This is a genomic window from Phenylobacterium sp., assembly GCF_044358365.1.
GTDB lineage: Bacteria > Pseudomonadota > Alphaproteobacteria > Caulobacterales > Caulobacteraceae > Phenylobacterium.
Genome location: NZ_JBIKNZ010000005.1, coordinates 1 through 54,378, shown reverse-complemented (window position 1 = coordinate 54,378; position 54,378 = coordinate 1). Strand labels below are relative to the sequence as shown.

Annotated in this window: 58 protein-coding genes and 1 tRNA gene; 29 read left to right on the top strand and 30 right to left on the bottom strand. The window is 65.6% G+C overall.

Annotated features, from left to right (window positions below; genetic code table 11):
- Positions 1 to 2: 2 nt before the first annotated feature.
- The 11 genes from ACIQ3B_RS02845 to coxB all read right to left on the bottom strand — a co-directional run bounded on the left by ACIQ3B_RS02845 (position 3) and on the right by coxB (position 9,817).
- A complete protein-coding gene (locus ACIQ3B_RS02845; protein ID WP_397399805.1) occupies positions 3 to 614 on the bottom strand; it encodes a GNAT family N-acetyltransferase in 612 nt (203 codons plus the stop codon).
- 57 nt (positions 615 to 671) lie between these two features.
- Entirely contained in the window at positions 672 to 1,934 is a 1,263-nt protein-coding gene (locus tag ACIQ3B_RS02840; protein WP_397399804.1) for a M16 family metallopeptidase, read from the bottom strand.
- A 4-nt stretch (positions 1,935 to 1,938) separates the two neighbouring features.
- Positions 1,939 to 3,327 (bottom strand): threonine synthase, encoded by a 1,389-nt coding sequence (gene thrC, locus ACIQ3B_RS02835; protein WP_397399803.1) that lies wholly within the window; start codon positions 3,325 to 3,327, stop codon positions 1,939 to 1,941.
- The gene (locus ACIQ3B_RS02830; protein WP_397399802.1) at positions 3,327 to 4,061 is read right to left on the bottom strand and encodes an SURF1 family protein; all 735 of its coding nucleotides are present in this window, start codon (positions 4,059 to 4,061) and stop codon (positions 3,327 to 3,329) included. Before ACIQ3B_RS02830 ends, thrC begins: the two co-directional genes overlap by 1 nt.
- Positions 4,051 to 4,410, bottom strand: a complete 360-nt coding sequence (locus ACIQ3B_RS02825) for a DUF983 domain-containing protein (RefSeq protein ID WP_397399801.1) — start codon at positions 4,408 to 4,410, stop codon at positions 4,051 to 4,053. The genes ACIQ3B_RS02830 and ACIQ3B_RS02825 overlap by 11 nt, the downstream gene beginning before the upstream one ends.
- 9 nt (positions 4,411 to 4,419) lie before the next feature.
- Entirely contained in the window at positions 4,420 to 5,292 is an 873-nt protein-coding gene (locus tag ACIQ3B_RS02820) for a cytochrome c oxidase subunit 3 (RefSeq protein ID WP_397399800.1), read from the bottom strand.
- 114 nt (positions 5,293 to 5,406) lie between these two features.
- The gene (locus ACIQ3B_RS02815; RefSeq protein WP_397399799.1) at positions 5,407 to 5,994 is read right to left on the bottom strand and encodes a cytochrome c oxidase assembly protein; all 588 of its coding nucleotides are present in this window, start codon (positions 5,992 to 5,994) and stop codon (positions 5,407 to 5,409) included.
- Entirely contained in the window at positions 5,972 to 6,124 is a 153-nt protein-coding gene (locus tag ACIQ3B_RS02810) for a hypothetical protein (protein ID WP_397399798.1), read from the bottom strand. The genes ACIQ3B_RS02815 and ACIQ3B_RS02810 overlap by 23 nt, the downstream gene beginning before the upstream one ends.
- Positions 6,121 to 7,086, bottom strand: coding sequence for a heme o synthase (gene cyoE / locus ACIQ3B_RS02805; protein WP_397399797.1), 966 nt, complete (start codon positions 7,084 to 7,086; stop codon positions 6,121 to 6,123). The genes ACIQ3B_RS02810 and cyoE overlap by 4 nt, the downstream gene beginning before the upstream one ends.
- Before the next feature lie 85 nt (positions 7,087 to 7,171).
- A complete protein-coding gene (gene ctaD, locus ACIQ3B_RS02800) occupies positions 7,172 to 8,833 on the bottom strand; it encodes a cytochrome c oxidase subunit I (protein WP_397399796.1) in 1,662 nt (553 codons plus the stop codon).
- A gap of 18 nt (positions 8,834 to 8,851) precedes the next feature.
- Positions 8,852 to 9,817, bottom strand: a complete 966-nt coding sequence (gene coxB, locus ACIQ3B_RS02795) for a cytochrome c oxidase subunit II (RefSeq protein WP_397399795.1) — start codon at positions 9,815 to 9,817, stop codon at positions 8,852 to 8,854.
- 360 nt (positions 9,818 to 10,177) lie between these two features.
- Here coxB and tldD point away from each other — a divergent pair, with 360 nt between their 5' ends.
- Positions 10,178 to 11,608: a metalloprotease TldD gene (gene tldD, locus ACIQ3B_RS02790; protein ID WP_397399794.1), complete on the top strand. Its 1,431-nt coding sequence runs from the start codon at positions 10,178 to 10,180 to the stop codon at positions 11,606 to 11,608.
- A gap of 43 nt (positions 11,609 to 11,651) precedes the next feature.
- Here the strand turns inward: tldD and ACIQ3B_RS02785 are convergent, their stop codons facing one another.
- Positions 11,652 to 13,427 carry a peptide MFS transporter gene (locus ACIQ3B_RS02785; RefSeq protein WP_397399793.1) on the bottom strand — a complete coding sequence of 592 codons (1,776 nt, stop codon included), beginning with the start codon at positions 13,425 to 13,427 and terminating at the stop codon, positions 11,652 to 11,654.
- Positions 13,428 to 13,588: 161 nt separating this feature from the next.
- On the opposite strand from ACIQ3B_RS02785, the gene ACIQ3B_RS02780 reads away from it, so the two are divergent.
- Positions 13,589 to 13,948, top strand: coding sequence for a DUF427 domain-containing protein (locus tag ACIQ3B_RS02780; RefSeq protein ID WP_397399792.1), 360 nt, complete (start codon positions 13,589 to 13,591; stop codon positions 13,946 to 13,948).
- On the opposite strand, the gene ACIQ3B_RS02775 is transcribed toward ACIQ3B_RS02780, so the two are convergent.
- Positions 13,941 to 14,336: a hypothetical protein gene (locus ACIQ3B_RS02775; protein ID WP_397399791.1), complete on the bottom strand. Its 396-nt coding sequence runs from the start codon at positions 14,334 to 14,336 to the stop codon at positions 13,941 to 13,943. The genes ACIQ3B_RS02780 and ACIQ3B_RS02775 overlap by 8 nt on opposite strands.
- Positions 14,337 to 14,428: 92 nt before the next feature.
- A tRNA-Gly gene (locus ACIQ3B_RS02770) sits at positions 14,429 to 14,503 on the bottom strand.
- A 209-nt stretch (positions 14,504 to 14,712) separates the two neighbouring features.
- On the opposite strand from ACIQ3B_RS02770, the gene ACIQ3B_RS02765 reads away from it, so the two are divergent.
- On the top strand, positions 14,713 to 15,303 hold the full coding sequence (locus ACIQ3B_RS02765; protein ID WP_397399790.1) for an HD domain-containing protein: 591 nt from the start codon (positions 14,713 to 14,715) through the stop codon (positions 15,301 to 15,303).
- A gap of 5 nt (positions 15,304 to 15,308) precedes the next feature.
- The gene (locus tag ACIQ3B_RS02760) at positions 15,309 to 15,776 is read left to right on the top strand and encodes a hypothetical protein (RefSeq protein WP_397399789.1); all 468 of its coding nucleotides are present in this window, start codon (positions 15,309 to 15,311) and stop codon (positions 15,774 to 15,776) included.
- 5 nt (positions 15,777 to 15,781) lie between these two features.
- Here the strand turns inward: ACIQ3B_RS02760 and ACIQ3B_RS02755 are convergent, their stop codons facing one another.
- Complete coding sequence (locus ACIQ3B_RS02755; RefSeq protein ID WP_397399788.1) at positions 15,782 to 17,239, bottom strand: NADP-dependent isocitrate dehydrogenase; 1,458 nt, start codon at positions 17,237 to 17,239, stop codon at positions 15,782 to 15,784.
- 115 nt (positions 17,240 to 17,354) lie between these two features.
- On the opposite strand from ACIQ3B_RS02755, the gene ACIQ3B_RS02750 reads away from it, so the two are divergent.
- The 3 genes from ACIQ3B_RS02750 (at position 17,355) to ACIQ3B_RS02740 (ending at position 19,705) form a co-directional block, all read left to right on the top strand.
- Entirely contained in the window at positions 17,355 to 18,248 is an 894-nt protein-coding gene (locus ACIQ3B_RS02750) for a LysR substrate-binding domain-containing protein (protein ID WP_397399787.1), read from the top strand.
- A gap of 189 nt (positions 18,249 to 18,437) precedes the next feature.
- Positions 18,438 to 18,635 (top strand): YdcH family protein, encoded by a 198-nt coding sequence (locus ACIQ3B_RS02745; protein WP_397399786.1) that lies wholly within the window; start codon positions 18,438 to 18,440, stop codon positions 18,633 to 18,635.
- A 74-nt stretch (positions 18,636 to 18,709) separates the two neighbouring features.
- Positions 18,710 to 19,705: a TerC family protein gene (locus tag ACIQ3B_RS02740; RefSeq protein ID WP_397399785.1), complete on the top strand. Its 996-nt coding sequence runs from the start codon at positions 18,710 to 18,712 to the stop codon at positions 19,703 to 19,705.
- Positions 19,706 to 19,721: 16 nt separating this feature from the next.
- On the opposite strand, the gene ACIQ3B_RS02735 is transcribed toward ACIQ3B_RS02740, so the two are convergent.
- From ACIQ3B_RS02735 to ACIQ3B_RS02725, 3 genes are all read right to left on the bottom strand, one after another.
- Positions 19,722 to 19,919, bottom strand: a complete 198-nt coding sequence (locus ACIQ3B_RS02735) for a helix-turn-helix transcriptional regulator (protein WP_397399784.1) — start codon at positions 19,917 to 19,919, stop codon at positions 19,722 to 19,724.
- On the bottom strand, positions 19,916 to 20,500 hold the full coding sequence (locus tag ACIQ3B_RS02730; RefSeq protein ID WP_397399783.1) for a hypothetical protein: 585 nt from the start codon (positions 20,498 to 20,500) through the stop codon (positions 19,916 to 19,918). Before ACIQ3B_RS02730 ends, ACIQ3B_RS02735 begins: the two co-directional genes overlap by 4 nt.
- A gap of 103 nt (positions 20,501 to 20,603) precedes the next feature.
- Positions 20,604 to 21,623: a 2'-deoxycytidine 5'-triphosphate deaminase gene (locus tag ACIQ3B_RS02725; protein WP_397399782.1), complete on the bottom strand. Its 1,020-nt coding sequence runs from the start codon at positions 21,621 to 21,623 to the stop codon at positions 20,604 to 20,606.
- A gap of 252 nt (positions 21,624 to 21,875) precedes the next feature.
- On the opposite strand from ACIQ3B_RS02725, the gene metZ reads away from it, so the two are divergent.
- Complete coding sequence (gene metZ / locus ACIQ3B_RS02720; protein ID WP_397399781.1) at positions 21,876 to 23,057, top strand: O-succinylhomoserine sulfhydrylase; 1,182 nt, start codon at positions 21,876 to 21,878, stop codon at positions 23,055 to 23,057.
- Positions 23,058 to 23,131: 74 nt separating this feature from the next.
- Here the strand turns inward: metZ and ACIQ3B_RS02715 are convergent, their stop codons facing one another.
- The 5 genes from ACIQ3B_RS02715 to ACIQ3B_RS02695 form a co-directional block, all read right to left on the bottom strand.
- Entirely contained in the window at positions 23,132 to 24,028 is an 897-nt protein-coding gene (locus ACIQ3B_RS02715) for an Hsp33 family molecular chaperone (protein WP_397399780.1), read from the bottom strand.
- Between the two features lie 78 nt (positions 24,029 to 24,106).
- Entirely contained in the window at positions 24,107 to 24,403 is a 297-nt protein-coding gene (locus tag ACIQ3B_RS02710) for a type II toxin-antitoxin system RelE/ParE family toxin (RefSeq protein ID WP_397399779.1), read from the bottom strand.
- Positions 24,396 to 24,662: a type II toxin-antitoxin system ParD family antitoxin gene (locus ACIQ3B_RS02705; protein WP_397399778.1), complete on the bottom strand. Its 267-nt coding sequence runs from the start codon at positions 24,660 to 24,662 to the stop codon at positions 24,396 to 24,398. Before ACIQ3B_RS02705 ends, ACIQ3B_RS02710 begins: the two co-directional genes overlap by 8 nt.
- Before the next feature lie 219 nt (positions 24,663 to 24,881).
- A complete protein-coding gene (gene argF / locus ACIQ3B_RS02700) occupies positions 24,882 to 25,820 on the bottom strand; it encodes an ornithine carbamoyltransferase (RefSeq protein ID WP_397399777.1) in 939 nt (312 codons plus the stop codon).
- Positions 25,817 to 27,034 (bottom strand): aspartate aminotransferase family protein, encoded by a 1,218-nt coding sequence (locus ACIQ3B_RS02695; RefSeq protein ID WP_397399776.1) that lies wholly within the window; start codon positions 27,032 to 27,034, stop codon positions 25,817 to 25,819. Before ACIQ3B_RS02695 ends, argF begins: the two co-directional genes overlap by 4 nt.
- Before the next feature lie 226 nt (positions 27,035 to 27,260).
- Here ACIQ3B_RS02695 and ACIQ3B_RS02690 point away from each other — a divergent pair, with 226 nt between their 5' ends.
- Entirely contained in the window at positions 27,261 to 27,638 is a 378-nt protein-coding gene (locus ACIQ3B_RS02690) for an STAS/SEC14 domain-containing protein (RefSeq protein WP_397399775.1), read from the top strand.
- Positions 27,639 to 27,652: 14 nt separating this feature from the next.
- On the opposite strand, the gene ACIQ3B_RS02685 is transcribed toward ACIQ3B_RS02690, so the two are convergent.
- Positions 27,653 to 28,471 carry an ABC transporter permease gene (locus ACIQ3B_RS02685; RefSeq protein WP_397399774.1) on the bottom strand — a complete coding sequence of 273 codons (819 nt, stop codon included), beginning with the start codon at positions 28,469 to 28,471 and terminating at the stop codon, positions 27,653 to 27,655.
- 212 nt (positions 28,472 to 28,683) lie between these two features.
- On the opposite strand from ACIQ3B_RS02685, the gene ACIQ3B_RS02680 reads away from it, so the two are divergent.
- The 9 genes from ACIQ3B_RS02680 to ACIQ3B_RS02640 all read left to right on the top strand — a co-directional run bounded on the left by ACIQ3B_RS02680 (position 28,684) and on the right by ACIQ3B_RS02640 (position 36,385).
- A complete protein-coding gene (locus tag ACIQ3B_RS02680) occupies positions 28,684 to 29,190 on the top strand; it encodes a GcrA family cell cycle regulator (protein WP_397399773.1) in 507 nt (168 codons plus the stop codon).
- Positions 29,191 to 29,308: 118 nt separating this feature from the next.
- Complete coding sequence (locus ACIQ3B_RS02675; RefSeq protein ID WP_397399772.1) at positions 29,309 to 30,235, top strand: metallophosphoesterase; 927 nt, start codon at positions 29,309 to 29,311, stop codon at positions 30,233 to 30,235.
- A 10-nt stretch (positions 30,236 to 30,245) separates the two neighbouring features.
- Positions 30,246 to 31,685, top strand: a complete 1,440-nt coding sequence (gene xseA, locus ACIQ3B_RS02670; RefSeq protein WP_397399771.1) for an exodeoxyribonuclease VII large subunit — start codon at positions 30,246 to 30,248, stop codon at positions 31,683 to 31,685.
- Between the two features lie 28 nt (positions 31,686 to 31,713).
- Positions 31,714 to 31,932, top strand: a complete 219-nt coding sequence (locus tag ACIQ3B_RS02665; protein ID WP_397399770.1) for a DUF2093 domain-containing protein — start codon at positions 31,714 to 31,716, stop codon at positions 31,930 to 31,932.
- Positions 31,933 to 31,966: 34 nt separating this feature from the next.
- A complete protein-coding gene (gene ubiA, locus ACIQ3B_RS02660; RefSeq protein WP_397399769.1) occupies positions 31,967 to 32,896 on the top strand; it encodes a 4-hydroxybenzoate octaprenyltransferase in 930 nt (309 codons plus the stop codon).
- Between the two features lie 31 nt (positions 32,897 to 32,927).
- Complete coding sequence (locus tag ACIQ3B_RS02655) at positions 32,928 to 33,920, top strand: fatty acid desaturase family protein (protein ID WP_397399768.1); 993 nt, start codon at positions 32,928 to 32,930, stop codon at positions 33,918 to 33,920.
- 146 nt (positions 33,921 to 34,066) lie between these two features.
- On the top strand, positions 34,067 to 34,729 hold the full coding sequence (locus ACIQ3B_RS02650; RefSeq protein WP_397399767.1) for a class I SAM-dependent methyltransferase: 663 nt from the start codon (positions 34,067 to 34,069) through the stop codon (positions 34,727 to 34,729).
- A 194-nt stretch (positions 34,730 to 34,923) separates the two neighbouring features.
- A complete protein-coding gene (locus tag ACIQ3B_RS02645; RefSeq protein ID WP_397399766.1) occupies positions 34,924 to 36,195 on the top strand; it encodes a trypsin-like peptidase domain-containing protein in 1,272 nt (423 codons plus the stop codon).
- A gap of 67 nt (positions 36,196 to 36,262) precedes the next feature.
- Positions 36,263 to 36,385 carry a hypothetical protein gene (locus ACIQ3B_RS02640; RefSeq protein ID WP_397399765.1) on the top strand — a complete coding sequence of 41 codons (123 nt, stop codon included), beginning with the start codon at positions 36,263 to 36,265 and terminating at the stop codon, positions 36,383 to 36,385.
- Positions 36,386 to 36,402: 17 nt separating this feature from the next.
- Here the strand turns inward: ACIQ3B_RS02640 and ACIQ3B_RS02635 are convergent, their stop codons facing one another.
- Complete coding sequence (locus ACIQ3B_RS02635) at positions 36,403 to 37,485, bottom strand: hypothetical protein (RefSeq protein WP_397399764.1); 1,083 nt, start codon at positions 37,483 to 37,485, stop codon at positions 36,403 to 36,405.
- Between the two features lie 200 nt (positions 37,486 to 37,685).
- Here ACIQ3B_RS02635 and ACIQ3B_RS02630 point away from each other — a divergent pair, with 200 nt between their 5' ends.
- The 3 genes from ACIQ3B_RS02630 (at position 37,686) to ACIQ3B_RS02620 (ending at position 39,820) form a co-directional block, all read left to right on the top strand.
- Entirely contained in the window at positions 37,686 to 38,078 is a 393-nt protein-coding gene (locus ACIQ3B_RS02630; protein WP_397399763.1) for a hypothetical protein, read from the top strand.
- Positions 38,079 to 38,220: 142 nt separating this feature from the next.
- Positions 38,221 to 39,171 (top strand): DUF808 domain-containing protein, encoded by a 951-nt coding sequence (locus tag ACIQ3B_RS02625; protein ID WP_397399762.1) that lies wholly within the window; start codon positions 38,221 to 38,223, stop codon positions 39,169 to 39,171.
- 52 nt (positions 39,172 to 39,223) lie between these two features.
- Positions 39,224 to 39,820, top strand: a complete 597-nt coding sequence (locus ACIQ3B_RS02620) for a glutathione S-transferase N-terminal domain-containing protein (protein WP_397399761.1) — start codon at positions 39,224 to 39,226, stop codon at positions 39,818 to 39,820.
- A gap of 12 nt (positions 39,821 to 39,832) precedes the next feature.
- Here ACIQ3B_RS02620 and ACIQ3B_RS02615 read toward each other — a convergent pair whose 3' ends face one another.
- The gene (locus tag ACIQ3B_RS02615; RefSeq protein ID WP_397399760.1) at positions 39,833 to 40,720 is read right to left on the bottom strand and encodes a hypothetical protein; all 888 of its coding nucleotides are present in this window, start codon (positions 40,718 to 40,720) and stop codon (positions 39,833 to 39,835) included.
- Positions 40,721 to 40,732: 12 nt separating this feature from the next.
- Positions 40,733 to 41,959, bottom strand: coding sequence for an AAA family ATPase (locus ACIQ3B_RS02610; protein WP_397399759.1), 1,227 nt, complete (start codon positions 41,957 to 41,959; stop codon positions 40,733 to 40,735).
- An 86-nt stretch (positions 41,960 to 42,045) separates the two neighbouring features.
- Between ACIQ3B_RS02610 and ACIQ3B_RS02605 the strand changes: the two genes are divergently transcribed.
- Positions 42,046 to 43,809 carry a gamma-glutamyltransferase family protein gene (locus tag ACIQ3B_RS02605; protein ID WP_397399758.1) on the top strand — a complete coding sequence of 588 codons (1,764 nt, stop codon included), beginning with the start codon at positions 42,046 to 42,048 and terminating at the stop codon, positions 43,807 to 43,809.
- Between the two features lie 22 nt (positions 43,810 to 43,831).
- Here the strand turns inward: ACIQ3B_RS02605 and ACIQ3B_RS02600 are convergent, their stop codons facing one another.
- Positions 43,832 to 44,449 carry a TetR/AcrR family transcriptional regulator gene (locus ACIQ3B_RS02600; RefSeq protein ID WP_397399757.1) on the bottom strand — a complete coding sequence of 206 codons (618 nt, stop codon included), beginning with the start codon at positions 44,447 to 44,449 and terminating at the stop codon, positions 43,832 to 43,834.
- A 319-nt stretch (positions 44,450 to 44,768) separates the two neighbouring features.
- On the opposite strand from ACIQ3B_RS02600, the gene ACIQ3B_RS02595 reads away from it, so the two are divergent.
- The gene (locus ACIQ3B_RS02595; protein WP_397399756.1) at positions 44,769 to 45,263 is read left to right on the top strand and encodes a fasciclin domain-containing protein; all 495 of its coding nucleotides are present in this window, start codon (positions 44,769 to 44,771) and stop codon (positions 45,261 to 45,263) included.
- A 254-nt stretch (positions 45,264 to 45,517) separates the two neighbouring features.
- Here ACIQ3B_RS02595 and ACIQ3B_RS02590 read toward each other — a convergent pair whose 3' ends face one another.
- The gene (locus ACIQ3B_RS02590) at positions 45,518 to 46,417 is read right to left on the bottom strand and encodes a DsbA family protein (protein WP_397399755.1); all 900 of its coding nucleotides are present in this window, start codon (positions 46,415 to 46,417) and stop codon (positions 45,518 to 45,520) included.
- A 111-nt stretch (positions 46,418 to 46,528) separates the two neighbouring features.
- Between ACIQ3B_RS02590 and ACIQ3B_RS02585 the strand changes: the two genes are divergently transcribed.
- From ACIQ3B_RS02585 to ACIQ3B_RS02565, 5 genes are all read left to right on the top strand, one after another.
- On the top strand, positions 46,529 to 48,070 hold the full coding sequence (locus tag ACIQ3B_RS02585) for a hypothetical protein (RefSeq protein ID WP_397399754.1): 1,542 nt from the start codon (positions 46,529 to 46,531) through the stop codon (positions 48,068 to 48,070).
- A gap of 94 nt (positions 48,071 to 48,164) precedes the next feature.
- Positions 48,165 to 48,572, top strand: coding sequence for a Zn-ribbon domain-containing OB-fold protein (locus ACIQ3B_RS02580; protein WP_397399753.1), 408 nt, complete (start codon positions 48,165 to 48,167; stop codon positions 48,570 to 48,572).
- Between the two features lie 4 nt (positions 48,573 to 48,576).
- Positions 48,577 to 49,719, top strand: a complete 1,143-nt coding sequence (locus tag ACIQ3B_RS02575) for a thiolase C-terminal domain-containing protein (RefSeq protein WP_397399752.1) — start codon at positions 48,577 to 48,579, stop codon at positions 49,717 to 49,719.
- Positions 49,719 to 51,113, top strand: a complete 1,395-nt coding sequence (locus tag ACIQ3B_RS02570) for a CehA/McbA family metallohydrolase (protein WP_397399751.1) — start codon at positions 49,719 to 49,721, stop codon at positions 51,111 to 51,113. The genes ACIQ3B_RS02575 and ACIQ3B_RS02570 overlap by 1 nt, the downstream gene beginning before the upstream one ends.
- 22 nt (positions 51,114 to 51,135) lie before the next feature.
- Positions 51,136 to 52,296: a Gfo/Idh/MocA family protein gene (locus ACIQ3B_RS02565; RefSeq protein ID WP_397399750.1), complete on the top strand. Its 1,161-nt coding sequence runs from the start codon at positions 51,136 to 51,138 to the stop codon at positions 52,294 to 52,296.
- 72 nt (positions 52,297 to 52,368) lie between these two features.
- On the opposite strand, the gene ACIQ3B_RS02560 is transcribed toward ACIQ3B_RS02565, so the two are convergent.
- Positions 52,369 to 53,040 (bottom strand): transposase, encoded by a 672-nt coding sequence (locus ACIQ3B_RS02560; protein ID WP_397399749.1) that lies wholly within the window; start codon positions 53,038 to 53,040, stop codon positions 52,369 to 52,371.
- A 122-nt stretch (positions 53,041 to 53,162) separates the two neighbouring features.
- Between ACIQ3B_RS02560 and ACIQ3B_RS02555 the strand changes: the two genes are divergently transcribed.
- Positions 53,163 to 54,197, top strand: coding sequence for an IS30 family transposase (locus ACIQ3B_RS02555; protein WP_397399748.1), 1,035 nt, complete (start codon positions 53,163 to 53,165; stop codon positions 54,195 to 54,197).
- Positions 54,198 to 54,378: the final 181 nt, after the last annotated feature.

Below are 54,378 nucleotides of genomic sequence, written 5' to 3'. Positions count from 1 at the left end.
GGTCAGACCGACACCCCCATATCCGGAGCCTCATGGGCCCCATCGGGGTTCAACTGCCCGAACAGAACATGATCTCGCCATGCGCCGTTAATTTTAAGATAAGCGGGGGCAAATCCCTCCTCGGAATAGCCTGCCTGGACCAGCAAGCGGCGCGATGGATCGTTCTGAGGAATGCACGCAGCTTCCAGCCGGTGGAGCCCAAGCGTCCGGAAGGCGAAGGCGTTGAGCGCGCGCACCGCCGCCAGCGTCAGGCCCTGGCGCGCGAAGGGTTGACCGCACCAGTACCCCACCGATCCCATCTGGGCGACGCCGCGGCGAACGTTCGACAGGGTGATGCCGCCGGTCAGGGCCTCGTCAGCCGCGCGAACTACAAAGAAGGGATAGGCGACACCGGCGTCGCGGTCCCGCGCATAGGCCATCAGACGGCGGCGATAGGAGGCTCGGGAAAGATCATCCGCCGGCCAGGTCGGCTCCCAGGGCTGCAGGAACGCCCGACTCCGGGTGCGCAGGTCGCGCCACTCGGCATAATCCTGGGCGCGCGGTGGGCGCAGCAACACGCCCTCGCCTTCAATGCGAAGGCCGCTCTCGGGCGCGATCCAGTCCAGAAGGGCCATGTGGTGAGCGTCGCGGATTTTGGATTGAGGTCAAGGGCGGTGATCACGTTGGCGCGGTCAGTTGAACAGCGCCTGTTCGAACGACTCTGCCGCGCCCAGAGCAGCGCGGGGGCCCAGGATGGCGACCGCAGCCTGGCGTGAGGCCAGGATGCGGCTGGTCAGGGCGGCGAGCTGGGCCGGGGTGACGGCGTCGATCTCGGCCGCGGGATCCTCCGGATCCAGGGTTTTGCCGAACAGGAGAACCTGACCGGCGGCCTGCTCGGCGCGGGCGAGTGCAGACTCGCGACCCATGAACATCGAGCCTTTCAGCTGGGCCTTGGCGCGGGCCAGCTCAGCGTCCGGAACCGGCCGGGTGAGTCCCTGGATTTCGCGGGCGGTCACCTGCGCCAGTTCGACCGCGTTCTTCGCCTCGCAGCCCGCAAACACGCCCAGCACTCCGGTGTCCGCATAGGTTTCGGAATAGGCGTCAATGGCGTAGGCCAGCCCGCGCGCCTCGCGGGCCTCCTGGAACAGGCGTGACGCCATGCCGCCGCCCAAAATTTCGGCCAGTAGCCGGAGCGCGAAATAGTCGGGATCCTGGACGCCGACGGCCGGTAACAGCAGCACCAGATTAGCCTGCTCCAGCTTGCGCGCGACCGTCTTCGACCCGGATATGAAAGTCGCCGCTTCGGCGGCGGGAAGGCCGCCGCCGGACGCGCCGCCGAATTCCCGCTCAGCCAACCTCAGCAGCTCATCCTCATCCACCGCGCCCGCAGCGCTTACGACCAGGGTTTCCGGCGCATAGAGGGCGGCGCGCCAGTCGCTAAGCGTCCTGGTCGTGGCCGCGCCGATGGACTTCGGCGTACCCAGGATGGGGCGACCCAGCGGCTGACTCGAGAACGCGGCTTGCTGCGCCAGTTCGAAGACCAGATCGTCCGGCGTATCGGCCGCCTCGGCGATCTCCTGGCCAACGACCTGTTTCTCGCGTTCCAGATCGCCCTCGTCCATCACCGGACGTAGCACCAGATCGCCGAGCACCGAGGCGCCGAGGTCGAGGCCGGCCTTGAGGGCCCGGATCTGGAAACTGGTCCGCTCATAGCCGGTGGCCGCATTGATGTTGCCGCCCTCGGCTTCGATCACCTCGACGATCTCACGCGCAGACCGGTCGCCCGCGCCCTTGAAGACCATGTGCTCCAGCAGGTGCGACCAGCCCGAGCGGGCTTTGTCCTCGAACCGCGCGCCGCGACCGGCGACGACGGACAGCGCCACGGTCTGCCAGCCAGGCAGCGGATCGCACACAACGCGCACGCCATTTGGCAGAGTGTGAACCTTGGGGGTCAAGGCTTCAGGCTTCCGCGAACGCGCGGACGTAGGCCTTGATCGTATCGGCATCCCCCGGCAGCCGGTCGAAGCGCTCACGGCGACCCGACAGGCTGGCGACGCCACGCGGCAGCATGGGCTGTACGCCGGATGCACGGGTCACATCGTCCGGGAACTTGGCCGGATGCGCCGTCGACATAACCACGGTGGGGCCCTCGAGGTCCACATGGCGAAGGACCGCCACGGCCACGGCCGTGTGCGGATCAATCAGTTCGCCGGTCTCGTTGAGGGTCGAGACGATGGTGCGGGTGGTTTCATCCTCGCCAATCGCGACGCCGGAGAAGATGCCCTGCATGTAGCTGAGCGCGACCGGCGGGATATCGATCACGCCGGAGGTCCGGAACGCCTCGAAAGCGCGGGCAGTCTCCACCGAATCGCGGCGGACGGCCTCGAAATAGAGCCGCTCGAAGTTGGACGCCGACTGGATATCCATGGCCGGCGACAGCGTGGGCTGAACGGCGCCGCGCGTGTAGCGTCCAGTGGTGAAAGCCCTCGCCAGGATATCGTTGGAATTGGTGGCCACCACGATCCGCTTGACCGGCAGGCCTAGCCGCCTCGCCACGTAGCCCGCAAACGCATCGCCGAAATTGCCCGACGGCACCACGAAATTGACCGGTCGATCCGGCGCGCCGAGCGCCGCGGCTGTCGTGAAGTAGTAGACTGACTGGGCTGCGATCCGGGCGAAGTTGATCGAGTTCACGGCGGCGAGATCCACCGACTGGCGCAGCACGCGGTCCAGGAAGGCGTCCTTCAGGATGGCCTGGCAATCGTCGAACGTGCCGTTCACCGCCACGCAGGCGATGTTGCCCTCTTCTGCGGTCGTCATGAAGCGCCGCTGGACCTCCGAGATCCGGCCCTCGGGGAACATCACCACGACCTTGACGTTCTTCGCACCCCGGAAGGCTTCCACCGCCGCGCCGCCGGTGTCACCGGAGGTGGCGCAGAGGATCGTCTGCTTGCGGCCCTGCCGGCCCAGGAAGTGGTCATAGAGGCGCGCCAGGATCTGCATCGCCACGTCCTTGAAGGCGAGGCTGGGGCCGTGGAACAGTTCAGCGATGAAGGTCTGGGGTCCGATCTGCACCATGGGCACGACGGCCCTGTGGCTGAAGGTGGCGTAAGCCTCCTCGCACATGGCCAGCATCTCGGCAGGCGTGATCTCGTCGCCAGCGAAGGCGCCAAGCACCTCGGCGGCGACCTGGGCGTAAGACATGCCGGCAAACGCTGCGATCCGGTCGCGGGCCAGGGCGGGCCAGGCCTCGGGCACGTAGAGACCGCCGTCGGGGGCCAGACCGCCGAGCACCGCGTCGGTGAATCCGACCGCAGATGACTCCCCCCGGGTCGAAATGTAGCGCATCAGGAAACTCGCCTGCGAAAGAGCATGGCGGCATAGACGCCGAGCAGGGCGGCGGCAAGGCCGTACCAGGTGAGCGCGTACTCCAGATGGCGATTCGCAATGTCTGCCGGGATTGGTGCGGGAATCAGCGCTTTCCAGTCCGGGTTGGAGGCGGTCTCGGCCATCAGCACGAGGGGCGCGGGCCGGGGAGCCTTCAGCGCAGCGGCCATGCTGGCAAGGTCGCGGGTGTACCAGCGCTGGGCGGTATTGGAGGGGGAGAACCGGTTGCCGGCTTCGGGCTGGCGCAACACACCCACCAGCTTCAGCACGGTCTGGTCGGTGGCATCGACGGGCGGTCGTGCGGATAGGCTGTCGGACACGAAGCCGCGATCCACCAGGATGGAGCCATAGGCCGCGCCATCCAACCGACAGGCTGACATCAGACGCACCCCCGCCTGGCCGTCGCGCAAAGCGTAGAGTTCGACGTACGGCGCCTTTGACAGGCCCGGGCAGTCCAGGTTGACGCGGGTGAAATCGGCGTCGCCGCCTTCGGCGATCCGCGCCAGCACCGGGAGGACAGGCTGGGCGGGTGCGGCCTGCAGGGCATTTATCCGGGCCAGCAACTGCTCTTTCCATTGCAGGCGCTGAAGCTGCCAGGTTCCGAGCCCGACCAGGATTGCAAACGCCACCACCACCGACAGGGTGAGGCCCAGCGGAAACCGCCGTCGGGGGATCGCGGGATTCTCAGTCGTCACTGCGCGCCTCGGCAGCCTTGTTCGTGAACTGCGCAGCCAGCATCACGCCCTTCAGCGGACGCATCAACGCGAGTGACAGGATCAGGGTTCCCGGCAGCCAGAGCACAAGATGAAGCCAGATTGGCGGGCGGAACCGGAATTCGGTGAAGACGGCGGCGAACGCCACGATGAACCCCGCGATCAGGATCACGAACACCGCCGGCCCGTCGCCCGAATCGGCCTTGGCGAAATCTGCGCCACACGCCTCGCATGAGGGTGCGACCTTCAGGAACCCATCGAACAGATATCCCTCGCCACAGGCGGGACAGCGTCCTGCGAGACCCGCCAGCAGCGGCTGGGGCTTGCTCAATGGGTCGGCCTAATGGCCCGCTCCGCTGAAGACCACGTAGATGAAGGCGAACAGGAACAGCCACACAACGTCAACGAAGTGCCAGTACCAGGCCGCCGCCTCGAAGCCGAAGTGTTGCTTGGGCGTGAAGCCCTTGCCCATCAGGCGCACCAGGCAGACCGCCAGGAAGATGGTGCCGATCAGCACGTGGAAGCCGTGGAAGCCGGTGGCCATGAAGAAGGAAGACCCATAGAGACCCGAGTTCTCCTGACCTTCGCCGCCGAAGAAGTAGTCGTGGGAAAGGATGTGATGATACTCGTAGGCCTGGATGGCGGTGAAGATCGCGCCCAGGATCACAGTCAGGATCAGCCCTGTCTTGGCGCTCTTGCGGTCGCCAACCTGCAGCGCGTGGTGCGCCCAGGTGACAGTGGTGCCCGAGAGCAGCAGGGTGAGGGTGTTGACCAGAGGCAGTTCGAACGCCGGGATGGTCTCGATGCCTTTGGGCGGGAAGGTGGCCCAGGCAGCCTGAACCTCCTCGATCGAACCCAGAGTGCGGTTGCCATGGAACAGCGCCGCCTCGAAGAAGATCCAGAACCAGGCCACGAAGAACATGACTTCCGAGGCGATGAACAGGACCATGCCATAGCGGAGCCCGATCGACACCACCGGGGTGTGATCGCCGCGATTGGCTTCCTTGATTACGTCGGCCCACCAGCCGGCCATGGTGTAGAGCACGCCCGCCAGGCCGGCGTAGAATAGCCACGACGTACCTTCGGGGAGGCCGAACAGGCCCTTCATCCAAACCACGCCGCCCAGAGCCATGACCGTCGCGGCGATCGAGCCGATCAACGGATAGGGGCTGGGATCCACCAGGTGGTAGTCGTGCTTTACGCCTGCGGCCATTGCGCTCAGATCCCCTCGTAGAATGCCGGGCGCGCAACCAGAGTCGCGCGCAGCCAAACTTGCGCCACGCTATAGCCCCGCGCCGAGCGGTTCGCCAAGGGGGAAAGGCAGGTTTCAGCCCTTCTTGTCGGGCTTGGGCGCTTCGGCCTGGACGGCTTCGGTAGACGGGAAGAACGTGTAGCTGAGCGTGACCTCGGGCTTGCCCTTGGTGTTCATATCCTGAGCGTACTCGGGATCAATGAAATAGAGCACCGGCATTTCGACGGTGGCGCCGGCGGCGATGGTCTGATCCTCGAAGCAGAAGCACTGGAGCTTGCGGAAATAGGCGCCGGCCTGCTCGGGCACCACATTGTAGATGGCGCGCGCCGTCACGGGCCGGTTGGAGTTGTTGGTGACCTTGAAGAAGGCCAGCTTCGTCTCACCGATCCTGACGGACTGGGAGGTCTGTTCGGAGGTGAACGTGAACGGCAGGTCCCGCGTGTTGGCGTCGAACCGCACGGTCATGGTCTTGCCGAGGATGGTGTCCGGCGCGGCATCCGCCCGGCGCACAGTGCCATCGAACCCCGTGACCTGGCAGAACAGCTTGTAGAGCGGCACCGAGGCATAGGCCGCCCCGATCATGCCGAAGAAGGCCGTCGCACAGATGACGGCTACGCGGACGTTGCGCTTGCGGTCCGGATCAGAGTGCGCGGTCAAGGACATTGGCGCCCATTTTTATGACGGTGACGACGTAGACCAGGGCCACAAACAACACCAACCCCACCGCGATCACGATGTTCCGGCCCCGGCGGGCCCTGGCGAAAGTATCGTCCTCACGGACCGGTTGATTCATGACATCCATTCCAGGGGCCTGAGGCCCATCAGGTGCTCGACCAGCAAGGTGGCGAACAGGAGGGTCAGGTACAAGATCGAGAAGGCGAAAAGATTGCGCGCGTCGCGGGCGCCGGCCCGCACATCATAGAGGCCATCGGTGTTGCGCGGGTCCGCAGCATCGCCGGCCTGGCTGCGGAACAGGCGCCACGCCAGGAGGAGGAAAACCGCTCCACCGAGTCCCGAGACGATGAGATAGGCCAATCCACCCAGGCCCGTGAACGCCGGCGCCACGCAGAAGGGGATCAGCAGGACGCTGTAGATCAGGATCTGCTTGCGCGTGGAGGCCGGCCCCTTGACGACCGGCATCATCGGCACGCCGGCCTTTTCGTAGTCTTCGGACGTGTAGAGCGACAGCGCCCAGAAGTGAGGCGGCGTCCACATGAAGATGATGGCGCACAGCAGCCAGGCGTTGGCAGGGGCCGTACCTGTGACCGCAGCCCACCCGATCACCGGTGGCAAGGCCCCGGCGAGTCCGCCAATGACGATGTTCTGCGCCGTCGAGCGCTTCAGCCACATGGTGTAGACCACGGCGTAGAAGAAAATGGTGAAGGCCAGCAGACCGGCCGCCAACCAGTTCAGCGCCATGCCCATGAGCATGACCGAGAACAGCGACAGCACCACGCCCAGCGCCACGGCGTCAGCGCCCTGGACCTTGCCCGATGGCACCGGGCGCCCGCGCGTGCGGCGCATCTTGGCGTCGATGTCGGCGTCGTACCACATGTTGAGCGACGCCGAGGCGCCGGCCCCCACCGCGATACAGAGGATCGCCACCGCGCCCAGCACCGGATTAATGGGCTGACCCGCGCAAACCAGACCGGTCAGCGCGGTAAACACCACCAGCGACATTACGCGAGGTTTCAGCAGCTGGAAGAAATCCTGCCAGCGCGCAGGCGCTTTCGGAGAGCTCAGGGCCTCGGACATGGCGATGGCTATACTCGGAAAAAGTCAGGGGCGCGCCCCGAACCGGACCGCGCCCCCAAATATTTGTTCTGGACCGAAGACCGACCTAGTGGTGGGCGTCGGGCTTGATCACCGGCAGTTCGTTGAACTGGTGGAACGGCGGCGGCGAGGACAGGGTCCACTCCAGCGTCGTGGCGCCTTCACCCCAGGGGTTGGCCTCGGCCTTGCGGCGACGGATCGCCGACTCGGCCAGCATGACGAGGAACACCCCGACACCTACGGCTGTGATCATATAGCCGTACGTCGAGATCCGGTTCCAGTACTCGAATGCGGTGGGATAATCGACGTAGCGGCGCGGCATGCCCTGGAGACCCAGGAAGTGCTGGGGGAAGAAGATCAGGTTCACGCCAACGAAGGTGATCCAGAAATGAGCGGCGCCGAGGAGCTCATTGTACTTCACGCCCCACATCTTCTCATACCAGTAGTAGAAGCCGGCGAAGATCCCGAACACCGCGCCCAGGCTGAGCACGTAGTGGAAGTGGGCGACCACGTAGTAGGTGTCGTGCAGGCTGTAGTCGATGCCGGCGTTGGCGAGCACCACGCCGGTCACCCCGCCCACCGTGAACAGGAATATGAAACCGATCGCCCACAGCATGGGCGTCTTGAAGTCGATGGACCCGCCCCACATCGTGGCGATCCATGAGAACACCTTCACGCCCGTGGGCACGGCGATGACCATGGTGGCCGCCACGAAATAGGCCCGCAGCTCGATGCCCATGCCCGCGGTGTACATGTGGTGGGCCCACACGATGAAGCCGACGAAGCCGATGGCCACCATGGCGTAGGCCATGGCCAGATAGCCGAAGACCGGCTTGCGCGAGAAGGTGGAGACGATGTGGCTGATCATGCCGAAGGCGGGCAGGATCAGGATGTAAACTTCCGGGTGACCAAAGAACCAGAACAGGTGCTGGAACATGACCGGATCGCCGCCGCCGGCGGCGTCGAAGAAGTGGGTGTTAAAGTTGCGGTCGGTCAGCAGCATGGTGATCGCGCCAGCCAGAACAGGCAGCGAGAGCAGCAGCAGGAACACGGTCACCAGGATCGACCACACGAACAGCGGCATGCGGTGCAGGGTCATGCCCGGCGCGCGCATGTTGAAGATGGTGGTGATGAAGTTGATGGCGCCAAGGATAGAGCTGGCGCCGGCCAGGTGCACCGACAGGATCGCGACATCCATTGCAGGCCCGGTATGGCCGGACGTCGAGAGCGGCGGATAGAGCGTCCAGCCTCCGCCGAACCCCTTGCCGGGTCCGCCGTCAACGAACATCGATACCACCAGCAGCACCCAGGCCGCCATCAGCAGCCAGAACGAGATGTTGTTCATCCGCGGGAAGGCCATGTCCGGAGCGCCGATCATCAGCGGCACGAACCAGTTGCCAAACCCGCCGATCATGGCGGGCATGACCATGAAGAAGATCATGATCAGCGCGTGGCCGGTGACGACCACGTTGTAGCCATGCTTGGACGGCTCGATGAGACCCGTCGCAGCCAGCCATGAGCCTTCACGGAACACCTGGATACCCGGCTCGTACAGTTCCCAGCGGATGAGGCCGGAAAGCGCACCGCCCACCAGGCCCGCCATGATGGCGAACAGGATGTAGAGCGTGCCGATATCCTTGTGGTTCGTGGAAAGGAACCAGCGGGTGAAGAACCCCGGCGTGTGGTTGCCGTGTTCGTCCTCGTGTCCGTATGCGGCGGCTTGTGCCATCTGACGCGATCCTACGATTTACTTGGCGGCCGGCGCTGAAGGCGCTGGCAGTGTTGCGACGGCGGGCGCCGCGGTTGCGGGGGCTACGGCAGGCGCCGTTGCGGCCGTGGGTACGGCGGCGTCCGTTGCGGCCGGGGCGGCGACTTGGGCCGCAGGCACAGCGCCGGCGACCGAACCGCCCTTCTTGACGACCCAGGCATCAAAATCGGCCTGGCTGACCACGCGGACCTCGATGGGCATGAAGGCGTGATCGATGCCGCACAGCTCACGGCAGTTGCCGTAGTAGACGCCGATACGGTCGGCCTTGAACCAGGTTTCGTTCAGACGGCCGGGCACGGCGTCAGCGATGATCCCGAACGAGGGCACCGCGAAGGCGTGGATCACGTCGGCGCCGGTCACCTGGACCCGCACCACCTTGTTCACCGGCACCACCAGGGGTTCGGTCACCGCCAGCCGGTAGGGCACGTTCTTCGCGACGGCCTTGTCCTCGGGCAGGATGTTGGAAATGAACTCGCCGACCTTCTGGTCGGGGTACTCATAGCCCCAGTACCACTGATACCCGGTGGCCTTGATGGTCACGTCGGGCTTGGGCATGTCGTTGTAATCGAACAGAAGCCGGAACGAGAAGATCGAGATCACCACCAGGATCAGCACCGGGCCCAGGGTCCAGCCTACCTCCAGCGCCGTGTTGTGGCTCCACTTGGCCGGCACCGGATTGGCGCGCTTGTTGTAGCGGACCACCACCCACACCAGCAGCGCCAGCACGAACAGCGTAATGGCGGTGATGATCGGCAGCAGGATCCAATCGTGGAACCAGATGGCCTGGAGCCTCAGAGGCGTTACGCCCGGTTGAAGCGCTATGCCGCCCGGCGTCGGCTCGCCCATCCGGTCGGCAGCCCAGGCCGACGTGCTCCAGAATAGTGCTCCGGCGCTTGCGAGCAGGCCTGCCGCCCGCGTCCGCATTCCGTGAAAACTCGACTTCATGTCCCCTCGGTCTGGCTGGCCGGCGGCGTCCCGCAGGATGGGCGAGAGACCACCACCGACTTCGGAAGGCGACGTAGCGACACGCTGGCGCAGCGTTCATTCGGCCCCTTCAGCGGCGGTGCATACGCGCATCGCTTGGGATTGCCAAGGCGTCTAGGGCCCTAAGGTGGCGACGGATTGCGATGATCGCCATTCTGTCGTCGCAAAGCCGGAGCCGACGACGATCCCAGGCAGTTCGCAGAGCCATGTTCGCCGGAGCTGGAGGCAGCCACTGCCCGCAACAACGCTCAGGAGCCGGGAACGTGCAGCGGGCGTCATCAAAGGGTGACGCTGGGCCGGACAATCCCTATCTTGCCCTGCATGAACGCTCCCAGCCCTGCCCCATCGATCCTGGACGCCGCCGGCGTCGACCCCGACCGCGCCCGCGAGATCCTGCATGAGGCGCTGGTCGGCGCCGATGACGGAGAACTGTTCGTCGAGCGTTCCGAGAGCGAATCGTTCCTGTTCGACGACGGGCGGCTGAAATCGGCGGCCTATGACGCCACCGAGGGCTTCGGGCTGCGCGTGGTGGCCGGCGAGACGGCCGGCTACGCCCACGCCAGCGAGATCTCAGAGGCCACGATTCGGCGGGCCGGCCAGTCAGCGGCTCTGGCCAAGCGCGGCTACGAAGGGGTCGCGGCGGAAGCGCCGCGCGCTACCAACGCCAAGCTCTACGGCGAGGAGAACCCGCTGGCATCCCCGGAATTCTCGGACAAGGTCGCCCTGTTGCAGGAGATCGACGCCTGGGCTCGCGCCAGAGACCCCCGGATCGTTCAGGTGATGGCGTCCATAGCCGGCGAACGGCGCACGGTGGAGATCCTGCGGGCCGACGGACGGTTGATCCGCGACGTTCGGCCGCTGTGCCGGATCAATGTGCAGGTGACCGTCGAGCGCGATGGCGCCCGCGAGAACGGCTACACCGGCGCCGGCGGCCGCGCAGGCTTCGAGGCCTGGATCAGCCCGGACAAGTGGCAGGCCCAGGTGGACGAGGCGCTCCGCCAGGCGCTGACCAATCTGGACGCCATCCCTTGCCCGGCCGGCGAGATGGACGTGGTGCTGGGTCCCGGCTGGAACGGCGTTCTGTTGCACGAGGCTGTCGGCCACGGCCTGGAGGGCGACTTCAACCGCAAGGGCACATCGGCCTTTTCGGGCCGTATCGGCGAGCGGGTGGCCGCGCCGGGCGTGACCGTATTCGACGACGGCACCCTGCCCGGTCGCCGCGGTTCGCTGACCATCGATGACGAGGGCACGCCCACGGAGCGCACCGTGCTGATCGAGGACGGGATCCTGGTGGGCTATATGCACGACCGGATGAGCGCGCGGCTGATGGGGCTCGCCCCCACCGGCAATGCGCGGCGACAGTCCTATGCCTACATGCCGATGCCGCGGATGACCAATACGGCGATGCTGAATGGCAGCCATACCCAGGCCGAGATGATCGCCTCGACCAAGCGTGGCCTCTACTGCGCCAACTTTGGCGGCGGCCAGGTGGACATCACCAACGGCAAGTTCGTGTTCCAGTGCACCGAGGCCTATCTGATCGAGAACGGCAAGATCACCACGCCGGTGAAGGGCGCGACCCTGATCGGCGACGGTCCCTCGGCGCTGACCCGGGTGACGATGATCGGCGACGATTTCGACTTCGACCCCGGCGTCGGCGTCTGCGGCAAGTCGGGCCAGAGCGTACCGGTGGGCGTGGGCCAGCCGTCGCTGAAGATCACCGGCCTGACGGTGGGTGGGACCAGCGTCTGACCCCTTGCCTTCCCCGTTCACGGGGAAGGGGGACCGCCTCCGATCAGGCCTCGCGCTTCGGGGGCTCCGTCGTGGTGTTGGCGCCGTGGTCCCAGTGGCGGATCAGGTAGCTCAGGCCGATAAAGACCACGCCGCAGCCGATCCCGGCCCAGCCCAGCTTGTTGAAGCCGTCGATGGAGGTCGCCAGGGCCGCCGCCGGATCCAGAACCTGGCCGCCGACCGTCTCGGTTCCCATGGCGCCGGCGATGATACCGCCCACGTACTGGGCGATGGAGGACGCCAGGAACCATACCGCCATCATGAACGACACGATCGAGGCCACCGAAAGCTTGGTGATCTGCGACAGGCCCACAGGCGACAGGAACAGCTCCCCCGTGGTGTGCAGCATGTAGAGCAGCGCCAGGATGACCAGAGGCATCCGGAACTGGTCATCCGCCATCCCCTGCGCCCAGACCACCACCAAGAAGCCAAGCCCCACCTGGATCAGACCCAGGCCGAACTTCATGACTGGATTGAGGTCGAGGTTGCGGCTGGCCAGCCAGGCCCAGAGCGCGGCGAAGATCGGCGCGAAGATCAGGATGAAGCCGGCGTTGAACGACTGGGTCTGGCCCGCCGATATTCCCAGCAGGTCGACGTTGCGATCAGCGAACAGGTTCAGCGATGTACCTGCCTGTTCGAACAGCGTGAAGAACACCACCGAGCCGAAGATAAGCACCATGGCCAGCAGCATCCGCTCACGCTCGACCTTGTCGCACCTCGCGGCGAGGAACCAGGCGATGAAGACCAGCGCAACGACGGTCGAGATACCCAGCGCCCAGCCGACCAGCTGGTTGCTCTGAACCAGCAGCCAGATCGGGATCACCCCCAGCACACCCAGGCCGTAGATCAGCCACTCAACGTTCAGGGGACCAGCCACCTGGCGGGTGAGCGCCTCGGGCGCCGGCGGCTCGCCCTTGCCCATGAGGTGCTTCTTGCCCAGCACGAAGACGATGAAGCCCGCCGCCATGCCGACGCCCGCCAGGCCGAAGCCGGCCCACCAGCCGACCGTCTCACCCAGCAGGCCGCACAGCACCGAGGCCCAGAAGGCGCCCAGGTTGATGCCGTAGTAGTAGAGGGTGAACCCGGCGTCGCGGCGCGGATCTCCTTGCGGATACAGCTGGCCGACGATGGCGGAGATGTTGGGTTTCAGGAAACCCACACCGACGATGATCAGGGAGATCGCCAGATAGAAGGCAGTCTTGCCCAGCGGATCCGACTGCGTCTCGATTGTGTAGGAGCCCTTCGGCAGGACCGCAGGCAGAGGCGCGCTCGCAGGCAGGCCTTCGATCTTCAGGCCGCCGCCCTCGGCGGGTCCAAACGCATGTGGCTGGCCCCCGATGGTCAGGCGAACCTCCCGGGAATCCATCCGGCCTTCTGCGGAGATCTGATAGCTCTGGCCCGCATAGGTCAGGGTCTGGGTCGAGGGCCTGCCCTCCACCGCCATGGTCAAGTGCCCCGCGACCAGCAGCAGCGCGCCGAAAGCCACCGCCTTGCGCGTGCCAAGCCAGCGGTCGGCCAGCAAACCGCCCACCAGCGGCAACAGATACACCAGCGAGGTGTAGGAGCCGTACTGCGCGCCGGCCGTCTCATCGTCGAACAGCAGGTGCTGGGTAAGGTAGAAGATCAGGATCCCGCGCATCCCGTAGTAGGAAAACCGCTCCCACATCTCGGCGAAGAACAGGATGATCAGGCCGCGCGGGTGGTTCTTGAGCAGCTGGAGCAGCACGGGGATACCGGTGACCAGGGTGATCACGATACCGATCAGGACGACGATGTTCATGGGAAAGGGGTTCCGGTGATCAGGAAAGGTATGACGCCCCAAAGCCCCCGGCGCGCCTGTCGCAAATCTGCACCGACAAAATCACGCGCCATCCCCAAGCACAAGCAAGGCGGCTATAGCTTTGCGGACAATCGGGCTGCATCGCCCCCTTGAGGCTCTCAATGAAAACACCCGGACCCGACCATCCGATCTCCATCACGAGCGCGCCGAACCGCTGGCAGGCGCGCTTCAACGGCGAGGTGATCGCCGACAGCGCCGATGTGCGCGTGCTGAAGGAGGCCAGCTACCCGGCGGTGATCTACTTCCCGCGCGCCGACGTGACCATGGCGGCGCTGTCCCGCACAGAGCGGTCCACCCACTGCCCCTACAAGGGTGATGCGGCCTACTATTCTCTCGGCGTCGGCGACAGGACATCAGAGAACGCCGTCTGGACCTATGAGGCGCCCTATCCGGCCATGGTCGAGATCGAGGGCCGGCTGGCCTTCTACGCCGACCGGGTGGAAATTCTCGATGTCAGATAACGCCGTCCCGGTTCTGGGCCAGACGCCAGCCGGTGTATTCCGGCACGCTGGTCACTTCGCGGACACACCAATCGGGAATCTCGACGGACATGGCGGCCATGCGGTTGCTAGCCTCACATTCGGCCAGGATCAGGCCGCTCAGGTCGCCCTCGAACACGTCGACGGTAAAGCCACCCAGCCTGTGCCGCAGCTTGCTCAACCGCTCGCCAGGCAGGGCGGCCAGCACTGCATGCTCCTCGGCGTTGAGATAGAGGTTGGCCATCGGGCCGATCAGCGGGTTATCCGGGGCGTATTTCTTGGCCAGCTTGAACTCGCGTTCGCCGGACGAGAGATGGGTGATAGCGCGCAGACCTGAAAGCGACTCGGGCAAGCTGTATCTTGAGGCCATGGCCATGCTCAAAGCCGGAACAGAAACGCCCGAAAATCTCCCGAAAACGCAAACCGGCCCCCAACCGGGAGCCGTCAAGTGATTGAAATTATTGGAGCGGCCGGGGGGAATCGAACCCCCGACATTCAGCTTGGGAAGCTGACGTTCTACCTCTGAACTACGGCCGCGCTGAGCGACCCTTTAGCGGCTCGCGCGCATCCCCTCAAGGCGTGCTGGAGCGGCAGCTGAAGTTCGATAGGGATTGTGGACCTCCACGTTCCCGCCGCTTTTTGGCGTTCAGGGAGTAGGGGTGGACTGATCGCGGCTGTCAATTACCCCGCGTTGACGTGCGCCCGGGAGAGTCGCACGATGGGTGCAAAGCTCAGGGAGTTGAAAGATGGCCGACGGCGAGATGCTGCAGCAGGCGAAGTTCCATTCGATGGTGGAAGGCACCGCCGAGGATTGGGCCGCGATCAGCCGCGCCGGCCAGGCGCACCGGGGCGAACACGTCGACCGGATCGTGAGCCACCTGAACCTCCTGAAGGGCGACCACGGCGGCTTTGCCGTGGATCGGCTGGAGCACAGCCTGCAGACCGCGACACGCGCCCACCAGGCGGGTCAGGACGAGGAATATGTGGTCTGCGCCCTGCTGCACGACATCGGCGACATTCTGATGCCGGCCAACCACGCCGAGCTCGCGGCGACCATCCTCAGCCCCTATGTCTCGGACCGGAACCTCTGGATGCTGGAGAAGCACGGCATATTCCAGGGGTACTACTTCTTCCATCATCTGGGCCTGGACCGGGACATGCGCGAGGAGTTCCGCGGCCACCCGGACTTCGAATACACCGCCCAGTTCTGCCATCTCTATGACCAGAACTCGTTCGACCCCGCGTTCCAGTCGATGCCGCTGGAAGCCTTTGTGCCGATGATGCGCCGCGTGATGGAGACGCCGAAGCGTTCGATCTATCGGCGCCCGGCAGAGTAAGCGCAGTGCGCGTCCTGGTCGGGCTGACCCTCGCGATCACGCTGATCCTGGTTCCGGGCGCGCAGGCGCAGACTTCGACCGACCGCGCGGCGGCCTTCAAGGCGGCAGGATTTGTCGCCAAGGCAGGGCGCTATCCTGCCTGCGACCCTGCGCAGACGCTGGGGATCGAATTCCGGGATCTGAACGGCGATGGTCGCCCGGACGCGCTGATCACAGACTCCGGTCTGGCGTGCTATGGCCAGGACGAGGTCGGCTTCGTGATCGTCACGAAGGACCAGGCCGGTAAATGGCGCAAGCTGTTCAACAGTCCAGGCGTCGCCACATTCCAGACGAGCCGCGGGGCTGGGGGCTGGCCGGATATCGAGAGCGGCGGGCCGGGATTTTGCCATCCTATCCTGCGATGGAATGGCGCCGACTATGTCAGGGTCCGCTGGCGGGCTGAGCAGCCGGGCGCCTGCGCTGGTCGCCGCTGACGATCCTACTGTCCCTGGCCGAGGGTAAAGCCTGCCTCGCCGTCGAAGGTGCAGAGGTGCTCGGTCTTGATGAACTCGATCCCGGCGGTGACCGCACGGCTGCTCAACGCCACGATCTCGTTCAGGTCGATGGACCCGCCGCCGTTCATGAACCTGCAGCGCCAGTGATCAGTACAGAAGGTCTCCGGGATGCCGCCCGGCCATACCTTGACCCCGCGATTGGTGATCATCTTCAGTTCCAGCGGCCCGCCCTCAATGCCCTTGAGCCTGGCGGCGAGGTCGTCGGCGCCGCCGCGCCACTGCACGAAGAGATCGACGCCCACCGTCTGGCGATCGGCCGGCTCGCGACGGGGTTCGGGGGCAATTTCGAGAGAGGCGTTGGAATCATATCGCACCGGCGTCAGCTTCCGGGGCTCCTGGCCCAGACGGTCTATAACGGCCTGGGCGAAGGCGCGGGTGCCGACTGCTTCGCCGGAACCGTCCTCGACACCCACATCGCCTGTGTGAACCCCGTCCTCGACCGTCCGGAGCCAGGCATTGTGCACCCGCTCGGCGACGTCGGACTGGCCCAGGTGGTTCATCATCATCACGCCCGCCAGCAACAGCCCTGACGGGTTGGCGATATCCTGACCGGCGATCAGCGGGGCCGAGCCGTGAATGGCCTCGAACATCGAAACCTGTCGACCGATATTGGCCGATCCAGCCAGGCCGACGGATCCGGCGATCTCGGCGGCCACATCGGAGATGATGTCGCCATAGAGGTTGGTCGTGACGATGACATCGAAGTCCTGCGGGCGGGTCGCCAACCGGGCTGTGCCGATATCGACGATCCAGTGGTCCTGTTCGATGTCGGGATACTCCTCACCGATTTCGTTGAAGACCTGATGGAACAGTCCGTCGGTCAGCTTCATGATGTTGTCTTTGGTGAAGCAGCTAACCTTCGTTCGCCGGTTGGCGCGTGCATATTCGAAGGCGTAACGCACGATCCGCTCGCAGCCCGGCCTACTGACCAGCTTGAGGCACTGATAGACCTCATCGGTCTGGCGATGCTCAATGCCTGCGTAGAGGTCTTCCTCATTCTCGCGGATGATGACCAGATCCATATCGGGGTGTTTGGTGGCGACGTACGGCGAGTAGGCCGAGCAGGGCCGGACATTGGCGTAGAGCCCCAGGGTCTTGCGGATGGTGACATTCAGCGACTTCATGCCGCCGCCCTGGGGGGTGGTGATCGGCGCCTTGAAGAAGGCCCGCGCGGTGCGCAGCGTCTCCCAGCCCTCAGGCGAGATGCCGGCGGTGTGGCCCTGGCGGTAGAGTTTCTCGCCGATCTCCAGGGTTCTCACCGTCATCCGCGCGCCGGCGGCGTCAAGGACCTGAAGCGCAGCGGCCATGATTTCGGGTCCGATGCCATCGCCGTGGGCGACGGCGACAACGGGGGATTCATCGAAGGCGGCAGAGTCGTACATGGCGGCGTTCCTCAGGAATGTGAAGCTCCACTACGTTGATGTGGTCGGCCATTGCGGTTGATTGTCATCATCCCTATCATATGCATAGCAAATCATTCATCTCACATCGGGCATCATGATAAATCTTGAACTCAACCTGGTCCGAAGTTTCGTGGCCATTGCCGAGGTGAAAAGCTTCACGCGGGCCGGCGAGCGTCTGGGCCGCTCCCAGTCGGCGATCAGCCTGCAGATCCGGCGGCTGGAGGATCAGATCGGCGTTCGATTGCTGTCGCGGGATCCCCGCCACGTGGTGCTGACGCCCGACGGTGAGGCATTCCTGCCCCAGGCGCGCCGACTGCTGCGCCTGAACGATGAAATCCTGTCCGGCCTGAGCGGCGGCGACGTGGCCGGCGAGGTTCGCCTGGGCGCGCCCGAGGATTTCGCCACAGTCCACCTGCCGGACATCCTGGGCGAGTTCACCCGCGCCAATCCGAAGGCGACACTGGCGGTCACCTGCGACCTGACGCTCAACCTGCTGGAGCAACTGCGTGACGGCGCGCTGGATCTGGCGCTGGTGAAGCGTGAGCCGCTGGGCCCCGATGTCGGCACCCGCGTCTGGCGGGAACCGCTGGTCTGGGTCGGCGCGGACGAAAGCCTGGCCGAGGCTGACGGCCCCCTGCCGCTGGTGGTGGCGCCTTCGCCTTGCGTCTACCGCAAACGCGCGATCACGGCGCTGGAGAAAGCCGGTCGGCCCTGGCGCTGCGCCTACACGAGCCCGTCGCTGGCCGGGCAACAGGCGGCGTTGCGCGCCGGGCTTGGGATCACCGTCCTGCCGCGCGAGATGGCGCCCAGCGACCTCGTCCGGCTGGGACCAAGGCACGGACTGCCCGAACTTGCCGACACCGAGATCGCGCTGATGCGGGCGCCAACAGCCGTGCCGGAAGCCGCCAACCGGCTGGCCGATTTCATCCTGCTGTCACTGGACCGCGAGCACAGCCTGATGGAGGATCAGCGCGTCCAATTGCGTTGATGCGGAAAACTCATCAATCAGCCTCTGGCAGCGCGTCTTCCGAATGCACACATCGGAGATGCGGCCCGGGCCCCTCTGACGATCAACCATGATCGTGATGTCGGACCGCACGGTGCGTTCGGGGTCCGGTGATGCTTCCCCCCATGTCGCCTGCTGGGCCCTGGGCGCACCTCCATTTCGGAGGAGCTGATGAATCAGAATCGAATCTGGCGTTTGCGGAACCACCACCGGGGGCTGGAGCAACGGCTCCATGACGAGCGGCGCAGGCCCTATCCTGACGCCCTCGTACTCCAGGACCTGAAGCGGCAAAAGTTGCTGGTGAAGGACGAACTGTTTCTGGCCGAAGCCGGCCTCGAGCCGCATCGGCTGCAGCCAGTACCCGCCTGAGTCTCATCCCAAGACGGGGGCGGCAGATCTGCAACGAACCAACTACATTTGCTCAAACACAAGACAAGTGAGATTTGACTCTGGACCTGCTCGCCGCCGTTCTGACCAGCGACTTTCTGGGCAAGCCCGCCTGGCTCTGGCTCGTGTTCGTGGGGATCGTCGGCGCCTTGCTCGCCTTTGACCTTGGCATATTGCACAAGTCGGACAAGGCGATCGGGGTATCCGAGAGTCTGAAACTCTCGGCATTCTATATCGCCGTCGCAGTCCTTTTCGGAGCCTGGGTGTGGTGGTCCATGGGACCGACCTCGGGGATGCAATACTTCACGGGCTACGCGCTGGAAAAGGCGCTCTCGATCGACAACGTCTTCGTGATCTCGATCATTTTCGGCTACTTCGCGATCCCTCCGAAATACCAGTATCGGGCGCTGCTCTGGGGCATTCTGGCGGTGCTGATCATGCGTGGCGTGATGATCGCAGCCGGCGCCGCCCTCGTGCAGGAGTACGAGTGGGTCCTCTACATCTTCGGCGCCTTCCTGGTCGCCACGGGGATCAAGATGCTCTTGATGAAGGAGCAGGAGCAGGACGTTTCGAAGAACCCGGTCGTGAAGTTCCTCTCCAAACGCATGCGGATCACGTCCGAGCTTCACGGCGAGCGCTTCTTCGTCAGCCAGCCTGACCCGGCGACCGGCAAGATCGTGCGCTTCGCCACACCGCTGTTCCTGGCGCTGGTGATGATCAACATCGCCGATCTGGTCTTTGCGGTGGACTCGGTGCCGGCAATCTTCGCGATCACGACCGACACCTACATCGTCTATACGGCAAACATCATGGCGATCCTCGGCCTGCGGGCCCTGTACTTCGCCCTCGCCGCCCTGGTCCACCGCTTCGAGTACCTGAAGTATGCCCTGGCCATCGTGCTGGTCTTCATCGGCGCCAAGATTTTCTGGAACCAGATCGTCGGCAAGGTCGACCCGGCGATCTCGCTGGGCGTGACCCTGTCGATCATCGCAGCGGGGATTGTGTTCTCGCTCTGGAAGACTCGTGGGGTGCAGCCGTCTACGCACGCCTGATCAGGGCGGAGGGGCTTCAGTCCGGCGCATCCATGAAGACCTGTTCGATGGTCAGATCGAACAGGCGGGCGATCCGGAAGGCCAGCGGCAGACTCGGGTCATACTTGCCGGTCTCGATGGCGTTGACGCTCTGACGCGACACATCGAGACGCTGGGCGAGATCGGCCTGAGACCAGTTGCGCTCGGCACGGAGCACCTTGAGGCGGTTGTTCATCGATACCTCCGCGCGGCCAGCGGCAGGGTCACGCCCAGTTGCGCGAAGAACACGACGGGGGCGACCCACATCCAGATGTTCGGGACCTTGTCGAAGGTTTCGAGGAACCCCCAGACTGTCGCCTCGCACAGGGTGAGCGCGCCGCTCCAAAGCAGGGCGGTGCGGATCAGCTGCCCCATCACCTCATCGGTCTCTTCGCGCAGGAACTGGCCGATGATCAGGAAGATCGCCACGATGGGCGCTGCCGGCGCCAGCGCGACCAGATATCCGATGGGGCCCGTCGTAAGCCCCAGATCATAGAGGTGCGTGGCGGCCATCAGGGCGGCTACATACACAATCATGGTTGCGGTCAGACGGCGGTGATAGCGCTCGACGGCAGGCCGCATCGGCGTGGTGCTGAACAAGCGGCGGTAGAGCCAGACCGCCAGCATCGGTGAGAAGCTCATCAGGGCCACGCCCGCCCAGCTCCAGGCGCTCCACCAGGTGAGCTGGATGATCGCGAGCCCCAGCGGTGCGCCGGCCGCGATCAAGGCCACCAGCGCGATCTGCAACAGCCTGTTACCGTTTGACGCGGTGCTCATGGTGTCAATCTCCATTGTCTATATGACAAGGAAACATGACAAACGCGCGAGTGTCAATGATGCTTTACATTTCTCTCGCACCTCGCCGGTGCGGCAAGGCGTCCTACTCGCCCCACACCTTGAAGTGCTTCGACAGCTTCAGTCCCTGGCGCTGGTAGTGCGAACCCAGGTCGCCGTAGAGCCGCGATGGGCGCTCAGTAAGCGGCTCATAGACCAGCCGCGCCACCGTCTGGTCGTCCTCCAGGATGAACGGCGTCTCGTGGCTGCGGACTTCCAGCACGCCCTTTGAGCCCTTGCCGTGGGCTTCGTCGGTGCCGAAGCCAGGATCGAAGAAGCCCGCGTAATGCACACGGAATTCGCCCACCGACGGATCGATGGGGGTCATCTCGGCGGCCTCCATCACCGGGATCTCCACCGCGCCCTTGGACGCCAGGATGTAGAATTCGCCCGGATCCAGCAGCAGCTGGCCGTTGCGGGGGATCAGGGGCTCCCAGAAGTCACGCGGATCGTGGCCGTCCACGTGGTCCAGATCAACGACGCCGGCGTGGCGACGACCGCGGAAGCCCGCGATCTCGCCGGTCAGATCAACGCTGACGCTCATCGTGCGCAGCCGCTCCGGCGTACCCACCTTGAGCCTGAGCTGGTTGAGCCGCGTGCCCGCGCGCACCAGCACCGAGAAGGTCTGCGGCGCGATCTCAATGTAGATCGGGCCATCGTAGCCCTCGCGGACGTCGTCGAAGGTGTCGCCGTAGTCGCTGAGCAAACGCACAAAGACGTCCACCCGTCCGCTGGAGCTCTTGGGATTGGCCCGGGCCGACACGCCGGCGGGCAGCTTCAGCCGTTCCTGAAGTTCGGCGATGTAGACGCAGCCGCGCTCCAGCACAGCGCCCCTGGTCAGGTCGAGCTCGTGCATGGCGACTTCGGCGATCCGGTCGCGCACCGTGCCGTGTCTGGGCAGGAACGAGGCCCGCACCCGCCAGCACCGGCCGGCGAGCCGCAGGTCAAGGCTGGCCGGCTGCACCTGATCGGCGTCAAACGGCGTCGCCGACGTGATCGCACCCTGGGCTATCAGGGCGTCGATGGACTGGCAGGGCAGGATGCCCGGGGCTTGAAATGCACTCATGGGCGGCGGAGCCTTAGCCGAGAACGGCGCTGTGGCAAGGAAAAGGCCACCGCAGAAAACTCAGAAAAGCGCAGAAAGGCGACATCGTCGCGCCGCGACCTCCCGTTCCCGCCAACGCTGACCGACCATCTGGCCATTCTGCGCCATTCTGCGTTTTCTGCGGCCCCTCGCTCAGGCCGCTTCGCGGGAACCGGACCTTGACGACATCGGCCTCGCCCGTCATGCCGCAGGCCGCGCTTCAAGGAGACGGTCATGGCGGAAGATCCGCGCAATTGGGAACCCGAGACCCAGGCAGTCCGCGGCGGCCTGATGCGCACGCCGCACGGGGAGATCTCCGAGGCGCTCTTCCTGACCCAGAGCTTTGCCTATGACAGCGCCCAGGCGGCGGATGACCGGTTCGCGGGCGGTCCGGGGTTTATCTATCAGCGGTTCGGTAACCCCACGACCCAGATGTTCGAGGACCGGCTGGCGCTTATGGAAGGCGCCGAGCAATGCAAGTCGACGGCGTCCGGCATGGCAGCGGTGCAGCTGTCGCTGATGGGCCTGCTGCGGGCGGGCGATCACCTTGTGGCCGGCCGCGCCCTGTTCGGCTCGTGCCGCTGGATCATCTCGGAGTGGCTGCCGCGCTTCGGCGTGGAGACCACCTATGTGGACGCCACCGACCTGGAAGCCTGGAAGAATGCGGTCCGGCCCAACACCAGGGTGTTCCTGGTGGAGAGCCCGGCCAATCCGCTGCTGGAAGTCACCGCCATCGGCGCCGTGGCCGACATCGCACACGCCGCCGGCGCCAAACTGATCGTGGACAATGTGTTCGCCACCCCGATCTTCCAGAAGCCTCTGGAGCTGGGCGCGGACATCGTCGTCTATTCGGCGACCAAGCATATCGACGGCCAGGGCCGGGTGCTGGGCGGCGCCATCCTCGGGTCCAACGAACTGATGAACCAGGCCTACAAGGACATGCATCGCCATACCGGCCCGGCGCTGTCGCCGTTCAACGCCTGGGTGCTGCTGAAGGGTCTCGAGACCCTGGACCTGCGCGTACGCCGCCAGACCGAGACGGCGGCGCGCGTTGCTGACGCCATCGCCGCGCACTCCCGCGCGAAGCAGACGATCTATCCCGGCCGTCCGGATCACCCCCAGGCGGCCCTGATCGCCAACCAGATGAGCGGGGGCGGCAATGTCATCGCCTTCGATCTGGGCGACCGCGCCTCGGCCTGGCGGTTCCTCGACGCCCTTGAGATCGTCGACATCTCCAACAATCTGGGCGACGCCAAGTCGATGGCCACCCACCCCTGCACCACCACCCACCGCTCCATGCCCGAGGCCGAACGCCTGGAGATCGGCCTGACCGAGGGCTGGGTGCGGATGAGCGTGGGCCTGGAAGGCGCCGGCGATCTGGTGCGGGATGTGAGCCGGGCGCTGGACAGGGCTTAAGGGGCCCCTCACAGGCTTCGTGGGAGCTCCCCCAACGGGGGGAGCGACCTGTGGCGCGAAGCGCCGGAGGGGGTTCACGCCCCCGCCAGAGCCTCCGGCGCCACCGCATAGAGCCGGCTGCAGAATTCGCAGGTCACGTGGATCTTGCCGTCAGGCTCGACCATGTCCTCGCGCTCCACCGCCTCGAAGGATTTCAGCACAGACTCGATGCGTTCCTGGCTGCACCTGCAGACCGCCGCCAGCATCCGCGGGTCGAACACCCGCACGCCGTCCTCATGGAACAGGTTGAAGAGGAGCTGGTTCGAGCTCAGGTCCGGGTCCACCAGCTCGTCCTCGCCGATGGTCTCGAAAAACGCCTGAGTGCGCCGCCAGGCGTCTTCGGTGGAGCCGCGTGTTTCATCGGCGGCAATGTACTGGATCAGGACACCGCCGGCCCGCGAGACCCCATCCACCTGGCCCACCGCCAGACGCACCCGCGTGGGGGTTTGCTCGGACTGGACGAAATACTGCTCGGCGCAAAGCGCCAGGGTCTCGCCCTCGATGGCCGTCATCCCCTGATAGCGGTCCATGTCCGGGCCCTGATCCACGGTCATCATGAATACGCCATCGCCGAGAAGGGTCTTGGCGCCCGGTCGCACGAATCCGGTGGACGCGGCTGCCACCTCCTCGGCTTCAAACCGGCAATAGCCACGTAGTCCGCCATTGGTGTCATAGTCCGCGACCACATACCGGACGGGACCGGAGCCCCTCGCCTCGACGATCAGGCGCCCCTCAAACTTCAGGTTGGACCCCACCAGCGCCGCCAGCGCGCACGCTTCACCCAGCAGGTTCGCCACGGGCTCCGGATAGTCGTGCGCCCGCAGGATGGTGTCGATAGCCGGGCCCAGGCGCGCAATGCGGCCCCGGACAGGCTCGCCTTCGATCTGGAATGCGCCGACCAGATCGTCGTGAGGAGAGGTCATTTCGGACATGGGGCGCTATATAGTGAAGGTGCGAGCGGATGCGAACCTTGCTGACGGAAGAAGCCGACACCCGGCGTTGGAACTGCGTCAGCGATCCGGCAGCGCGCGTCGGGCATCCTGGCGCCCAAGAACCCTCACGATCAGCACATCATCCGATCGGATCAGATAGTAGATCGCATGGGCTCCGCAGACGCAGCGCCGGTAGCCGGGCCTCAGATGGTCGACGGCAGGATAGTGTTGGGGATTTGCCGCCGCGCGTTCGAAGTGGTGCTTGAGCAGATCGCGATATCGGATGGCCTGTTCCCGACCAAACGTCCGTGCGCCGTAAGCGGCGATGTCGAGCAAGTCTTGTCGTGCTGCCAGCGAGAGGCCGTACTCAGCCATGCGACGTCGGGCGACCGTCGAGAGCTTCCGCCCAGATTTCGTCGACAGACTGGGTACTGATCCCGCTCTGCTCGCCTTCGATGAGGGCGGCGCGGATCGCCTCGATTTCCGCTGGGCTCTCGACGTCGTTCTTCTGCGCCCGTCGGATCAGATCACGGATACACTCGCTGTCGTTGGTGTAGTCGCCGCCCTCGATCCGGGCCTTGATCCAGTCATCCTGCTTGCGGGTCAGGGTGATGGTTTTGCGAATAGTGGACATGTTTGGCTCCTTAAGGAACTCGAATTCTCATACTATTGGTGCTTTATCGCGCGATTGCGCGGATGGCGCAAGAATTCCCAATCGGGCGGAAATGGCGTGAACACGTCCGTGATTGCACCATGCGAGGTCGAAGCGACGCCATCATCTCATGGGCTTCTTCGACCTCATTATCGGGCACGGCTCGCTCCATGAAGCTCAAGCAGGAGGCCGTCCCCGCCCTCAGATCGCGCCGAAGCACCAGGCCAGGATCGATTTCTGGGCGTGGATGCGGTTTTCGGCCTCGTCCCAGATCACGCTCTGCGGGCCATCCATCACCTCGTCGGTGACTTCCTCGCCGCGGTGCGCAGGAAGGCAATGCATGAACAGGGCTTCCTGGTTGGCAACCGCCATCAACCGTCCGTCCACCTGGAACGGTTCCAGCGCCTCGACCCGCTCGTCATGGTCGGTGTCGCCCATGGAGACCCAGGTGTCGGTGATCACGCAGTCGGCGCCGCGCACAGCGTCGTAGGGGTCATGGCCTGTGGTGATCAGGCCCTGCTGCTCGGCGGCTCGGGCCAGGTCCATCATGTCCGGATGGAAGACCGCCGGCGAAGCGATGTTCAACCGGAACCCCAGCTTCGGCGCGGCGTGGATGAAGCTGGAGCAGACGTTGTTGCCGTCGCCCACCCAGGCCAGGGTCTTGCCGGTGACCGGTCCCCGGTGTTCCTCGAAGGTCATGAGGTCGGCCAGGATCTGGCAGGGGTGCCCCTTGTCTGACAGTCCGTTGATCACCGGGACCGACGACCACATGGCCAGACGCTCGACGTCCTCGTGAGCATTGGCGCGGATCATGATCGCATCGACCATTCGCGACAGAACGCGCGCGGTGTCCTCGATCGGCTCACCACGACCCAGTTGCATGTCGACGGCGTTGGAAATGATAACATCGCCGCCCAGTTGGCGCATGGCCGCATCGAACGAGAAGCGAGTCCGTGTGGAGTTCTTCTGGAAGATCATCGCCAGCGTGCGGCCGTCGGCCGGACGATCGGCGTCGGGCTTGCCCTTCGGCCAGCCGGCGCGTGCGGCCTTGCGGGCCTTGGCGTCTTCCAGAATTTTCCGCAGCTCGGATCCCTCGAGCTTCCAGAGATCGAGAAAATGCCGGGGCGACGGCGCGCTCACGCCGCCTTCACCTTGGCCTGTGCCGCCTCGCAGGCGCGCTCCAGACTGGTAATCGCCTCACGCGCCTCTTCCAGGGTGAGCGTCAGCGGCGGTAGCAGACGCACGCAGTTGTCGCCGCCGCCAGCGATCAGCAGGTGCTGGTCGCGGGCGTGCTGCATGAATTCGCGGTTGGGCGTCGCCAGCTTGATGCCGATCAGCAGGCCCTTGCCGCGAATGTCGACCACCACGTCCGGGAAGCGATCCTTCAGGCCCGTGAGCTGCTGGTTGAAGTAGCCGGCCACCTCGCGCACGTGGGCCAGGAGTTCCGGCTTCACCAGTTCCTCGAGAGAGGCCAGACCCACCGCCATGGCCAGCGGATTGCCGCCATAGGTCGAGCCGTGGGAGCCGGGCGTCATTCCTGCGGCCGCTTTGGCCGTGGCCAGGCAGGCGCCCACCGGAAACCCGCCGCCCAGCGCCTTGGCCACCGCCATGATGTCCGGCGCCGCATCCTCGGCCCATTCGTAGGCGAACAGCTTGCCGGTCCGGCCCAGGCCGCACTGAATTTCGTCGTAGATCAGCAGGATCCCGGCCTGGTCGCACAGCTGGCGCAGGCCGCGCATGCAGACGTTCGGCAAGGCGCGCGCGCCGCCCTCGCCCTGTACAGGCTCGATCAGGATCGCCGCGGTGGTGGGGCCGATCGCCGCCTTTAGCGCCTCGTGGTCGCCGTAGGGCAGATGAACAAACCCCGGCATCGGCGGACCAAAGCCCTCCAGATAGCTGGCGTTGCCCGAGGCGTTGACCGCCGCGAGCGTCCGGCCGTGGAACGAACCGTCAAAGCCGATGATGTCGATCCGCTCGGGGTTACCCCGCGCCCAGTGATACTTGCGCGCCGTCTTGATGGCGCACTCGATGGCCTCGGTGCCCGAGTTCGTAAAGAACACCACATCAGCGAATGTCGCGTCTGTCAGCGCCGTCGCCAGCTTCTCCTGCTGGGGGATCGTGAAGATGTTGGAGGTGTGCCAGAGCTTCTCGGCCTGATCCTTCACGGCCTGGATCAGCTTGGGATGGCTGTGGCCCAGCGCGGTGACCGCGATACCCGCCATGCAGTCCAGATAGGCGACCCCGTCCGTGGTGTAGAGACGCACGCCCTCGCCTCGCTCGAACGCCAGCGGGGTGCGGCTGTAGACACCCATGATGTGATCGCTGGGAACAGGCGGCGCGGACTGATCGGCCACTGAAAGACCCTCCAGAATGGAAGCGTCCCCGCAGCGCTGGGCAGCGGGGACCGGAAGGCTTTGCGTTTTCGTCTTGGAATGTGACGAAGTCAATCGTCAGGGCGTAGAACCGCAGAGCGCGAACTTCATCCAGGCCTCTGGCGCGTCAAATGTGATGCGAATTGACCCAGCGCAATTCGATCGGACCGTCGGGAGATCATCTTCTGGTGAGACGATGGAGGCAGCCATGATCGAGACCCTGAAATCACCCGACCACGTTCTGGCCTACCGTCTTGACGGCGTCATGACGGCCGAGGACTACGATGTTGCCGCCAGAGCGCTGGAACAGAAGCTCAAGAGCCATCGCCATTTGGGTCTCTATGCCGACATGACCGACTTCAAAACAATGACAGCCGAGGCCCTGGTGCATGACCTGAAGTTCCACATGTCTCACCTGGGCCTGTGGAAACGCTTTCCGCGCATCGCCATCCTTACGGACGAGCCGTGGCTGAAGGCCATGGTCAGCGTGATGGACGCCATCCTGCCGCACGTCGAAGCCAAGGCGTTCGCGCCCGGCGAGAAAGAGGTGGCGCTTGCCTGGGCCTCCGTGATGGTCGACGCCTAGATGTGAGCTCACATCTAGGTCTTGATCTTGTAGCCCGTCCGGAACATCCACAGGCAGACCCAGCCTAGACTGAGGGTGAGGACCGCCGTCATCACGACACCAATGGTGATCGAACTGTCAGCCATGCCGGTAAAGCCAAACCGGAAACCGTCGATCAGGTAGAAGAACGGATTGAAGTGGCTGGCCGTGCGGAACGGCTCGGGCAGTTTTTCCACGAGATAGAAGGTCCCGGAGAGGAACGTCATCGGCATGATCACGAAGTTGGTCACCGCCGCCATGTGGTCGAACTTCTCGGCCCAGAGCCCGGCCATGATGCCGATGAAGGCCATGATCAGCGCCGCGCCGATCCCGAAGTAGAGCACCGCCCAAGGCTGGGCCATCGGCAGGCGCGCGAAGGGCATAACCGCCAGCAGGGTGACCAGTCCGACCAGGATGCCGCGGGTGGCGGCGCCGGCGCCGAACCCGATCGCCAGTTCGCCCGGCGTCAGCGGCGGGGTCATGAAGTCGCCCATCATGCCGTTGAACTTGGCCTGCAGCAGCGATGACGACGAATTGGCAAAGGCGTTCGACAGGATCTGCATCATAATCAGGCCGGGCGCCACGAAGGTCCCGTAGGCCACGCCGTGTACCTCGCGCCCGCCGCCCACCGCCACCACGAACACCAGCATATAGAGCAACGCCGTCACCACCGGCGCGGCCAGCGTCTGGGTGCCCACCTTTATGAAGCGGCGGATCTCGCGGAAATAAAGGGTCTTCAGCCCCTCCCAGTTCACGCCCTGATAGACGCGGGGCACGGGCGGCAGGGCGGCTTTGGCGGTTGGCATGTCTCGCATGGCCGAGGTGTGCGCCGGGCGCGGCGAACGTGCAAGAGCCGGCTTGGCCGACGCAACATCTAGTTCCTGTGGATGATAGCGATGGCGCCTATTGTGGCCGTGAGGGAGTTGTTTACTACTGATGGTGGTTGCTGAGCGGCGAGATCGTTGGGTGACACAAGATGTAGATACCGGCGTCGCCTTATGCGCGCCGCAGACTGGGAGGCGAGACCATGGGCTGGACCGACGAACGGGTCGAACTTCTGAAGAAGCTCTGGCAGGACGGGCTTTCCGCCAGCCAGATCGCCAAGCAGCTGGGCGGCGTCACCCGCAACGCGGTGATCGGCAAGGTGCATCGGCTGGGCCTGTCGGGCCGCGCCACGCCGTCGAAGCCTCAGCGGACCACCTTCAAGGCCCCGCGCCCCGCCCGCGTCGCCGTGGCGGCGCCATCGGCCCCGCGCCGGATCGCCGAGCCGGTCTCCTCCAGCCCCGTGCCGCCCACGCCGGTCCGCTATGTGGACGAGGCCCCCGGCACCGCCACCGTCCTGACCCTGGGCGCCCACATGTGCAAATGGCCCATCGGCGATCCCTCGATGGACAACTTCACCTTCTGTGGCCGCCGCTCGGAAGAGACCGGCCCCTACTGCCACGAGCACGCCACGATCGCCTATCAGCCGGTGCAGACCAAGAAGAAGTCCGGCGCCGCCGAACTGGCCCGCAGCCTGCGCCGCTACATCTGAGATCCGCAAGACGACGCGGACGACCAATCCGTTGGGGATGGGGGACGTGTCTGGAGCCGAGGTGGCAGCTGCTGCTTGAGGCGCCGGATGCGTCCCTTTCTCTTTCGTCGGAGCCGCCATGCTCATTATCCTCGCCTGGACCGGAGCGATCCTCGGGCCGATCCTTGCCGCATGGTTTTGGCGCAAGCCGCGGAAGTGGCTCGCCATCACGGCCTTCGGGCTGGCGACCATACCCTATAGTCTTGGCGTCTGGGCTTTCCTTGTGGAACCTGAATTGCTGGCGGTTCGGCAGGTCACCGTCGAGAGCCCGACATGGCGTGGGCCACCCCTCCGGATTGGCGTGCTCTCCGACACCCACGTCGGCGAGCCGCACATGCCGGCTACCAGGGTGGAAAAGATCGCCGGACGGCTTTCGCGCGAGAAGCCCGACCTCATCGTTCTGGTCGGGGACTATGTCGGTGGACACCTCCCGATGGACGCGCGCCATCCGGCTGAGCGCGATGAAATAGCGCGGGGCATCACGGCATTGAGATCAGCCCGCGCGCCCCTTGGCCAGGTGGCTGTGCTCGGCAATCATGACTGGTGGTATGATGGTCCAACCATCGAAGCGGCGCTCCAGCGCGAGGCAGTCGTGGTGCTGGAGAACCATGCGGTCCAGATTCGCCGCCCGGGCTCTGCATTCTGGGTAGCCGGCGTTGCCGACGATGATTCCCGCCGCGCGGCGGCATCCATCCCGATGGCGCTGGCCTCGGTGCCCCCGGAAGACCCTGTGATCCTTCTGAGTCACCGCCCCGACCCCTTTGCGGAGGCCCCAGCCAGGGTGGCGCTCACAATTGCGGCGCATTCGCATTGTGGGCAAGTGAATTTGCCCTGGATCGGCCGCCCCATCGTGCCCTCACCCGGCTCACGCCGCTGGCCGTGCGGCCTCTATAGCGAGGCTGGTCGCCAGTTATTCGTCACCGGTGGAGTTGGAACCTCGATCCTGCCGGTACGCTTTCGCGCGCGGCCAGAGATCGTGATTGTGACCTTGCGCGCACGGCCCTAGCCTATCTCTAATGACCGACGTCGCCCTGCCCCCCGAAGAAGCCGGCAACGCCAAGCCCTACTCCGTCTCGGAGCTGGCGTTTGCGCTGAAGCGGACGCTGGAGGACGCCTACGGATTTGTGCGCCTGCGGGGCGAGCTCTCCAAGGTCACCAACCACTCCAACGGCCACGTCTATCTGACGATCAAGGATGAGCGCGCCGCCATCGACGGCGTGGTCTGGAAAGGGCAGGTGCGCGGTCTGCAGGTCCGGCCCGAACAGGGTCTGGAGGTGATCGTCACCGGCAAGATCACCACCTATCCGCAAGGCTCACGCTACCAGATCGTCATTGAAACCATGGAACCGGCCGGCATCGGCGCCCTGCTGGCCCAGCTGGAGCGGCTGAAGGCGAAGCTGGCGGCCGAGGGGCTGTTCGAGCCGTCGCGCAAACAGCCGCTGCCCACCATGCCCGCCGTGGTGGGGGTGATCACCAGCCCGACCGGCGCCGTGATCCGCGACATCCTGCACCGCATCCGCGACCGCTGGCCCTGCCGTGTGATCGTCTGGCCGGTCGTCGTGCAGGGCGAGGCCGCCGCGGGCCAGGTGGCTGCCGCCATCCGCGGGTTCAACGCGCTGGACGGCTCGGGGTTAGTCCCCCGGCCAGACGTGCTGATCGTCGCGAGGGGCGGCGGCTCGGTCGAGGATCTCTGGGCGTTCAACGACGAGGCGCTGGCGCGCACGGCGGCCGACAGCGCGATCCCGCTGATCAGCGCCGTGGGTCACGAGACCGACACCACCCTGATCGACTTCGTGTCGGACCGAAGGGCGCCAACCCCCACGGCCGCCGCCGAGATGGCGACGCCCGTGCTGGCGGAACTCAAGGGCCTGATGTCGGACCTTGGCGGACGGCTGCACCGTTCCGGTGGGCGCGTGGTCGATGACCGGATGGGCCGGATCGAAGCGGCAGACCGGGCGCTGAAGCGCGCGCCGGACCTGCTGCGGCTGGCCGAGCAGCGGTTCGATATCGTCTCGGGCCGTCTGGCCGCCGGTCTCGCCCGCAATGCGGCGGTGCATGAACGCGAACTGGTGCGCGTGGCCTCGCGGCTGACGCCACTCCTGCTCCAGCGACCCCAGGCCACGCAGAAACTGCGCCTCGATACCCTCACCGCCCGACTGCGACCGTCGATTGACCGACGGCTGGAGCGCCTTTCGGAACGGCTGGAAAGCCTGGCCAAACTCTATACCTCGGTCGATCCGGACCGTCCCTTGCAGCGAGGTTTCGCCCGCGTCGCACGGGCTGACGGCGGCCTCGTCCGCGCGGGCGAGGCGCTCAAAGCCGGCGAAACCGTCGCCATCACCTTCGGCGACCGCGTCACCCGCCAGGCTGTAATCGACGGCGAGAGCACCACGATGCCCCGGCCCGCCCGACCGCGACCCCGCGCCGAGCCGCCGCCGCAGGGCGATCTGTTCTGAACCCCGGCGGCGCGCTACACTGCATCCCATGAACGCCCACGACCGAACCTTCGCCGCCCAGGACCTCGCCAAACTCCACTACGGCGACGGCGACTTCGCCGTGCTGCGCCCGGGCCGCCATGTGCTCTGCGCCGTCACCGGCCAGAAGGTGCCCCTGGAGCAACTCCGCTACTGGAGCGCTGAACTGCAGGAAGCCTACGCCGGCCCGGCCGAGTCGCTGAACCGCTGGCAGGAAACGCAGGGCTGAGGGTGGGGCTGCCGGACGGCGAGCCCGACGCGACATGACCCCCTCCGCCCCCCTCCCCGACGCCGCGCCGACCAACTGGGTGGATACCTACGCCCCCGCGCCGCTCCGGCCCTGGTTGAAGCTCGGGCGGTTTGATCGGCCGGTGGGGATCTGGCTGTTGATGCTGCCCGGCTGGCAGGGGATCGCGCTGGCGGCGGCGATGATGGGCAAGTTGCCGGATATGCGGCTGCTCGTGCTGGTGTTCCTGGGCGCGGCGCTGATGCGGGCGGCGGGCTGCGCCTATAATGACATCGTCGACCGCGACATCGACGCCAGGGTGGCCCGGACCGCCGGGCGGCCAATCCCGTCGGGCCAGATCACGGTGAAACAGGCCTGGGGGTTTGTCGTCGCCTGTTGTGCGTTGTCGTTCCTGATCCTGATCAGCCTGCCGCCCCTGGCCATAGGCCTGGGGGTTGGGTCTCTGGCGCTGGTGGCGGCCTATCCGTTCATGAAGCGGATCACCTGGTGGCCGCAGGCCTGGCTGGGGCTGACCTTTAACTGGGGCGCCTTGCTGGGGTTCGCGGCGGCCAGCGGCCAGCTCAGCCTGCCGGCCCTGCTGCTCTATGCCTCCGGCGTGTTCTGGACCCTGGGATACGACACCATCTATGCGATCCAGGACATCGAGGACGACGCGCTGGCGGGGGTGAAGTCCTCCGCGCGACGGCTGGGAGAGAAAGCCCCCCGGGCGGTGGCGAGTTTCTATCTTCTTGCGCTGGCCTTCGCGCTGGCCGCCAGCGTGGTGGCCGGTCTGGGGCTCGGCTTCTCGATCGGGCTGATCGGGATGGCGATCCATCTGGGACTGCAGGCGCGCCGCGTGCGTATCGATGACGGCGCGCTGGCGCTGAAGCTGTTCAGGTCCAACACCGGGGCGGGGCTGATCCTGTTCGCAGCGATCGTGGCGGGCAGCTGGGTTCCGGGTAGCTGACGGAGCGGAGCGGAAGGGTTACACTGGTCCCATGACCGCCGCCGCCCGCGTTGCTCCGAAGGACTATTTCTCCACCGAGGAATGGGCGCCGCTGGCGCGCAAGTCGGCCTGGAAGGGTCCCGCGCTCATCGCGCACGCCTGGCTGGTGATCCTGGCCGCCGCCGCCATGGCCATGGCGTTTCCGATCACCATTCCCCTGGCCGTGATGATCATCGGCGCGCGGCAACTGGGCCTTGCGATCCTGATGCACGATGCGGCTCATGGCGCACTGCATCCCGACCTCAAGGTCAACGACTGGCTGGGCGAGCACCTGACGCCGGGCGGCCTCGTCCAGTACCGGACCTATCACCTGGGCCACCACAAGTTCGCCCAGCAGGCCGAGGACCCTGACCTTGGCCTGTCGGCGCCCTTCCCGATCACAGCCCTGTCGCTGCGCCGCAAGATCATGCGCGACCTGACAGGCCAGACCCACTTCAAGCAACGCTGGGCGCCGCTGTTCCGCCGGATCGCCGAGCGGACGCCGGATCAATCAGTGCTGGGCATCCTCGGCAGGTTCGTGCGCAGTCGGCCCCGGTTCTTCATCGGCGCTGCCGTGACCATCGCGGCCACAGCGCCGTTCGGCTTCTGGTGGGCGTGGTTCGTGCTGTGGTGGCTACCCTCAGCCACCTGGCTGCCGCTGGTCACGCGCCTCAGGAACATCGCCGAACACGCCTGCATCGCGAAGGACGAGCCCGACCCGCTGCGTCACGCGCGCACCACCCGGGCCAGCCTGATCGAGCGGATGTTCCTCGCGCCCTACTTTGTGAACTATCACTGCGAGCATCACATGTTCATGCATGTGCCCTGCTACAATCTGCCCAGCACGCATCGCCTGCTGAAGGCGAAGGGGGTGATGGCAGGCATGCTGACAGCGCCGAGCTATCGCGACGTGCTGCGCCAGGCTTCGAGCAAGCCGGTCAGGGCTGATCGGGGCGGTGGCCCGACGCCCGAGGACCGCGGCGTGGAACGTGCGCTCATCCAGTAAGCCGACATGGCGCGGCCAGACACCGGGCGCGCAGCCGGGTCAGCGCGTCATCGGGTTCGAACTCAGCATCTTTGGCCTCCCCCTTGAGTCCAGGCGAACACACTAACGTCGATTGACCCGACCTGCACAACCGTCGACGGGGGGTGATGGACCTATCCACGCCGGCGGCGCGCAGCGCCTTCATCCTCGAGAACACGCGCCTGCAAAGTCCGCCGCATACGCCGGAGTTGCGCCTGCACCTGGCCGACGAGATTACACCCATCTGGAAGCTGACCGAGGAAGCCCTGCTGGAGATCGGCCTGCCACCGCCCTACTGGGCCTTCGCCTGGGCTGGCGGACAGGCGCTGGCGCGCTATGTGCTGGACAATCCCGACGTGGTGGCGGGCAAGGCCGTGGTCGACTTCGCGTCTGGATCAGGACTCGTCGCCATCGCAGCGGCCCGCGCAGGTGCGGCGCGGGTGTTGGCCGCCGATATCGACGGCTATTGCGGTGAGGCGCTGGCGCTCAACGCCCGGGCCAACGGCGTGGTTGTCGGTTTCACCGATATCGACCTGCTGGATGCGCCCCCGCCGGACTGGGCCGACGTGATCCTCGCCGGCGACATCTGCTACGAGAAACCGTTGGCCGAGCGGGTGCTGGCCTGGCTGGCCCAGGCGCGCCACGCCGGCGCCACCGTGCTGATCGGCGACCCGGGCCGCAGCTACTTCCCCCGTACGGGCCTGACCTTGCTGGCGGAATACCAGGTGGAGACGACGCGGGAACTTGAAGACATGGCGGTGAAGCGGACGTGTGTATGGGCGATGCCGTGAGGTGTCCCATGCGCATGGAAGTGTTCCATTTTTGTTCTTTACCGACAAATTCGCGGTCGATAGGGTAGAAGCCCCATAGGGTCGCCGATGATGCGGAGTGATCAGCCAGTGTCGGAAGAGGGGTAGACGGCCAACCCCTTCGCGCCGAAAGTGTCGATGGTTGCAACATACGCGAAGCACTATCGGAGGATGAAATGCGTTTGGTCTTGGGAGCGCTTCTGGCGTTGATCGTCGCAGGCCAAAGCACCGCTCAATCCATAGAAGTCGTGGTACCACCGCAGATGACCATCGAGGCGTTGCCAACTGGAGCGACAACAAAGCCTGTGAACCTTACGCGAGTTGCAGGGAACATTCCCGCCGGAACACCCTGGATACAACAGGATGTGGCGACGGCGTTCCTGATTTCGTGTTCTGGAGGCGGTACTATCACCCGATGGTCGGAAGAGAACAACAAGGTTTCGAACCTTGAGGTTTTTGATCGCGTTTTCCGCGAGGAACTCAAAAAGGCCGGGTTCCAAAATGGCGGTGATCCGTCGAATCTTTTTGAGGATCAGAAGAGTTCTGACATTCAGGTCGGTGCCTTGATCAATGGATTGCGAGTACGCACCTGTGAGAAAACAAACCTCAGGGTTTGGAACACGGGCGGTTCGGGCGTCATGGAGGTCGAGTGGCAGCTCTACTCCGTTTCCGAGGCGAAAATCTTGGCACGCATAAACACATATGGCGGCGTCACGGTGCCGACGCAGAAAGGTTTCGAGCTTGATCTGATCGTCGGTGGCGCTTTTGCCGAGAATGTAAGACGGCTGACTGCAAATGATACATTCCGACGCCTGCTAACCTCCAACTCGCCGCAGCCTGCGGAGAACAGTTTGAGCCAGCCACATCTAGTTCGCCTGCCATCCGGGGAGCGAAAACCTTCATTGCATGAGGCGGTGAAGAGTGTTGTGACTATCTTTGCGGGCGACGGAATGGGAAGCGGTGTGCTGGTTTCGGACGACGGGTACATTCTGACCAATCACCATGTGGTTGGCTCCCGCGGACAAGTGCGGATTCGATGGCAGGACGGGACCAACACCATCGGCGAGGTGGCGCGGAGTGACGCACGTCGCGACGTCGCTGTGGTCAAGACGGAGCCCAAGTCGACAGCTTTGTCCGTCCGCACGACAGCCGTTCAGCTTGGTGAGGCGGTGTTTGCTGTTGGCACGCCCCTGGACAAATCTCTTGCAAATTCCCTGACCCGCGGCATCGTCTCGGCTCAGCGTCTAATTGAGGGGCAACCTTACATCCAGAGTGACGTCGCCGTCACCCACGGCAACAGCGGCGGGCCATTGCTCAACGAGGCAGGTCAGGTCGTCGGCATTACAGTGTCTGGCCTGGAGCCAAACGGCGCTCCGATTGGCCTGAACTTTTTTATCCCCATCGCCGACGCCCTCAAGGCGCTCGGCATTCAGCCTCAGGGCCAATAAACTACGGGTGTAGATCGTATAGATTACAGGCGTAACATCTAAATCGTTCAATTGAAGTATGCCCGGAATGTTCGTCATTCCGGTGATGCGCGCCACCTATCACTCGAAGTTGCGCGACGCAGGCCAGACGGCCACCGAGCGATGCGATCTGGTTCCCGGCATTCGCCGGGATGAGCGGTGGAAGAAGTAAGTTTGCGCGCAAAAACGTTAGTTCGCCGACCCCGTCGTGGCCGGCTTGGCGGCGGCGGCTTTGGCCCTTTCGGCTTCCTCGACACGGGCCCCGGCCAGAATGCCTGGCAGGGCATAGTTGCCCTCGTGGCAGGCGTACTCATAGATCACGCCTTGAAGCGGGCTGAATTCATACTCGCCGCCCCAGGGCTTGTCCCAGAACGTCGGGTCTTCGGCTGTGAAGGCATAGTGGACGCGGTTCTTGCCCACGCGGGTGAAGCGCTCGGTGATCTTCAGGTCCTTCCACGATCCCATCCAGGCCTGCGCCTGTGGGATGTTGGTGGTCTCCACGATCAGGGTGTCGCCCTCCCAGCGGCCGATGGAATCGCCCATCAACGGTCGGACGCCATCGGTACGATGCTTGCCGTTCAACCGCACGATCCGAAGGTCGTGGTTCATCTCGACCTCGATCACGAAGGTCTCGGCGGTTTGAAGGAACTGATAGTTGTTGTTGTAGAAGCCGTTGGCCAGCATCGGCGGCCCGGCGTTGCGACCGAACGACATGATGCAGCGCTCGCCCAATGATCGCGACTCATAGCTGTCGAAGGCGCCGCCAGGCGGGCGCTGCGGCATGGGCGCGCCTTCCTTGCGGCGGGGCGGCTGTCCGTTCGGCGTGGTCAGGATCGAGGTGCGCGCTTCGCCACCCACACGCATCACATGGTTGCCAGGATCCAGCCAACCGCGATTGTAGCCGCCCACATCTCCGCCGGCGGCGGCAAACTCGGGCCGTACGTTGGCTGTTGAAGCTCGCGGCGCTTCGGCCGGGGCGTCAGGATCGGTGTCGGCGTTACCCTCCTCCACCTCGGCGATCACCTGGGCTTCAAGCTTCTTGACCTCTTCCTCGGTGTAGACGGCCTTGCCGCCGGCCGAGGCAGGCCGCGTGAGCGGCGTCAGGCTGGCGTTGCTCCAGAAGCCGCTCAGATCCGGCTGGCCAAAGGCGTTGCGCGGCGTCTTGTAGGCCCCCGCAGGCGCCTTGGTCTGGGCGACGGCAGCGCCGGTCACATAGGCCAGCGGCGCGAGGCTCAGGGCGGTTCCAAGGGCGAGAATAAGGGCGCGGCGCACAGCGAGCTCCATAGCTATCGTCGCCGCTCCAGGGCGGCGCTTCCGTACCGTGTTTACGAGCGGACGCACTTTCCCGCAATGGCCTGCGGACGGATGGCTGACACACAGCAACAACATCCTGCGCGACATCCGGACGCCGTGACGTTACGTAGGTAGCGTCGTCGCCGGTTCATCTCTGGCCCGGTCAGGAGCGCCTTCGCATGAAGTCCCTGCTTTTCCCGAGCCTCGCAACGGTCCTGGCCCTGGCGGGGGCCGCACAGGCGGGAACGCCGGCCTTGCAGCCTGACCTGATGGCCGCCGTCCGCGCCAAGGCGCCCGGGCCGATCATGACCCCGAAGCCTGCCACCGGTCTGGACATGTCAAGCCGGCATGCCCGCTTTGACGTCGCCTACGCCTACGCCGGACCCGCGCGGATTCCCGGCGTCGCCCGCACCTCGGTTGATCGGTCCCTGGTCTCGGATGATGTGATCGGCTCGCTCGGCTTCTTGTGCGGTCTGGAGCCCGGCTCCGGCAAGGATGGCGCAGCCGCTGCGAGGGGCTATGATCCCACCGGCAGGTTCCTGGGGGCCAAGCTGAAGATCGCGCTCAGATAGCTGAGCCGCCGACCGAGGCAGACTGCGCAAGGCGGGCCTGCTCAGGCAACCCTAACCGCACCGGCGGCTTTACGGCGAGCGGCCAAGGCCGTACCGACCACGTTGGTCCCTACGCGATCCGTTGCTGAAAAGGCTGCCCCGAATGGCGTCTGGTCTTGTCGCCCTGCTTGATGACGTCGCCGCCATCGCCAAGATTGCGGCTACATCGCTGGACGACGTTACCGCTGCGGCCGGCAAGGCCGGGGCCAAGGCGGTAGGCGTCGTCGTCGACGACACCGCCGTCACCCCAGGCTATGCGGTAGGCTTCACGCCGGATCGCGAACTGCCCATCGTCTTCAAGATCGCGCTGGGCTCCCTGCGCAACAAGTTCTTCTTCCTGCTGCCGGGCGCCCTGGTGCTCAGCGCCTTCGCCCCCTGGGCCATCACGCCGATCCTGATGCTTGGCGCCGCCTATCTCTGCTTCGAAGGTGCGGAAAAGATCGTCGAGGCCCTGAACCACGAAGACCACGCCGACGAGCCGGGCGAGCTGGCGTTGAGCTCTACCGAGCTCGAGAAGGCCAAGGTCACCGGCGCTATCCGCACCGACTTCATCCTGTCCGCCGAGATCATGGCGATCGCACTGGCCGACGTCGCCGATCGCCCCATGGCCATCCAGGCCGCGGCCCTGGCTGTCGTCGGCCTGGGGATCACCATCGGCGTTTATGGCGTGGTGGCGATGATCGTGAAGATGGACGACATCGGCCTGCATCTGGCCAAGGGAAAGCGCGCCGCCACCCGTGGTCTGGGGCGTGGCCTGGTCAAGGGCATGCCGCATGTGCTGGATCTGCTGACAAAGGTGGGGACCGCCGCCATGCTCTGGGTGGGCGGCGGCATCATCGTCCACGGACTGGACCACTTCGGGGTCTCGGGCCTGGAGCACATGATCCGGAGGGCAGCAGAGTTTGCCGGCACGTTGCCCGTGATCGGCGCCATTACGGGCTGGCTGGCGACGGCGCTGGCCTCAGCGGTGGTCGGGCTGATCCTGGGCGGCGCCATCGTCGGCGGCCTGCGGGTTGTGCGACCGCATCATCGATGTCTGACGCCGCGCGCTTGAGCGCGCGAGGCGACGTGTTACGAAACACTTCCGACTGGTTCAGGAACAACCCATGCAGCTGTTCTACTCCCCGACCTCGCCCTATGCCCGCAAGGTCAGGATCGCAATGCTGGAACGCGGACTGGACGCGGGCGTCGAGGTGGTCAGCGTGTCGCCCTTCGAGAACCCGGTGCTGGCCGCCGCCAATCCCCTCAGCAAGATTCCGGCGCTGGTGCTGGAGGATGGTCAGGCCCTCTACGATAGCCCGGTGATCTGTGAGTATCTCGACAGCCTGGGTACGGCGCCACAGCTGATCCCGGCAGACGGCGACGCCCGTTGGGCGACCCTGCGGCTGCAGGCCCTGGCGGACGGTGTCCTGGACGCCGCCTTCAACATGGTGATGGAACGCCGCCGCCCTGAACCTGAGCATTCGCAGGAATGGCTGGGGCGCTGGCAGGCCTCCATCCTGCGCGCGATCGCCGCCGCGGATCTCGAACCCGCCACACGTACAGACGCCCTGAACCTGGGGCAGGTCACCCTGGCCTGTGCACTGGGCTATCTGGACTTCCGGCATGCCACCATCGGTTGGCAGGGTGTGGCGCCGGGGCTGGTCGGATGGTTCGAGGACTGGAAAGTTCGTCCTAGTTTCGCGGCGACCACGCCGGGTTGAGACCGCGCCAACTCAAATCGCCGGCGGCGCCTCACCAGGCTCGCTGAAGCCATATTCGCGGCAGAGATCATAGGCGCGTTTCGCCGTAACCGGGTCTGACTGCCAAAGTTTACTGAAGGCGCGCACGCAGGCGGCATGGGGTACAAGCGGCTCGCGCATTCGCTGGATCACGCGCTGATCTGTCGTCGTGCCCACGCCGTCGCTGACAGCTCTTAACGCCGCGCCCAGGATCGCGATCATCCGGGCCCGTTCCCGATGCAGAATGTCGCGTTGGTTGAGGCCGAAGAAATCGATCATCACCTGACCCCGGCGCGCTTCAGCAACCGATCCTGACGCCGGCACCGCTGTAGTGGCCACAAAGGTCATCAGCGTCTGAGGATCCACATCGACGGTTCCGATCGGATAACAGAGGTAGGGCTCCTCTCCGGCGAGCGCCGCGACGGAAGACGACACGGCGCCCCGGTTCTTGCCTACGGGGAAGTAGTTCAGTTTGAAGGTCGTGTTGCAGACCTTGCACGAGGCCGCATAGTTCTGGAGGTCGTAGGCCAGCCAGTAGTACCCGCTGGGCGCAGCCAGCCCCGTGGGGTGGTCGTAGGTCAGGTGCGTGTGACGTCCCGGATCGGGCCAGACAGCCACGTTGGATTTGGGCCTGAAATGCTCCAGGTCGAACTCAATGGTTCCATAGTCCGGGTTCTCGAACTGCCGCTCGCAAAACACGCACTTGTTCATCTGCAAGCGCATGAAAGCGGGCTTGGCCTTGCTCCAGATCGGCGAACTGTCCTCGAAGCGACCGGCTGTGATGAAATCTAGCGTGCGTTTGGCGGCCTTGGTCGCCCACTTGGCGTCTACAGCAGCAATCTCGGCGGTCACCGTCGCGGCATCGAACGGATATCTTATCATCCGCCGGCCCCGTCAGCTCGCTGTGTTTCCGGTCAACCGCTCAAGATAGCTGAGCGCCGCCGAGGAATCGCCGTCCGCCACTCGTTGGAACAGGGCCTCGGCGTCTTTCTGGAATGACGCGGGGCGGGTGGTGGTCAGACCAAAGTATGACGACAGCAACAGTTGCTCGGCATTGCGCCCATACACATGCTCATCCAACTGCTTGATGATCGCGGTTCCGTCCTCCGCAGCATCCGTCACATAGACATTTTCACGCTTGACGGTGCTGGCTACCAGAGGGCTGTGAGAACTGAGCACGAACTGCAGTTTCGGGAACGCGTGCGCCAGCAACGGGATCACCTCGCGCTGCCAGGCCGGATGCAGATGCAGATCAATCTCGTCCACCAGCACTATGCCCGGGATCTCATTGAGGGATTTGTCGGCCGGCGCCACATCGGCCAGGTGACCGATCAGGTCTCCGACCCATCCGATGAAGGCCTTGTAGCCGTCGGACAGCGCGGTGAACGGCGTGGGAACTCCCTCGAAATCAAAGATGAACTGATCGTCGTCCTGATCATATTCGCCGCGGAAGCGGATGGTCTCGGGCAGCACCGTGTCGATGAGCGCCACCGCCTGCTCAAAACGGTCCTTGTCGGCGCGAAGCTTCTGCAACCAACTGACCAACGGTCGCAGCGCCACGTGGTCTTCGAACAAGCCGGCGATCCGCTGGTAGCGCAGGCCACGCGACCGGCGCGCGCTGCTTTCCGAGAACTCCCCGGTCTCGACCCTTCGGGTCGCCCCGTAGCCTACGAGGAAGAAGGCCGCCGAATAGTCGTCGTCTAGCAATGGCTCGATAGGTGAATCGGGCGTGCTCTCCAAGGTGAGCCTGTCCAGATTGCCTCGCGTCGGCGCCTGCAGGCGGGCAAGGAGCTTAAGATCGCGCTTGAGGCCGGCCTTCAGCTCCCCGGGATCGGGCTGGGCATGCACCACCAGCAGCGACTTCTCGACCGGCGGCCTTCCGGCCTTGGCCCGGCGGACCAGACGGTAGGGCACGAACCCTGATCGAAGCAATGCGGGCGCCAGGACCGCGATCGCCAGGGCGCGAAGTACGGACGACTTGCCGCCGCCATTGTCCCCCAGTACCAGATTGATGTTCGGAATCTCGGACGCGCCATCGCCCTTTCGCCCCGGATACTGAAACTTGAGTTCAGCCTTCCCGAAGCATTTGAAATCGTAAATCGCGAGCGTCTTGGCGTACAAGTCGAAGCCTCTGGAATTCGCGTCAGGCTACCACTCATTTGTGACCTCGGAAACAGGCCAGCACCCTCAACAACCCGGAGCCATCCATGCGTCGCCGCACCTTCCTGGCCACCCTTCCCGCCGCTGCGGTGGCAGGCAAGGCCTTTGCCTCGTCCCGCTCGGAGAACCCCAACCGCAACCGGCCCGACGTGCGGCCGGGTGACCGGGTCGACGGCGCCAACTTCGCGGGCCGTTCCGCCGCCTGGGGCCTGCATGGCGCGGCGGCCACGGCCCATCCGTTGGCCACATTAGCGGCGATCGAGATGCTCAAGGCGGGCGGCTCGGCGGTGGACGCCGCGATTGCAGCTAATGCCGTGCTGGGATTCGGCGAGCCTATCGCCTGCGGGATCGGCGGTGACGCCTTCGCCCTCCTGTGGGACCCGAAGGCGAAGAAGGTGGTGGGCCTGAACGGTTCGGGCCGCAGCCCCCGGGCGCTCACGCTCGAAACCCAGCGCGCTCGGGCCAAGGATGGCCGCGTTGCCTCCCATGGCGCCACGACCGTCAGCGTGCCCGGCGCCGTCGACGCCTGGTGGAGCCTGCACCAGCGCTACGGGAAACTTCCCTGGATAGACCTGTTCCAGCCGGCGATCCGTCACTGCGAGGAGGGCGCGCCCACGATCCAGCAGACCGCCTTCTACGTCGGCATTTCCCACCGCAATTTCACCCGCCCAACCGCCGGTATCGAGGAAGTAGAGAACTTCAAGGCCCTCTGGGCGCCCAATGGCAAGACCCCGCGCGAGGGCGAGATCTTCCGCAATCCGGAGCTGGGGCGCACCTATCGCCTGATCGCCGAGGGCGGCGGGCGCGCCTACTACGAAGGTCAGATCGCCGAGACCATCGAGCGCTACTTCAAGCGCATCGGCGGCTGGATGACCCGCGCCGACCTCGCCGCCCACAAGAGCGAATGGGTCGAGCCCCGGTCGGTGAACTATCGCGGCGTCGATGTCTGGGGCCTGCCTCCTAACAGCCAGGGCTTTGTCACCCTGCAGATGCTCAACATCCTGGCCGAGTTCGACATCAAGGCCATGGGCTTCCAGTCGGCGGCGGCGATCCACCACGGCGTGGAGGCCAAGCGTCTGGCCTTCGAGGATCGCGCCCGGTTCTACGCCGACCCGACTTTCTACATGTCCCCGATCGACTGGCTCTTGTCGAAGGAGTACGCCCGCCAGCGCGCCGCCCTGATCCGGCCCGATCGCATCAGCCCCCGCGTCTATTTCGGCAAGGCGCCCGGCCAGGGCGACACCACCTATCTCACCACGTCGGACGCCGACGGCATGATGGTGTCCCTGATCCAGTCCAACTATCGCGGGATGGGTTCCGGCCTGATGCCCGACGGGCTGGGCTTCATGTTCCAGAACCGGGGCGAGGCGTTTGCGCTTACCGACGGCCACCCCAATGTCTATGCGCCGGGCAAGCGCCCCTTCCAGACCATCATTCCAGGCTTCGCCACCGAGGCGGGCCGCCCGCTGCTGAGCTTCGGCGTCATGGGCGGGGACATGCAGCCGCAGGGCCAGTCGCAGATCATTTCAAATCTCGTGGACTTCGGCCTGGGGCTACAGGAGGCTGGCGACAGTCCGCGCTGGCATCACAACGGCGGAATGGAACCCACAGGCGAGGACCTGGGCGCGATCGGCGACCTCAATCTGGAAACTGGAGTCCCGGAAGCGACCAGGGCCGAACTCGCGAAAATCGGCTGGGTGCTGAAGCCGTCGCCCGGCGGCTACGGCGGCTACCAGGCTATCCGCGCCTGGCCGGGCCGCTATGAAGCCGCCACGGAGATGCGCAAGGACGGCGTGGCGCTGGCGTACTGACGACGCGCGGTGCCGGTTTGGTTCAGACCGACGCCGGCATACCCCAGGCCGCTACAAAGCCGGTAACCAGATGCTCGACCAGTTCGTCGGCCGCGCCGGGGCGAACCCGCTGGCCGCCCAGTTCCCCCTGATGCAGCATGAACAGCACCACCGGCGAAATCAGGCCAAGCGCGGCGTGGCGCACGTTCACGGGCTTCAGTTCGCCCCGCTCGATATGCGCCTGCAGCCGTAGCTCGAAGGCCTGCAGCGCCGGCTCGAGTATGGTCTGCAGATAATGTGGCCCCAGCGTCCGGTGCAGAAGGCCTTCCGTCAGGCCGATCGCGTGGAACCCGCCCACGGCGAACAGGTGGCCCTGCACGATCTGCATCAGGCCCGACCGGAGCGAGGGCTCAAGTGGCCCGTCCGCGCGCGCAGCCAGCGCGAGAAACGGCGCGCCCCGGGCATGCGCATCGGCAAGCACCGCGCTGACCACCCCCTCGCGATCTCCGAAATAGTGGCGAAGGGTCGGCACGGACACTTCAGCGGCAACCGCAAGCTCGCGCATGGACGGCCGGTCAGGTTGCTTGAACCGCTGCACGATGCGGCCCAGAAGTTGGCGGCGCTTGCCGTCATACTCGGCCCGCCGGGGCCGGGGGCGCACCAGTTTAGAGGCCCGCTGTGGGCGAGCGGATAACGACGGTTCCGACACGTTTCAGTCCCCGGTCCCCTGACCGCATTCGTGATGCGGCACCCTAGCATAGTGCAGGACCACGGGTCCTGGCAGATGCGGACCACACATCGGAAAGCGGCCGCATGTGGCAACTATGTATCTCTTATGGAATACTATATCTTGTGCTTTATCCGCGTACCGTCCCTATGCGAGTGGAAAAATGTGACGCGTGCCTTGCGATCTGATCAGTTATTACTATCTCAATCGGGATAACAAAATCCAACCACCATCGCCTACAGGAACCCGTCCCATGATAAAGAGTCTGACCACCGCCGCCGCCCTCGCGCTGGCCACCCTCGCGTTCTCCCCGGCCTATGCTGCCGACGCCAAGGGCGACATTGTCGCCGTGGCCGCCGGCGCCGGACAATTCAAGACCCTGCTGGCCGCCGCCACCGCCGCCGGCCTCGTGGATACCTTGAAGTCGCCGGGCCCCTTCACGGTGTTCGCGCCCACGGACGCGGCATTCGCGGCCCTGCCCGCCGGCACGGTCGACACGCTCCTCAAGCCGGAAAACAAGGCCCAGCTCGCCTCCATCCTCACCTATCACGTGGTCCCGGGACGTACGCTCTCGCCCGCCCTGGCCGGCAAGCAGCTGACCGTCACCACAGTTCAGGGCGGCACGCTGGCCATCGACGGCCGCAACGGCGTCACCGTCAATGGGGCCAAGGTCGTCTCCGCTGATGTCGCCGCCTCCAACGGCGTCATCCACGTGATCGACAAGGTGCTCCTCCCGCCTGCGAAATAGCGGAGCGGCAGGCGGCGCGGCCCACTACGCGTCGCTGTGCGCCGGCTGGCTCTCCCCGGGCCAGCCGGCGTTTTCCTGCGGGATATGAGGCGGGAGGCGCTCACCGCCGTAGCGGTCTTCGCCCCGCTCGCGCGTCAGATACTGATGAGCAGGGGACGTCGACTTTGACAAAGAAATGTCCCGTGCGGTCACTCGCAGCGAGCACCTCTGCTTCAACGTCTGTGACGAGATATTGGGCCGCACGTTTGCGCCCTCTACACGCCCACCGCCTCGACCAGCCCCCGCGCCCGCGCCTCCGCGGCGGAGAAGTAGACAAATCCCTCGCCCCAGTCGTGGGCCATCACACCAGCGGGGGCGAGCGCACCCTCACCGCACAGAAACTCGAGTTCCTGTCCGGTCAGGACGCCCCACTCGGCGAACGCTTCCTGCGGGGTCGGGTCCTTTTGCGGATGGGCGGTGACGCCGGGTTCAGCGGTCTCCAAGCCGGATTCGTACTCCTCGTAGCGCACCCAGCCAGCCACCGTTTGCTCGCCGCCTGAGCCCCTGAAGATCAGCGTCGGCAGGGCGTAGCGGTCATGGCCTTCGGAGTGTTTCAGCTCCCCGTTCATCGGGCTGTCGTGCTTCAGGTTGCGCACCCAGTCATTGGGCTCACGGGTCTCCTGCCAGTCGGCGCGGTATGCGGCGGCGACCTCGGGCAGGTCATAGTCGGCCAGCCAGCGGGCGATATCGAGGCCGGGCACGCCCACGCAGGCCGCGGCGAACTCTTCCCGGGTCTGCGGGCCGATGCCGAAGACGAATATCTGTTCGCGGAAGCGTCGCAGCACCGCCTCGCCCACAGTCTGGCCCTGGCGCTCGGCAGCCTTGACCGCCTGGCCCAGCGGGTCGGTGGATTGCAGCATCAGATGCATGGGGTTGGGATAGGGCATGCCGGTCAGGCGCCAGACCCGCTTCCAGTAGTCGCGCATGGGCTCGGCGGCGCGCACGCGGTCCCAGCCCGCCTTGTCTTTCGATGAGTCGCCGATCAGGCCGCCCTGCACCTTGCGCCAGTCGAGGTGCTGGCCGAACCGCCATTGCAGGCGGCGCAGCTGCGGCTCGGCGCCCCAGGCGGTGGAGCAGACGGCGTCGGTGTATTCGACCACTTCAACGCGGGCCATGCGGCGATCCTCGCTTTTGTTGGCCGCAATCCTCCGCCCGTAGAGACAGGAAGTCGAGCCCCAGGGTATTCAGGATCTCCCCGCTGTTGGCGACGAAGGTTTCCGCCCTCCATGTCCGAACCGCCCGGCCCCGATGACCCGGCCTTCGCCGCCGCCTATCAGGCGATGATCGAGCACGATCGTGAACGGGCGGTGGCCGAACTGGAGGCGCTGGTGGCGGCACAGCCCGCGTGTGCACCGTCCTGGGCGATGCTGATGCTGGCCCATCACCGGCGTCTGGACTTCGTATCGGGGACAGCGGCCACCGAGGCCTTGCTGGCCCTGGACCCCACACATCACGAGGGCCTGCAACAGCTCGCGTTCAACCTGACGGCGTGCGGGAACTATGAGCAGGCGGTGACGGCCTATCGCCGGGCTCATGCGGTCACGCGCTCTCCCCTGTCGGCCTATATGGTGGCGGTTTTGCTGCACCGTCTGGGCCGCCATGAGGAGGCTGCGCAGGCCTATGGCACAATCCTGGCCGCCAGCGACCTGGCTGGCCTGGAGGTGCTGGGCATCCTGCGTGGGGTAATGAACCTGCTGCGCGATCAGGGCCAGCCGCTGGCGGCCGACCGTTTCGCGCACATGCTGAACCTGAGGTATCGGCAAAACCCGGTGCTGGTGTCGTCCTTCCTGGTGGACCGCGACCAATCAAGCCCGTTCCACGAATGGCTGGGTCTGGTGGACAAGGCGACGCTTGGGGCCGTGCTGCGCCGGGGCCTGGCGACGGAGCCAGGCGTGGCGCGCGTCCCCGAGACGTTCAACCTGCCGGCCGAGCGGGACGCGCTGATGCGGTTTGCCGCCGCGACGCCGGACGCGCTCTACATCGTCAAGCCGGCGCGGGGCTCCGGCGGTCAGGGTATCCATGTCACCGGCGACCTGACAGCCCTGGCCGGGCTGAGCGACGTGGTGGTGCAGCGTTACATCTCCAACCCCTGGCTGATCGACGGCCGCAAGGGCCACCTGCGCATCTATGCCCTTATCACCCAGGCGGCGCCGCTCAGGGCATACATCTACCGTGAAGGCATCGTACGGATCGCGCCGGAGCCCTACGAACTATCGCCGGACCGGCTGGCCGACGTGGCGATGCACGTCACGAACACGGCGCTGCATCTGGATCACCCCGGCCTGATGATCAGCCAGGATGAAACCCGCGACGACGAGGGCGCCATCCGGAGTCTCTCCGCCCTGCTGCGCCGGATGGCCGCCGAGGGCCACGATCCCGACGTCGTTTTCGGCGAGATCCGCAGTCTGGTCGCCTGGTTCCTGCGCCAACTGGAGCGCGAAGGCTTCTTCGCGCGGCAGGCGGCCCTGGGTTCGACGCGATCATTTGGCCCCAAACTGATCGGCTTCGACATCCTGCTGGACGCCGATGGCCACCCCTGGCTGATCGAACTCCAGTCCAACCCGGCCGCGAAGGGCGCCCCGCTGGTCAACAAGATCAACGCGGAGATGTTCGCCAACATCTTTCGGATGAGCGTCGGCGTCCTGGCCGAGGACAGCCTGTCGGACACCGATCTCGCGGCGCTGCGCTCGGATCCCGCGGCCCTGGCCGCTGCGGAACTGGCCCACGAGACGCGCCGCAGTGCGCTGTTTTCGTCGCTTTGGGACTAGCAGCTGTCGACAAGCGCTTCGGTCTCGGCTTTGTTGCGCGCCGAGCCGATACAAGAGCCAAACAAACCGATTGTTCGAAGGGATGGAGCTGCCGATGCCGCCACGCATATTGCCTGAACCCACGCCGGAAACGCGGCACTTCTGGGAAGGCGCCCTCAAGGGCGAACTGCTCCTGCAAAGAGACCGCCAAACGGGCGAGGTCTATTTCCCGCCGCGTCCCTTCTGTCCCGGAACCGGCTCGCGCGACGTCGAGGTGTTCAAGGCCTCGGGCAAGGCCGTGCTTTGGTCCTACGTGATCAATCACCGTCCGCGCCCCGACATGGGGACCGAGCCCTACGCCATTGCGGTCGTGAAGCTGGAAGAAGGCCCGCAGATGATGACCAATATCGTGGGCTGCCCGCAGACCCCCGAAGCCCTGCAACTGGACATGCCGCTCGAGGTCACCTTCGAGAAGATGAGCGACACCATCGCCCTGCCGTTCTTCAAGCCGGCCGGAGCCTGATCGCATGAAACAGAAATCCGTAGCCGTCGTCGGCGCCGCCGAGACCACCCAGATGGGTCGCATCCCCGATGTGTCGGTGATTGGCCTGCACGCTGACGCCGCACTCAACGCCATGGCCGATTGCGGCCTGAAGCCATCGGACATCGACGGCGTGGCCTGCGCCGGCATCAGCCCGACCGAGCTCGCCCATTACCTGGGCATCACCCCCACCTACGCCGACGGCACCAGCGTGGGTGGCTGTTCCTTCATGCTGCACGTGCGCCACGCTGCGGCGGCGATCAACGCCGGGCTCTGCACGACCGTCCTGATCACCCACGGGGAATCGGGCAAATCGCGGGTGGGCGCCGGCGGTTTCGCTCGCGCACCGTCCAGCCTGATGGGCCAGTTCGAGATGCCCTATGGCGTCACCAGCCCGCCCACCATGTTCACGGTGCCGGTGCTGCGTTACCTGAAGACCTACGGCCTCACGGAAGAGGACCTGGCCTGGATCTCGGTGATCCAGCGCGAGTGGGCGGCGAAGAACCCTCGGGCCTCGTTCAAGGACCCGATCACGGTCGACGACGTGCTGAACTCGCCGATGATCGCCTGGCCGTTCCGCCTGCTCATGTGCTGCCTGGTCACCGACGGCGGCGGCGCCCTGATCCTGACCTCGGCCGAGCGCGCCAAGGATTTCAAGACGAAGCCGGTCTACGTCCTGGGCACCGGCGAGAGCGTGGAGACCCCGCTGGTCAGCCAGATGGAGGACTTCACCTCGTCCAAGGCGTTCCGGGTTTCGGGCAAGAAAGCGTTTGACGAGGCGGGTCTCAAGCGCGCCGACGTCGACCACCTGATGATCTACGACGCCTTCGCCCACCTGCCGCTGTATGGCCTTGAGGACCTGGGCTTCTGCAAGCCCGGTGAGGCGGCCGCCTTCATCCGCGAACGCAACACCGCCATCGGGGGCAAGCTGCCGCTGAACACCAATGGCGGCGGCCTCTCCTATATGCACTCAGGCATGTACGGCATGTACGCCCTTCAGGAGAGCGTGCGGCAACTCCGGGGCACGGCTGCGGCACAGGTGCCAGGCGCCACGAACAGCGTCTGCCACGGCGTCGGCGGCATGTTCGGCGCGTCGGGGACGATCATCTTCTCCAACGAGGCGCCCTGATGCGAAGCCGGGCATGGCTGGCGGCGGCGCTTGCGCTGCTGCTGGCCATGCCCGCCGCCGCGGAGACCGTGACCCTTTCAGGCGTACTCACCGGCGCCGATCATCAGACCTATCGTGAGGTCCCGTTCCGCGTTCCCGCCGGGACCACCGCCGTCTCCGTGACCTTTGCCTATACCGGCCAGGACCAGAAGTCGGTCATCGACCTGGGGGTCCGTGATCCACGGCGCTTCCGGGGCTGGAGCGGCGGGAACAAGGCCAGCTTCACCCTCACCGAAACCTGGGCGACGCCTTCGTATCTGCCCGGGCCGCTGCCCGCGGGTGAATGGAAGCTGATCCTGGGCGTGCCCAATCTGCGCAAGGACGCCCGGGCCGAATACAAGGCCACCATCACCCTGGCGAAAGATGGCGCTTTCCACGGCTTCACTGCCGCGCCGCTTGAGGAAGGGCCCGCCTGGTACCGGGGCGACCTGCACCTCCACACCGGCCACTCCGACGGGTCGTGCCCCGCCCAGTCGGGGGCCAAGGCGCCCTGTCCGCTGTTCAGGACCCTCGACGCCGCCGCCGCGCGCGGCCTCGATTTTGTCGCGGTCACAGAGCACAATACCTCCAGCCACTTCCAGGCGCTGGCCGAGCAGCAACCCCACTACGACCGGCTGCTGCTGATCCCCGGGCGGGAGATCACCACCTTCCAGGGGCACGCCAACATCATCGGCATGACGGCGCCGCTGGACTTCCAGCTGGGCGGCGCCCGCGCGCCGACCTTCGCGCAGATCCTGGATCAGGCCGAAGCGGCCAGGGCCTTCGTGACGATCAACCACCCGGGCCTTCCGTCCGGCGAGGCCTGCATGGGCTGCGGCTGGACGGCGCCGGTGGACTTCCGCCACATCCAGGCGGTCGAGGTCATTAACGGCGGGATCACCGACGGGCCGCTGTCGGGCGTCGCCTTCTGGGAGGCGCGGCTGAACGCCGGCTTCCGCCTCACCGCCGTGGGCGGGTCCGACAATCATGACGCCACGCTCGATCCGGCCAAGCCCGCCGCGGTGGGTCGCCCGACCACAGTGGTCTATGCCCAGGCGCTGTCGCAGGACGCCATCCTCACCGGGCTGCGGGCGGGACGGGTCTTCATCGACGTCCAGGGCACGCGTGATCGCCTGCTGGACACGACCTACGCGACGGGCAAGCTGACCGTCCGGGTGACGCACGCCGCCGGCGGGAGACTGGTGCTGAAGGGACCCGCCGCACCCTTGCAGGCATTGGCCGGGGTGCTTGGCGAGGACGAGACGCGCACCGTCGACATCCCCTCCAGCCAGACCGGCTGGGTGCGGGCGGAGGTGCGGGGGCCCGACGGGGCGTTGTGGCTGTTCGGAAATCCGGTCTATCTGACAGGGCCCTGAGCATTCCGGAGTCCGCTGCGAGATGACCCACTATCGGATCGGTGTTGTCGGCCTCGGCCAGAGGATCGCCCACGTCCTGGCCGCCATGCAGGAGGTGGGCTGGAGCTTGGACGTGGTCGCCCACGTCGATCCCGCCCCGGTGGGCGCACCGATCCTGGCCACTGCCGGTATCCGTTCGGGCCGGCCCTGTGCCGACATGGCCGAACTGCTGGCCCAGGGGCCCTTCGACCTGCTGATGCTGGGCGCCCCCAACCACCTGCATTTCGCCCACCTGATGCAGGCGTTGGACGCGGGCGTCCCGATCTTCGCCGAGAAGCCCATCGTGCGCACCGAGGAAGAGACCGAGGCGCTGGCGTGGCGCCTGTCAGCGCCGGGGACCCCGCCGGTCTTCGTGGGGCTGGTGATGCGCTCGCTGCCGATCGTGCGCGAGGTGCAGGCCCGGGTGGCGCGGGGTGAGCTGGGTGACGTGGTCTCGATCGACGCCACCGAGCACCTGCCGCCAGAGCACGGCGGCTATCTGGCGCGCAACTGGCGGCGCAAGCAGGAATGGGGCGGCTCCTACTTCCTCGACAAGGTGGTCCACGACTTCGACATCTTCGGCGTGCTGGCCGGCGCCAGGCCGGCCCGGGTGGCGAGCTTCGGCGGTCGCCGGATCTTCACGCCCGAGCGCAAGGACCCCCCGCGCACCTGGGAGGACGGCTCGGCCGCCTATGCCCTGCGCGACGCCGGCTGGGCCGGCGCGAACGACGCCTTCCAGTCGGACATGGACGTCACCGACCACCAGGTGGCCATGGTGGAATACGCCAATGACGTGCGCCTCTCGTTCCACGCCAACAGCCACGTGGCCCTGACCGAGCGGCGCTGGTACGTGGCCGGGACCGAGGGCACCCTGATCGCCGACCTGGTGCGCAACAGGCTGATGGTCCGCCGCGCCCTCCACCGCGGCAAGCCGGAGAAGATCGACTACGGCGGCGTCACCGCCGATGCCCACAATGGCGCCGACCAGGCGATGGCGCTGGACTTGCTGGCCGCGCTGGAGGGACGGGCCGCGTTCCCCGTTACGCCCTATGACTCGCTGGAGGCGGGCCTGACGGTGATGGCCATCGACCGGGCGATGGACGAACGCCAGGTGGTGGACTGCGCGCCGATGTGGGCGCGGTATGACGCAGCGCGGGGGATCTGAGCGCGTCAAACATGATCAAGGGGCGGGATATCGACTCACGCGGCGACGCCCGATTTCGATTTCGGTGACACTTTACTTAACCCCCAAACGTGGCGCCGGCCCTCGCGGCCTTGGGGCCAGCTGGCGGCCGGTGCGGGCTTCCATGTCGGCGAGCCAGGCCGCCCCGCCCACCGGGCGGCCGACGCTCTCGGCCCGGCGCAGGGCGCCATAGGTCAGCGCCTCGTCGAAGTCCTCGTCCAGAAAGGCGGCAAAGTCGCCGACCCGCTCCAGAGCCGGCGCCACGCTGACCACATGATCGTCCACGCCCGCGATCAGCGCCCGCGTGCTCGACCAGGGCCAGTCCTGCGCCCGCTCCACCAACCGCGCCCGCACCGGGTTCAGCGCCACATAGCGCAGCGCCGAGACCAGGTGCGTCTCATCCATCGCCACCGATCCGAACCGGCCCTGCCACAGATGCCCGGTGGTGCGGCGCCGGGCGTTGACATAGCCGGTATAGCGCCGATGCAGCTCGCCAAAGGTGCGCGAGAGGCCAGCCGCGTCCGATGGCGTCAGGATAATGTGCACATGGTTGGGCATCAGGCAGTAGGACCAGATCTCGGCCTGCGCCCGGGCCGCTGCGGCGGTCAGCAGGTCGAGATAGAGGCCATAGTCGCCCGGCTCGAAGAACGTCTGCTGCCGGCCATTGCCGCGCTGGGTCACATGGTGCGGGACGCCGGGGATCACGACGCGGGAGAGACGGGCCATGGGGATCGGTACAGCGGAATGGGGGTTAAGTAAAGTGTCACCGTAACACCGCGTTCCCCGCCCCCGTTCCAAAACCAAGTGCAACAGGACATGTTTTCTGTGGCTGAAATTGGAGCGAGGCGATGGGAGAGTGCTACGGTCATCTGAGTTATCCAGAGCGGCTGTCGATCATGGCGTGGCATGACGCGGGACAGAGCCTGCGCGAGATTGCGCGCAGGCTGGAGCGGCATCCCTCGACGATCAGTCGCGAGTTGCGACGCGCCCGGTTGCATCGGACCGCGCGCTACGATGCCTCGAATGCCTATTTCGGCGCCGTTGTGCGCCGCTCGGAAAGCCGTCGGGGTGTGCGCAAGCTGCGACCTGGAACGAGGCTGTTCGATACCGTGACCGGCCTTTTGCGGATCGGCTGGTCGCCGCTGCAGATTGCCGGCAGATTGCGTCGCATGGACGCCAGTGACCGCCCCGGAACCGTCTGCCACGAAACCATCTATGGGGCCTTGTACGCCCTGCCACGCGGCGAGCTGCGCCGCGAACTGCTCGGGGCCTTGCGTCAGGGGCGTCAGAACCGGCGACCTCGCTCGCGCGGCGCCGACCGGCGCGGGTTCGTCACCGACGATGTGAGAATCACAGCCAGGCCTCAGGAAATCGACGCACGCCTGATCCCCGGCCACTGGGAGGGCGACCTGATCAAGGGCGCGGCGAACCGATCTGCGGTCGGCACGCTGGTGGAGCGGACCAGTCGCCTCGTCCTGCTCGCCCGGATGGAGGGCCTCGATGCCGACACCACGCGATGTGCCTTCGAGCGCGCCTTCGAGCAGATCCCCGCGTCGCTGCGCAAAACGCTCACCTATGATCGCGGCACAGAGATGGCCCGCCACGCTGACCTCACGCGCAACACCGGGATCAAGGTCTACTTCGCCGACCCCTACAGCCCCTGGCAGCGCGGCAGCAACGAAAACGCCAACGGCCTGATCCGACAATACCTGCCCAAGGCCACCGACCTCTCGCCCTTCACCCAGGACGACCTAAACGAAATCGCCGAACGCCTGAACGACAGGCCCCGAAAAATCCTCGACTTCATGACCCCGAACGAAGTCTTCCAACAGCTCATCAACAGCACCAACACCCACGAAAAGCCCGTCGCACTTCAACATTGACACCGCCCTCGCGCCAGGCACCCGAGGCCCGGCGCCTCGATTAGGGGTTAAGTGAAGCGTTGTCTAATTGGTTTCACGGTTGCCTCAGGTTCGTTGTTGGACTGACCTTGGTCTATGGTTGTCTACGGGGTCATGGCCTGGCTGGGGAGCCTTGATGGCCGTGCCGCAAGATCGCGGTCAG

Excerpts from the sequence above, each read along its gene's own strand:
- ACIQ3B_RS02845 (WP_397399805.1), bottom strand. The coding sequence starts at position 614 with ATGGCCCTTCTGGACTGGATCGCGCCCGAGAGCGGCCTTCGCATTGAA.
- thrC (WP_397399803.1), bottom strand. The coding sequence starts at position 3,327 with ATGCGCTACATTTCGACCCGGGGGGAGTCATCTGCGGTCGGATTCACC.
- ACIQ3B_RS02820 (WP_397399800.1), bottom strand. The coding sequence starts at position 5,292 with ATGGCCGCAGGCGTAAAGCACGACTACCACCTGGTGGATCCCAGCCCC.
- ACIQ3B_RS02815 (WP_397399799.1), bottom strand. The coding sequence starts at position 5,994 with ATGTCCTTGACCGCGCACTCTGATCCGGACCGCAAGCGCAACGTCCGC.
- ACIQ3B_RS02810 (WP_397399798.1), bottom strand. The coding sequence starts at position 6,124 with ATGAATCAACCGGTCCGTGAGGACGATACTTTCGCCAGGGCCCGCCGG.
- cyoE (WP_397399797.1), bottom strand. The coding sequence starts at position 7,086 with ATGTCCGAGGCCCTGAGCTCTCCGAAAGCGCCTGCGCGCTGGCAGGAT.
- ctaD (WP_397399796.1), bottom strand. The coding sequence starts at position 8,833 with ATGGCACAAGCCGCCGCATACGGACACGAGGACGAACACGGCAACCAC.
- coxB (WP_397399795.1), bottom strand. The coding sequence starts at position 9,817 with ATGAAGTCGAGTTTTCACGGAATGCGGACGCGGGCGGCAGGCCTGCTC.
- tldD (WP_397399794.1), top strand. The coding sequence starts at position 10,178 with ATGAACGCTCCCAGCCCTGCCCCATCGATCCTGGACGCCGCCGGCGTC.
- ACIQ3B_RS02785 (WP_397399793.1), bottom strand. The coding sequence starts at position 13,427 with ATGAACATCGTCGTCCTGATCGGTATCGTGATCACCCTGGTCACCGGT.
- ACIQ3B_RS02780 (WP_397399792.1), top strand. The coding sequence starts at position 13,589 with ATGAAAACACCCGGACCCGACCATCCGATCTCCATCACGAGCGCGCCG.
- ACIQ3B_RS02775 (WP_397399791.1), bottom strand. The coding sequence starts at position 14,336 with ATGGCCTCAAGATACAGCTTGCCCGAGTCGCTTTCAGGTCTGCGCGCT.
- ACIQ3B_RS02765 (WP_397399790.1), top strand. The coding sequence starts at position 14,713 with ATGGCCGACGGCGAGATGCTGCAGCAGGCGAAGTTCCATTCGATGGTG.
- ACIQ3B_RS02755 (WP_397399788.1), bottom strand. The coding sequence starts at position 17,239 with ATGTACGACTCTGCCGCCTTCGATGAATCCCCCGTTGTCGCCGTCGCC.
- ACIQ3B_RS02750 (WP_397399787.1), top strand. The coding sequence starts at position 17,355 with ATGATAAATCTTGAACTCAACCTGGTCCGAAGTTTCGTGGCCATTGCC.
- ACIQ3B_RS02745 (WP_397399786.1), top strand. The coding sequence starts at position 18,438 with ATGAATCAGAATCGAATCTGGCGTTTGCGGAACCACCACCGGGGGCTG.
- ACIQ3B_RS02735 (WP_397399784.1), bottom strand. The coding sequence starts at position 19,919 with ATGAACAACCGCCTCAAGGTGCTCCGTGCCGAGCGCAACTGGTCTCAG.
- ACIQ3B_RS02730 (WP_397399783.1), bottom strand. The coding sequence starts at position 20,500 with ATGAGCACCGCGTCAAACGGTAACAGGCTGTTGCAGATCGCGCTGGTG.
- ACIQ3B_RS02725 (WP_397399782.1), bottom strand. The coding sequence starts at position 21,623 with ATGAGTGCATTTCAAGCCCCGGGCATCCTGCCCTGCCAGTCCATCGAC.
- metZ (WP_397399781.1), top strand. The coding sequence starts at position 21,876 with ATGGCGGAAGATCCGCGCAATTGGGAACCCGAGACCCAGGCAGTCCGC.
- ACIQ3B_RS02715 (WP_397399780.1), bottom strand. The coding sequence starts at position 24,028 with ATGTCCGAAATGACCTCTCCTCACGACGATCTGGTCGGCGCATTCCAG.
- ACIQ3B_RS02710 (WP_397399779.1), bottom strand. The coding sequence starts at position 24,403 with ATGGCTGAGTACGGCCTCTCGCTGGCAGCACGACAAGACTTGCTCGAC.
- ACIQ3B_RS02705 (WP_397399778.1), bottom strand. The coding sequence starts at position 24,662 with ATGTCCACTATTCGCAAAACCATCACCCTGACCCGCAAGCAGGATGAC.
- ACIQ3B_RS02690 (WP_397399775.1), top strand. The coding sequence starts at position 27,261 with ATGATCGAGACCCTGAAATCACCCGACCACGTTCTGGCCTACCGTCTT.
- ACIQ3B_RS02685 (WP_397399774.1), bottom strand. The coding sequence starts at position 28,471 with ATGCGAGACATGCCAACCGCCAAAGCCGCCCTGCCGCCCGTGCCCCGC.
- ACIQ3B_RS02680 (WP_397399773.1), top strand. The coding sequence starts at position 28,684 with ATGGGCTGGACCGACGAACGGGTCGAACTTCTGAAGAAGCTCTGGCAG.
- ACIQ3B_RS02675 (WP_397399772.1), top strand. The coding sequence starts at position 29,309 with ATGCTCATTATCCTCGCCTGGACCGGAGCGATCCTCGGGCCGATCCTT.
- xseA (WP_397399771.1), top strand. The coding sequence starts at position 30,246 with ATGACCGACGTCGCCCTGCCCCCCGAAGAAGCCGGCAACGCCAAGCCC.
- ACIQ3B_RS02665 (WP_397399770.1), top strand. The coding sequence starts at position 31,714 with ATGAACGCCCACGACCGAACCTTCGCCGCCCAGGACCTCGCCAAACTC.
- ubiA (WP_397399769.1), top strand. The coding sequence starts at position 31,967 with ATGACCCCCTCCGCCCCCCTCCCCGACGCCGCGCCGACCAACTGGGTG.
- ACIQ3B_RS02655 (WP_397399768.1), top strand. The coding sequence starts at position 32,928 with ATGACCGCCGCCGCCCGCGTTGCTCCGAAGGACTATTTCTCCACCGAG.
- ACIQ3B_RS02650 (WP_397399767.1), top strand. The coding sequence starts at position 34,067 with ATGGACCTATCCACGCCGGCGGCGCGCAGCGCCTTCATCCTCGAGAAC.
- ACIQ3B_RS02645 (WP_397399766.1), top strand. The coding sequence starts at position 34,924 with ATGCGTTTGGTCTTGGGAGCGCTTCTGGCGTTGATCGTCGCAGGCCAA.
- ACIQ3B_RS02640 (WP_397399765.1), top strand. The coding sequence starts at position 36,263 with ATGTTCGTCATTCCGGTGATGCGCGCCACCTATCACTCGAAGTTGCGC.
- ACIQ3B_RS02630 (WP_397399763.1), top strand. The coding sequence starts at position 37,686 with ATGAAGTCCCTGCTTTTCCCGAGCCTCGCAACGGTCCTGGCCCTGGCG.
- ACIQ3B_RS02625 (WP_397399762.1), top strand. The coding sequence starts at position 38,221 with ATGGCGTCTGGTCTTGTCGCCCTGCTTGATGACGTCGCCGCCATCGCC.
- ACIQ3B_RS02620 (WP_397399761.1), top strand. The coding sequence starts at position 39,224 with ATGCAGCTGTTCTACTCCCCGACCTCGCCCTATGCCCGCAAGGTCAGG.
- ACIQ3B_RS02615 (WP_397399760.1), bottom strand. The coding sequence starts at position 40,720 with ATGATAAGATATCCGTTCGATGCCGCGACGGTGACCGCCGAGATTGCT.
- ACIQ3B_RS02605 (WP_397399758.1), top strand. The coding sequence starts at position 42,046 with ATGCGTCGCCGCACCTTCCTGGCCACCCTTCCCGCCGCTGCGGTGGCA.
- ACIQ3B_RS02595 (WP_397399756.1), top strand. The coding sequence starts at position 44,769 with ATGATAAAGAGTCTGACCACCGCCGCCGCCCTCGCGCTGGCCACCCTC.
- ACIQ3B_RS02590 (WP_397399755.1), bottom strand. The coding sequence starts at position 46,417 with ATGGCCCGCGTTGAAGTGGTCGAATACACCGACGCCGTCTGCTCCACC.
- ACIQ3B_RS02585 (WP_397399754.1), top strand. The coding sequence starts at position 46,529 with ATGTCCGAACCGCCCGGCCCCGATGACCCGGCCTTCGCCGCCGCCTAT.
- ACIQ3B_RS02580 (WP_397399753.1), top strand. The coding sequence starts at position 48,165 with ATGCCGCCACGCATATTGCCTGAACCCACGCCGGAAACGCGGCACTTC.
- ACIQ3B_RS02575 (WP_397399752.1), top strand. The coding sequence starts at position 48,577 with ATGAAACAGAAATCCGTAGCCGTCGTCGGCGCCGCCGAGACCACCCAG.
- ACIQ3B_RS02570 (WP_397399751.1), top strand. The coding sequence starts at position 49,719 with ATGCGAAGCCGGGCATGGCTGGCGGCGGCGCTTGCGCTGCTGCTGGCC.
- ACIQ3B_RS02565 (WP_397399750.1), top strand. The coding sequence starts at position 51,136 with ATGACCCACTATCGGATCGGTGTTGTCGGCCTCGGCCAGAGGATCGCC.
- ACIQ3B_RS02560 (WP_397399749.1), bottom strand. The coding sequence starts at position 53,040 with ATGGCCCGTCTCTCCCGCGTCGTGATCCCCGGCGTCCCGCACCATGTG.
- ACIQ3B_RS02555 (WP_397399748.1), top strand. The coding sequence starts at position 53,163 with ATGGGAGAGTGCTACGGTCATCTGAGTTATCCAGAGCGGCTGTCGATC.